This window comes from Pseudoalteromonas sp. P1-13-1a (assembly GCF_001401875.1).
GTDB lineage: Bacteria > Pseudomonadota > Gammaproteobacteria > Enterobacterales > Alteromonadaceae > Pseudoalteromonas.
In genome coordinates, this window is sequence record NZ_LKDV01000035.1 from 1 (window position 1) to 43,487 (window position 43,487).

Here is a 43,487-nt window from a genome sequence, read left to right on the forward strand (position 1 = left end):
AACCACTAATAAATAGTTGAGACGTAGGTTGGGTCGAGCGCAGCGAAACCCAACGAAAAAATATCCTAGCACCAATTACAGATGCTTTGAGTTATCGATTGTTTCAGCTCTGACTCTTTTACTGCTCACTCCCTTCTCTTTGTGCAAATATTTTTTAAGTTAATTATTCACAAAGAGAATAAGAGGCATTGCCCTTTAGATCTCAATACTAATAACTAAAAACTGAAAGCTTCTCTACTTTAAAAACAAAAAAGCCGCTGTATTTTGCAATACAGCGGCTTTTACTATGCTTATTCTAAAGGCAATTAAGCTTTAGCTGCACGACCCGCACGTTTACGCTCACTTTCAGTTAAGTGACGCTTACGAATACGAATGTTCTCAGGTGTTACTTCTACTAACTCGTCATCATCGATAAACTCAAGCGCTTGCTCAAGTGTGTAGTTCAATGGTGGCGTAAGTGTTTGCGCTTCATCTGTACCAGATGCACGAACGTTAGTAAGTTGCTTACCTTTAAGTGCGTTAACTGTTAGGTCGTTATCACGGCTATGAATACCGATAACCATACCTTCGTAAACTTCAACACCGTGACCGATGAATAATTTACCACGCTCTTGTAGGTTGAATAATGCATTAGTAAGTGCTTTACCAGTTGCATTTGCAATCATTACACCGTTCTTACGTGAGCCAATAGTACCACCTTTATGAGGACCGTAGTGATCGAACGTATGGTACATAAGACCTGAACCAGAGGTAAGCGTCATGAAATCAGTTTGGAAACCGATTAAACCACGGCTTGGGATCATAAAGTCCATACGCATACGGCCTTTACCATCAGGAGACATGTCGGTAAGTTCACCTTTACGAAGACCAATTTGCTCCATGATAGAACCTTGGTGTTCTTCTTCACAGTCAATTGTTACTGTTTCGTACGGTTCTTCTAGTACACCGTCTACTTCACGTAGAATAACTTCAGGACGTGATACAGCTAGCTCGTAACCTTCACGACGCATGTTTTCGATTAAGATACCAAGGTGTAATTCACCACGGCCAGATACACGGAAGCTATCTGGGTTATCCGTTTCTTCAACACGAAGTGCAACGTTGTGTACAAGCTCGTTTTGTAAACGCTCAAGAATGTTACGTGAGGTTACAAATTTACCTTCTTTACCAGCAAACGGTGATGTATTTACAGAGAACGTCATTGTTACTGTAGGCTCATCAACACTTAGTGGAGGTAGCGCTTCAACATTGTTAGGTGCACACACTGTGTCTGAAATTTTAAGCTCACCAATACCCGTTACTGTTACGATATTACCTGCGTAACCACGGTCAGTTTCAATACGCTCAAGGCCTAAGTAGCTTTGCACTGAACCAATTTTACCGTTACGAGTTGTACCATCAGCACTGATGATAGTCACTTGTTGGTTTGGCGCAACAGAACCACGCTTAATACGACCAACACCAATTACACCTTTATAAGAGTTGTAATCAAGCTGAGAGATTTGCATTTGGAAATCACCTTCAGGATCAGCTTCTGGTGGTGATACTTCGTCAACAATCATTTGGAACATAGGTTCCATGTTGTCAGACGGCTCGTCTAAATCTAATGTAGCCCAGCCGTTGATTGCTGAAGCGTAGATTACTTTAAAATCTAACTGTTCATCAGTTGCACCTAGGTTATCAAATAAATCAAAGATTTGATCCATAACCCAATCAGGGCGTGCACCTGGCTTGTCAATTTTATTGATAACAACAATTGGCTTTAAGCCTTGCGCAAATGCTTTTTGCGTTACGAAACGCGTTTGCGGCATTGGACCTTCTTGAGCATCAACAAGTAATAATACTGAGTCAGCCATCGAAAGTACGCGTTCAACTTCACCACCAAAATCGGCGTGTCCCGGGGTATCTACGATATTGATATGGTAATCTTTCCATGAAATGGCCGTATTTTTAGCCAAAATGGTAATACCACGTTCTTTCTCAATGTCGTTTGAGTCCATCACACGCTCTTCGTTACCGCCGCGTGTTTCTAATGTACCTGATTGCTCAAGTAGTTTGTCAACCAACGTTGTTTTACCGTGGTCAACGTGCGCGATAATCGCTATATTTCTTAACTGTTCGATGCTCATATTTTTACTCAGAGAAGTTTATTCTCATTGATCCTGCAAGATCTACGCACTCATCTGCGTTTTCACCAGATGTCCCAGCATAGGATTTAAAAGGGCGCATATTATCCCTCATTAATGACATGGATGAAAGTTTATCCAATATAATTTTAAAAACTTTCTCAATACTTTTACTAAGTATCTGTTTTTTATATGACAATTATATGAAATAAATTTCGGAAAATTACATAAATTGTCGTTTTTTAGCTAATTTGTTGTTTGCTTTGGCACTATTTACTATTTAAGTTAAGCTGATTTAGGTGATTAAAATACGTGCAGAATAAAGCGTGAAATTTTTGCACCAATATGGATATTTTACGCACCACAAAAGTGCAAAGTGCATGACCACTTTTGTGCAATAACAATTTTAGCCTTAATAAACAGCAAGTTAAAATAATGGCATAAAATCGGCTTACCTAAATCCAAAGCATTTAATGCAGCAATAATAAAACCCAACAGTTGGAGGACACATGTCACAATCGGTTTTAGATTTTATTAAAGAAAATGACGTTAAGTTCATTGATTTACGCTTTACTGATACTCGAGGTAAAGAACAACATGTTTCTATTCCTCATCACCAAGTAGATGAAGATTTTTTTGAAGACGGCAAAATGTTCGACGGCTCTTCAATTGCAGGTTGGAAAGGCATTAACGAATCAGACATGGTACTTATGCCTGTTGCTGATTCAGTAAAATTAGACCCATTTACAGAAGAAGCAACGCTTATCGTGCGTTGTGATGTTGTAGAACCATCTACATTACAAGGTTACGAGCGTGACCCTCGTTCGGTTGCTAAGCGCGCTGAAGAGTACATGAAATCTACCGGTATCGCAGACACTGTTTTATTTGGCCCTGAGCCAGAATTCTTCCTATTTGATGATGTTAAATACAAGTCAGATATGTCTGGTTCTATGTACAAAATTGATGCTGTTGAAGCAGCATGGAACTCAGACAAAGAGTATGAAGGTGGTAACACTGGCCACCGTCCAGGTGTTAAAGGTGGTTACTTCCCTTGTTCACCTGTTGACTCTTCACAAGATTGGCGTTCAGCTACGTGTTTAGTACTTGAAGAACTAGGCCAAGTAGTAGAAGCGCACCACCACGAAGTTGCTACAGCTGGTCAAAACGAAATCGCGACTCGCTTTAATACAATGGTATTAAAAGCGGATGAAATCCAAGAGATGAAATATGTTATCCATAACATGGCTCACCTTTACGGAAAAACAGCCACATTTATGCCTAAGCCTGTTGTAGGTGATAACGGCTCTGGTATGCACTGTCACCAATCTTTAGCAAAAGACGGTGTTAACCTTTTTGCTGGTGATAAGTACGGCGGTCTTTCTGAAGATGCACTTTACTACATTGGCGGTATTATCAAGCATGCTAAAGCAATTAACGCATTTGCAAACGCTTCTACTAACTCGTACAAACGTTTAGTACCGGGTTTTGAAGCGCCAGTAATGCTTGCATACTCTGCGCGTAACCGCTCTGCATCAATCCGTATCCCAGTAGTACCATCTGAAAAGGGTCGTCGTATAGAAGTACGTTTCCCTGATCCAACAGCTAACCCTTACCTAGCATTTGCTTCAATGCTAATGGCTGGCCTTGACGGTATTAAAAACAAAATCCACCCTGGCGATGCTATGGATAAGGATTTATATGACCTACCTGCAGAAGAAGCAGCAGAAATTCCACAAGTTGCATCTTCTTTAGAAGAAGCGCTAGAAGCACTAAGTGCTGATCGTGAATTCTTAACGCAAGGTGGCGTATTTACCGATGATTTAATCGACGCTTACATTGCTCTTAAATCTCAAGAAGTTGAAAAGCTTAACATGACAACTCACCCAGTTGAGTTTGAAATGTACTACAGCGTTTAATACGCTGTAGAGTAAATTATCGATAAGATAATAAATGTGTGTTCTCAAGCCCGCTTAGCGGGCTTTTTTTTATGGTAAATTAGGGTTATCTCCACTAAAGTTATGTAATTACAAAAGATGCAGGGTAGCAATGTGAATTACAGGATATTATTACTATTTTTTGCTTTAGGATTAAGCATTTATAGTTACGCAGGCAATGATAAGATTTATGCTTGGAAAGATAAAAATGGTGTTTTAGTGTTCTCAGATACACCACGCAGCGGCGCGCATGAAATAAAATTAAATAGCCAAGATCTTACTTTGTCTGATACCGATAAACACACCCCTGATTCACTACAACCAACGCGCCTTAATCGTTTTCAAATTATGATATCGTCACCTACTCATAACCAAACTGTGCGCGAGAACACAGGCTCAGTGTACGTCACAAGCCGAATAACACCGCGTTTTGAGGCAGGCTTTACTGTACAGCTATTTTTAAACGGTAATGCGTATGGGCCTGCAAGCGGTTTATCAACATTTGCTATACGGAACGTTGAAAACGGCACTCATACTTTGTATCTCAAACTTTATAACAAACAAAATCAAGCCATTGCTATCAGTCAGCCTAGCACCTTTGTTATGCAAAGAAAGGCTATAAACTAAGTACAATGACTCAGATAATAAAATTAGCGCAGCAGTATTTACTGATCAAAACTTGCTTGCAAATATTAACGCACTAAAGTGGTGCAAAGATGCCAAACAAACAAAATTTCAGCCCCGAACTTCTTAATGCCATTTGGCAAAACCAAACAACATCGGTCATGTTACTTGATAAAAATTTTATCCTTGTTTATGCCAATACCAGCACTAGCGAGCTACTTGGCCTGGGTAAAAAACGCATTATTGGGCAGACCTTTAACAGCTTATTTAATTACCACTCTGTGGATTTAGAACGCATAGCTCAGTACTCACTTATTGATGGTGTAGATTGCAGCCAGCACAGAGCTGACGTGGTCTTTATAGATTCTCGACATGCGAAAATAGCCATTACATCACGCCAAGTTAAATTTGAAAACGAGCGCTATATTTTGCTCGAGTGTCGTAAAACCGATGAAGAAATAAAACACGACAAAGCCTCTAATCAAATGCATCAATATCAAGCAGCGCGAAATTTGATTAGAGGACTTGCTCACGAAATTAAAAATCCTTTAGGAGGAATACGCGGAGCGGCGCAGTTATTGCAGTACGAGGTGGATCAACAAGAAAGGGACGAATGCGCTGAACTTATAATTGAGCAAGCAGACCGATTACGTGAATTAGTTGATAGGCTACTTGGGCCAAATCAGCTTCCGCAAAAGTCGTATGGCAATATTCACCAAACACTTGAGTCGGTTGTCAAATTAAGCACATTAGATAACTGTAAAAATATTAATCTAGTTAAAGACTACGATCCAAGTATTCCAGATGTGTTTATAGACCAAGGCAAAGTTCAGCAAGTAGTACTTAACATAGTTCGTAATGCTCAACAGGCGTTAGTGGATGGCGGTGAGATAAAAATAAAAACCCGCATTAATCATCAATATCGCCGCCCCGGAAAAGCCCCTAAAAAAGCCTTGTTGATCCAGGTTTCTGATAATGGACCAGGCATAGACCCTAGCGTTCGCGAGACATTGTTTTACCCGATGATCACCAACAAAGAAGGTGGCTCAGGGCTAGGGCTTTCAATCGCACAAACGCTCATCGATCAGCACGATGGTTATATAGACTGCGATAGCTGGCCTGGCCATACTGAATTTAATATCTATCTGCCTTTTGCAGATTAATGTTTTGGAGTTGGCATGAAAACAGTTTGGCTTGTAGATGATGACGCATCAATTCGCTTTGTATTAGAAAAGGCGCTAACACGTGCAGGATTTGAAGCAGAAAGCTTCGCCAATGCGCAAGACGTGTTAAGTGCGCTAAAATTTAGCCAGCCAACCGTGTTGGTATCTGACGTACGGATGCCAGGCATGGATGGCATGGCACTGCTTGAACTGATAGCAGAGCAAAACCCTGGGCTGCCGGTTATTATAATGACCGCGCACTCAGATTTAGACTCTGCAGTTAACGCGTTTCAAAAAGGCGCGTTTGAGTACTTAGCCAAACCCTTTGATTTAAACGAAGCAGTGGCCTTAATCGAAAGTGCCTGCAGAGCAAACTCAACTAAAAAAACCAAACGTAAACAAGCCCCACCTAAAAGTGCCCATATTATTGGCGAAGCCCCTGCGATGCAGGAAGTGTTCAGAGCGATAGGTAAACTCTCGGCTTCAAGTATGAGTGTACTCATTAATGGTGAGTCAGGCACAGGTAAAGAGCTTGTGGCCAGTGCTTTACATAACCACAGCCCGCGTAAAGAAAACCAGTTTATTGCATTAAACATGGCCGCTATTCCAAAAGAGCTTGTGGAGTCTGAGTTATTTGGCCACGAAAAAGGCGCATTTACGGGTGCCGATAGCGTTCGTAAAGGCCGCTTTGAACAAGCCAATGGCGGCACACTGTTTTTAGATGAAATAGGCGATATGCCACTGGATGTGCAAACACGTTTATTACGCGTACTCGCCGATGGTGAGTTTTACCGTGTGGGCGGACACCAAAGTATTAAGGTTGATGTACGCATTATTGCTGCAACGCATCAAAATTTAGAAGATTTGGTAAAACAGGGTAAATTTAGGGACGATTTATTTCATCGTTTAAACGTTGTGCGCCTTCGTTTACCAGCTCTTAGAGAAAGAACCGAAGACATCGAACGCTTAGCGCAACACTTTTTACACAAAAGCGCAAAAGACCTACAAGTAGAAAGTAAAGTTCTCAGCCCAAAAGCCACAGAGCAACTTAGGCTATTTAGCTGGCCTGGTAATGTGCGCCAACTCGAAAATACCTGTCGCTGGTTAACCGTTATGGCCCCTGGTGAATTAGTAAGTGAGCAAGACCTACCACCAGAGATCATTGATGCGGCGCCTGTTCAACAAGAAGGTGATTGGCTTGATGCGTTTCAGCAATGGCTCAACCAAGAGCTTAAGCAAGGTAAAGAAAATATTTGGCCTGATATTCAAGCACAACTTGAAACTCGCCTGATAAAAACAGCATTAGCTAATTGCTCTGGCCATAAACAAGATGCAGCCATAAAAATTGGCTGGGGGCGCAACACGTTGACCCGCAAATTAAAAGAGCGCAATATTAACTAGTTTCTAACTGTTACTCGTTGGCCTTAGGATGAAATTAATAGAACACATTCCATTATTTAAACAAATGGAAATAGTGAATAGATTGCACTTTTTTAAAGAATTCACCCTTGCTGAACGCCAAGTGCTACTAGAGTCGTTTGGGTTATTGTATTTAGTTAACCAGCATCAGCATTTATTTAAACAATACGATAACGACAAACGCTTATACATTGTATTAAGTGGTGCGTTACTTGTTTTTAAACATAACCACTTGCTGGAGCTTGGCACTATAGAGCCCGGTGAGTTTATCGGTGAAGGTGCATTTATTAATAACCGCGAGCGCAGTACGAGCGCTCGCGCTAAAACCGACACCATAGTACTTGCCATTACCCCAGAGGCACTGACTCGCTTACCAAATGTGATACGCGAAAAAATTAAAGACCGAATTATAGAGGGCATGAGCTTACGCATTGCTAAACTTAGTGAGCACATAGAAACCCACGGTTAGATCAATCCATATAAACAATCTGCAATGAGCAATCAAGCCAACCGGGATTATTTACGTGTGCCGTAAATGTGTAAGTATCGGATGGTTTTGCGCCAAAGGGTGTATTTACCAATGGCTGTGAGTGGCTGTATGTTTGCGAATAATTTTTGTAATAAATAACAACGTAACCATATAAATACTCCCACTTCAGTCTCACTACTGCACCACTGGGTAGCGTAAAATCAACATGCTCATTTACAAATTTGACCACTAAATCATTGTATTTATCGTCGCTGCATTGGGTTGTTCTTAGCTGCTTAGGCATAACAAATTGGCTATTGCTATCTGCATTTTTTAAATAAAAGCCTATATTGCCATCGCCATAAAAATGATTTGATCGCGTTGTATAGTTAACTTGTGGCTCGTAACCTAGCCCCTGCATAATAGTAGCTAGCTGCTCTGTCTCTTTTTGGTAAATTTTATCACTTGATAAAAGCAATGTGGCTTCACCAAAATCCGATGGGATATCTAGCTCTACGTATTCAAAAGGGAGGTTTTGTGCATTTAGTGCAGCGTCTAGCTGTTTGCGTTGCTCCTCTTGCAAGTTTTCGCTAAAAACATAAACAGTTGGTTGTTGGCACGCAGTTAATAGAAGTACCCACGCACAAATTAAAATTCCACTTTTCATAGTTACCCCTATTGATTACAAATGTAGTCTAGTAGAAGCAACTATTGATAGCAAAATTAACGTGTTTGGCTATCCAACCATGCATCAACACTTTGTCGAGTGTATAAAACTTCGTTAAATAAGCGATGACGTTCAAATTCTAACTTTGATTTTTTAAGTGGATCACCACTAATTAGCCGACTGTGCGTATCATTGAACTTAGAAATAACCGAAAAACCGCGTTCATCTTTCTCTTTTTCTGTTTTTACCGAGTTAGCCAGGTGAGCTCTTACATCATCTGCTGTCAGCATATCTGAATTATCTAAGCCCATTAGCTCTTTTTTCATTGCTAATCTAATGCCCATTTACTGCTCCAATTATATGCAGACCTAAACAATTAAAACGGTTAAATTCTTACCATTTATGTAGGTACACTTTTTATTTGCCAAAGCAATAGCAAATAGCACACCAAATTTTTGCCAGAGCATACGCATCAAATGCTGCAGTTTTTTTAAAGTTGAAAAAGTTTTATATTTATCACACTTTTTTTATCCCGCTAGGGCGCGCTTGCTAGGTGCAAAAAACAGTGCAAGCCTTTATACTTGCTGCTTATGCGCCACCAACAGAGATAACCATGTCAGAAGAATATATAGAAATTGAACTTGAAGAAGAGCCCATAGAGCTTTGTAAATTACTAAAAGTACTCGATTTAGTAGAAGGTGGCGGTCAAGCTAAAAACCTTATAGCTGAAGGTTATGTTGGGGTTAACCATGAAATATGTACAATAAAACGGAAAAAATTATACAGTGGCGATGTACTTGAATTTGATGGCGAGCTTTTTCAACTCACTTTAAGTGAAGATGCAACCCCTGTAGAGCGCCCAGTGGTAACAACCCAGCCGCAGGTAGAAAAAGCGCCCAATGAAACAGCGCAAAAGCCTGCAAAAAATAAAAGAAAACGCACTAAAAAACCAAAGGTTGATGAAAAAACAGGGCGCCGCCCTATCTCATTTGGCTAGCCATTAGCGCTTTGTGCCATTTTTATTATATGTATAGGCTCGCTTGAACAGTGAGCCTTTTTGCTCTTTAATTACCTCGTAAATTACAATAAAAACAAGGTAATAATATGGCAACCTCCGTCACCCCTAATTGGTTTAAACCCGCCCTATGGGCAGCACTTATTTGGAATTTACTAGGTGTTTTTGCATTTGTAATGCACCTTATGATGACCCCCGAAATGATAAGTAAACTCCCGCTAGATCAACAAGCTGCCTATTCAAACGTGCCTTTGTGGTCGACCATTGCATTTGCTGTAGCGGTATTAGGTGGCACCCTTGGCTGCATACTACTACTGGCCAAAAATGCGCTTGCAACACCTACATTTGCGCTATCGTTGGTAGCGATATTTATTCAGCAGTTTTATAACTTCTTTGTGATAAATAGCATTAAAATGCTGGGGATAAGCGCAGTGTTTATGCCTATTTTAGTGATTGTTATTGCGTTTTTGCTTTTATATTTAAGCATAAAAAGCAAACAACAAGGTTGGTTAAACTAACCTTACCTCCTTTTTTAAACTCATTTTTTGCTACTTGAAAAAACAATTTTAGGTAGCACTTCTATACTAAGACTGTCTAAAAAACATGCATTGCACAACCTGCTTTTTAGCCTGTTTTGTCATATTTATTATCTCTGGTATGCACTTTGCAAACTAATGGCAAATAAACACGTTATTTTATCAAGGACATAATCCTAACTATCAAAGGGGCAAAAAATGAATAGTTTCGACACCCAACAACAATTAACGATTAATGGCGAGCAATACCATATTCACTCACTTAAAGGATTAGGCGACAAAGCAAAGCGATTGCCCTTTTCTCTCAAAGTATTACTAGAAAACCTGCTACGCAATGAAGATGGTGTAAATATAAAAGAACAAGACATTCAGGCCCTCCTTGACTGGGACCCTAAAGCAAAACCCTCAGCTGAGGTGGCTTTTACACCCGCCCGTGTTGTCATGCAAGATTTTACAGGTGTTCCCGCCATTGTTGATTTAGCCGCTATGCGTGATGCAATGGAAAAGCTAGGGGGCGATCCTGCAAAAATAAACCCGCTTTCTCCTGCTGAACTTGTAATAGATCATTCTGTACAAGTAGATGGCTACGGTGACGACGGTGCGTTTGATTTAAATGCCAAGCTAGAGTACGAGCGTAACAAAGAACGCTACGAATTTTTACGCTGGGGGCAAACTGCTTTTGATAATTTAAAGGTAGTCCCACCTGCTACAGGTATTGTTCACCAAGTAAACTTGGAGTTTTTAGCGCGTGTTGTTTTTAACGACAATAAGAACGGAAAATCAATAGCCTACCCAGACACCCTAGTAGGGACTGATTCGCACACCACCATGATTAATGGCTTAGGTGTGCTAGGCTGGGGCGTAGGCGGTATCGAAGCCGAAGCCGCCATGCTTGGACAACCGATTAGCTTACTTATTCCTCAAGTGGTGGGCTTTAAATTAAATGGCCGTTTACCCGAGGGTACCACTGCTACCGATTTAGTACTTACCGTTACCGAAATGCTACGAAACCATGGAGTGGTGGGTAAATTTGTTGAATTTTATGGTGACGGCCTAGCTGATTTACCGCTAGCTGATAGAGCAACTATTGCTAACATGGCGCCAGAGTACGGTGCAACATGTGGTATTTTCCCAATTGATGATGAAACCATTAACTACCTGCGTTTGACAAACCGCGATGAAGATCACCTTAAACTGATTGAAGACTACGCTAAACACCAAGGCTTATGGCGCCATGAAGGCGACGAAGCGCATTACACCGATACCCTAGAGCTTAAATTAGACGATGTAGTGCCAAGCCTTGCAGGTCCTAAGCGCCCACAAGACAGAATTACACTTGATAAAGCTGGTGATGTGATAGGCCAGCACCTTAAAGGTTTCCAAGATGAGCGTATGGCGCGTCGTGATAAAAGCGATATTGAAGAAGCACGCATTGAAAGTGAAGGCCCAACCACTAACCCAGATGAACCAGTAGACGAAGCGCAGTTTATGGGGGCAGCCAAAGTAAAATTTAAAGGCCAAGAATTTGAGCTAAACGACGGTGCCTGTGTTATTGCCGCCATTACAAGCTGTACAAACACTTCTAACCCCAGTGTAATTTTAGCCGCAGGCTTAGTAGCTAAAAAAGCCAAGCAGCTAGGTATTAACGTAAAACCTTGGGTTAAAACATCGCTTGCACCGGGCTCACAAGTGGTCACCGACTACCTTGAAAAAGCCGACCTAATGGATGACCTAGAGGCATTAGGCTTTAATTTGGTCGGTTATGGCTGTACCACGTGTATAGGTAACTCAGGCCCGCTTGCAGATGAAATTAGCGAAGCTATTCAAAAACACAAATTGGTTGTAAGCTCTATTTTATCGGGTAACCGTAACTTTGAAGGGCGTATACACCAAGACGTTAAAATGAACTTTTTAGCCTCGCCTCCACTTGTGGTAGCGTATGCCATTGCTGGGCGTACAGACATAGATGTATACAACGAGCCACTTGCGCAAGATGAAAACGGTAACGATATTTACCTGAAAAATATTTGGCCAAGCGTAAGCGAAGTCAACGAACTAGTACAAAAAACGGTAACCAAAGAAATGTTCGAAAAAAGCTATGCTAACGTATACGAAGGCGACAGCCGTTGGCAAAAAATTCAAATACCTGATGGTAAGCTCTACGATTGGGATGAGGGGTCAACTTACATCAAAAAAGCACCATTCTTTGAGGGCATGAGCGTTGAGCCACCAGGCGTGCCAACAATTGAAGGGGCGCGTTGTTTGGCTAAACTTGGCGATTCAGTAACAACAGACCATATCTCTCCTGCGGGGGCAATTAAAGCTGAAGCGCCAGCCGGTATTTACTTACAGGAAAAAGACGTAGAAAAAGCGCAGTTTAACTCGTATGGTTCTCGCCGTGGTAACCACGAAGTGATGATGCGAGGCACATTTGCAAATGTTAGGCTTAAAAACTTACTCGCCCCAGGTACTGAAGGTGGCGTTACTCGCACCCAACCTGATGACAAACTTGCCAGCATTTACGATGCCGCAATGGAATATGAAAAAAGTAACACACCATTAATTGTGTTAGCGGGTAAAGAGTACGGTACTGGGTCATCACGCGATTGGGCAGCAAAAGGCTCGCTTTTATTAGGTGTAAAAGCGGTGGTTGCACAAAGTTATGAGCGTATTCACCGCTCTAACCTTATTGGTATGGGTGTACTGCCTTTACAGTTTAAAGAGGGTGAAAGCCACGAATCATTAAACCTAACTGGCCAAGAGCAATTTGATATTGAAGGTTTGTACGATAAAACGAATGAAGTGAGCATTATTGCCACTAATGCTGAGGGCAAAAAAGTCAGCTTTAGTGCCGATGTACGTATAGATACCCCTAAAGAGTGGGATTACTACAAACACGGCGGCATTCTACAATACGTTTTACGTAATATGCTTGACTAATCATATACTTAAAACTAAAAAGCCTAGCAATTGCTAGGCTTTTTTATGCGCGAATATTTCATCGCTTTTTACAAGCAAATTATACTTGCCTAGTACCCACCTATACTTTGTATTTCTTTACTGCGTTGCTCTAATTTTTGCTTTGCCTTTTCGGCGTCTTCAAACAGTTTTTGAATAGATTCAGCGTTGTAAACGGTAGGTGTCGGTGGCTGGATACTCTTTTTTGAAGTGTTCGCACTGCTGCTTAGAATTGAAGTATCTTCTGCAGCTACAACCGTTACATCACGGGCATCAAGTGTTACCTCAATGCTTTTACCATCTTCATTAGGCGTATCAGAAAAATGCCATTGGCCGTTTGTATCTTGCCACTTATAAATTTTGCTACCTGGTTTAATTGTTGCGGCATCACTGTTTACACTTTGCGCAATTTTATCGCCCGCTTGCTTTGCACCTTGCACAGCCTGATTAAGCGTATTGGTAGATAACGCGACCATTTTTTCTTTAATTTTGTGAGATTCAGCACTAATTAACGAACCAGAAAGCCACGTTTGGCCATCAGGCTTTTTAAGGTAAAACAAAGAGATAACAGCAATGATCATGACTGATATTGCCAAGTAGGTGAAGTATTTCATAGCGTTCCTGCTTAAAAATGAATCCTTGAAAAACAAGTCTAATAAAAAATTCTTAATCAGGCAATTTTTTTGCAATAAAAAACGCAACCTAAGTTGCGTTTAAATAGTTGTTTAGTATTCGCTTTTTTAAATACCGTCGCCGTCAATATGCAGCCCGCATTCGCGGTTTAAACCAAAAAAGCGCGTTTCTTCTTCGCTCATACCCGGCTCTAGTTTACGCGTAGTGTGCACATCACCCATCGACACATAACCTTGCTCCCATAACGGGTGGTAAGGTAAATCATGCTTAGTAAGGTATTGGTATACATCGCGGTTTGACCATTCAATAATTGGGTATACTTTTACCGTACCTCGGCTTATTTCGACAAATTGTTTGTCTGCTCGGGTCGATGATTGGTCACGGCGCAGGCCACTAAACCAGGTACCTGCACCTATTTCTTTTAATGCACGTGTCATTGGCTCAACTTTATTAAGCTGATTATATTGCTTAATACCGGCTTCGCCTTGTTCCCACAATTTACCGTACTTAGCTTCTTGCCACGCTGGGCTTAGCTCGGCTTTATACACTTTTAAATTAAGTGATAAACGCGTAGTCATTTGTTCAATAAACTGATACGTCTCTGGAAATAAATAACCTGTATCGGTTAATACCACAGGAATATCAGGACGCTGCGATGTTACTAAATGCAGCATTACCGCCGCTTGAATACCAAAACTTGATGATAAAAAAGCGGTATCCGGTAAGTGCTCTAGCGCCCATGCAACACGCTGCTCCACACTCATTGGTGCTAGTATGCCGTTTGCATCTGCAAGCAATGCCGCTTGGCTTTGCTCATCAAGCTGTAATATGTTTTTAAATTCACTCATGGTCAATTTTAAACCTCACCCACGCGCTGCGTGGGTATTTAATTAAGCGTGAAAATCGGTTACTGATACTTTTACTTCAGCAACAATGCCTTTGCGAATTACAAAGTCACCAAAACATTCACCGTCGTTTCGCTCGCTTGCCCACTGGCCAATTAGCTTATCAAACGCCTCTAGGTAAACATCTTCACCTACGTTTTCTAGGTACAGTTTTGGAATGCGTGTACCTTCTAAATTACCGCCTAGGTAAACGTTGTATTTACCAGGGCCTTTACCTACTAAACCGGCTTCTGCAAGCATTGCGCGGCCACAACCGTTAGGGCAACCTACTACACGCATAATAATACTGTCATCAGGTATGCCATGCTTAGCAAGTAGCGCTTCGGTTTTTTCAATTAAGCTGGGTAAGTAACGCTCAGCTTCGGCCATAGCAAGCGGGCACGTAGGTAATGCTACACACGCCATTGAGTTTTTACGTTGCTCAGTGTCTTTGTCATCAATAAGGCCGTGGTTACGGGCTATTTCTTCAATGACTGCTTTTTGATCGGCAGGCACACCGGCAATAATTAAGTTTTGGTTAGCCGTCATGCGCATATCGCCTTGGTGCACTTCTGCAATTTTACGACAACCTGTTTTTAATGGCTTACCTGGGTAATCTAAAATACGGCCGCTTTGAATAAATAGCGTTAAATGGTGTTTACCATCAATGCCTTCTACCCAACCGATACGGTCGCCACGGTGAGTAAACTCATAAGGGCGACTTGGCGCAAAGCTTACACCAGCACGTTTTTCTACTTCCGCTTTAAATACATCTGTGCCAACGCGGTCTAGTGTGTATTTAGTTTTTGCATTTTTACGGTTTGAGCGGTTACCCCAATCGCGCTGCACTGATACAACGTGCTCAGCAATTTTCAGTGTGTGCTCAAGTGGGATAAAACCAAAGTCATCTGCTTTTCGCGGATACGTAGCCGTATCACCGTGAGTCATAGCAAGGCCACCACCTACGAGTACGTTAAAGCCCACAAGCTTGCCATCCTCTGCAATAGCGACAAAGTTTAAGTCGTTCGCATGCACATCAACTTCGTTGTTAGGCGGAATAGTGACCGTGGTTTTAAACTTACGCGGTAAATACGTTGAGCCTAAAATTGGCTCTTCTGTGGTTTCTGCCTTTTCGCCATTTAACCAAATTTCAGCGTATGCTTTTGTTTTTGGTAATAAATGCTCAGAAATTTTTGCAGCCCACTCGTACGCTTCTTGGTGCAGCTCTGACTCAACAGGGTTAGTTGTACATAGTACGTTACGGTTTACGTCACCTGCAGTTGCTATAGAGTCAATGCCAACGCTATTTAGCATTTGGTGCATGCCTTTAATATTTGGCTTTAATACACCATGAAATTGAAACGTTTGACGTGTTGTTAAACGAATACTGCCGTAGCTTGTTTTTTCATCGGCAAATTTATCAATTGCAAGCCATTGCTCTGGCTTGATGATACCGCCTGGCATACGTGCACGTAGCATTACATTGTGCAACGGCTCTAGCTTTTGCTTTGCACGCTCTGGGCGTATATCGCGGTCATCTTGCTGGTACATACCGTGAAAACGTATAAGTTGGAAGTTATCGGCTGTAAAACCACCGGTAATTTCATCTTTTAAATCTTGCTCTATGGTGCCACGTAAAAAGTTACTTTCTCTTTTTAAACGTTCGTTATCAGAAAGTTTTACGTTTTTATCTTGTTCGCTCATTTTAAATCCTAAATTTGTTACAGTGACGGCTGCTAGCTGTTAATAAAATAAGAAACGTGATTAATACACGTCTTTCTGATAGCGGTTAGCGCTACGTAAGTCTTTTAAATATTGCTCGGCGTCTTCGTAGCTTTTACCGGTGTTTTCGCTGATGATATCAACTAAGGCATTGTGTACATCTTTTGCCATGCGGTTTGCATCGCCACACACATAAAAATGCGCACCCGCTTCTAGCCACTCAAAAATTTCTTTTGAGTTTTTGCGTAGTTTGTCTTGAACGTATACTTTTTCGGCTTGGTCACGACTAAATGCAACGTCAACTTTGCTTAATAGGCCTGATTTTAAATAACCCTGAATTTCTACTTGGTACAAGAAGTCTTGTGTAAAGTGTGGGTTACCGAAAAATAGCCAATTTTTGCCTTGTGCTTCTCGCGAGTCACGCTCTTGTAAAAATGCACGGAATGGTGCAATACCGGTACCTGGGCCAACCATAATAATGGGGGTATTATCATCGCTAGGTAAGCGGAAGTTATCGTTATGCTCACTGAATACTTTAACTTTACACCCTTCTTCAGCACGACGCGCTAAATAACCAGAGCATCCGCCTAAATGTTCGCTGCCAAAGGCGTCAAACTCAACTAACCCTACCGTTAAGTGCACTTCTTCTTCAACCTCGCTTTGGCTTGAAGCGATTGAGTACAAGCGCGCTTGTAGTTTACGTAGGCAATCAACTAAGGTTTGTGCATCTATTTTTGCAGGATTTTGTGCCACTACATCAAAGATTTGACGTGGTTCAATGTACTCACGCATCGCAGCTTTATCTTCTACAAGCTTAAGTAGCTCAGGTGTGCCCGTTGCAACTGCGTACTTTTCTACAAAGCCTGGGTATGACTGAGTAAGCTCTAACTTTTCGATTAATGCATCGCGAATAGACAATGACTCTTCGCCCACTTTTACCTGTGCACTTGCATCGATTTGCGTGTGTGTTAGTAGCTCATCTACACGCGCTTCGTCATTTAAAAAGTACACACCTAATGAGTCACCAGGTAAGTAGGTAATGTCTGAGCCTTCAAGCGAAATCTCAACATGGCGAACATCTTTAGTAGAATCACGCCCTGTAATTTTTTGTACGGTAACAAGCTCTGCCGCAAATGGATTTTGCTTAGTGTATTGGCTTGCTGCCGCTGTTGGCGCACCAAATGGCATAGAAACGACTTGCCCGCCTACTGCATCTTGCTGTGCTTTTAAATCAGGTTCGAATGCATCAAGTGCATCAGTGATCCACGTGGCTGCTTCGTCATCATAATCAACATCTAGGTCGGCACGTTGGAAAATAGTTTCTGCGCCAAGTTTGTTTAAACGCGCTTCAAAGTCTTTTGCTGTTTGACAGAAAAACTCATAGCTAGAATCACCTAAACCAAGTACGGCGACTTTAACACCATCAAGCTTAGGTGCTTTTTTGGTGGTTAAAAACTCATACAATGTTTCAGCGTCTTCAGGTGGTTCACCCTCACCGTAGGTAGATACAACAACGGTTAAAAACTTTTCTTTTTTCAGGGCTGTAGGTTTGTAGTCAGACATGCTCACAAGTTTTACAGCTAAACCGCGCGACTCTGCTTGCTCTTTAAGCTTAGTCGCCACACCTTTTGCATTACCCGTTTGCGAGCCATACAAAATAGTTAACGGTGCAGCATCGCCTGCAGCGGCCGTAGGCGTTTGCCCACCAAGAGCTGACGCGTTTGCATTTGCTGCTAAGTAACCACTTACCCACGCCTGCTGAATCGGATTAAGTTCTGCCACTAAGCCTTGCAGCTTTTGTACTTGCTCTTGCGTTAGCGGGCTTGCCGCTGCGTTAAGTTGACCTAACAACATGAATTTGTTCCCCATAACCCTGAAAATTACATACAGCCCACGTTATGCGCTGTTCAAAATGAGTTTTACCCCACCCAGAGTAACTCTGCTGAGGTTTTATTAGTGTGCAGGATAGCGGGCTATGCGGTGAGAAAAAAAGAATAGAATCTGCTTTGTTATTCCATTTAGTTATTAATTTATATTAAGACCTTCAAAAACAGCTTAAAGGCTTATTATTGCTATTTTATTAATTTTTCATTTAACAATTTTGTAACCTAACGCAGATAGTGTATGTTATTTACTCAACTATAAAAATAGGAACAATCATGTCACACGGGACATACAAAAATAAATTACTTAGCACGGCATTACTCATTGCCGCCACCCCAGCAATGGCCAATATCACAAATGGCGGCTTTGAGCAGTGGACAGGGAATACCCCTGACGCATGGACTACCATTGATAGCGGCATTAATGTATCGCGCTCGACCAATATCATAAATAACGCAAACAGCGCAGCAGCTGTTAACGTAACCACCGGCTCGCAAAGCAATACCGACTTATTACAACAAGTCAGTGTGGAAGCTGGCAAAACATATGATTTCTCCGTGGATGTATATCACACTGAAGGAAATATAAGAGCTCGCCTTTATGTAGATGGCTACCAAGGGTACTCTAACCAAGCACAAACTAACCAATGGCAAACTATTAGCCACAGCTATACGCCAAGCAGTAACAAAACCATTAATGTGGGTTTACGTTTTTACGATATGAGCGGCTTTGACGGCAATGAAACCGTTTATGTAGATAACTTTTTGCCTAATACAGACGGTGGCGCTTCAGGCAGCTGTAACGACCATAGCCTTACCTTAACACTTAATACCGATAACTACGGCAGCGAAACCAGCTGGGTGATTAATAACAGCCAAGGTAGCGGTATCGCAAACGGCAGTGGCTACGCCTCAAATACGCAATACAATGAGCAAGTTTGTTTAACTGATGGTACTTACTCTTTAGTTATGAGCGACAGTTATGGCGACGGTATGTGCTGTAATGTTGGTAACGGTAGCTATAGCCTAACTTATGGCTCTACAGAGCTTGCAAGCGGTGCAAGCTTTAGCAGCACTGATAGCACCACGTTTGAGCTAGGCAGTGGCTCTGGCGGTGATACTGGTGGCGGCACTAACCCAACACCCACAGGTTACTACGTAACAACTCAGGGTTTATCGGGCTATGCATTAAAAACTGAGCTTTATAACATTATCAAAAATCACAGCTCGCAAGGTTACTCAGCTATTTGGAATTTTTACGACTCCTCAGCACGCGATAAATACTTTGAAAACGATAACAGTATTTTAGATATGTATAGTGAAAAGCCAAATGGTAGCGACAGCTATACCTATACCGCGGTGAGCGATCAGTGTGGTACGTATAACAGTGAAGCCGATTGCTATAACCGTGAGCATTCATTCCCTAAAAGCTGGTTTGGTGGCACTGTTGAACCAATGAATTCAGACGTGCACCACATCTACGCTACCGATGGGTATGTTAATTCAAAACGCAGTAACTTCCCGTTTGGTGAAGTAGCAAGCGCAACGTTCACATCAACAAATGGCAGTAAATTAGGCAGTGCCACTAGTTCATTAAATTACACAGGAACGGTTTTTGAACCCATTGATGAATTTAAAGGCGACTTTGCACGCGCATACTTTTACATGGCAACTCGCTATGAGAACGTAATTGGCTCGTGGCAAAACAACACAACAGCCAGTAATGCAGTCCTTAACGGTACTAGTAATCAAGTATTCGAGAGTTGGGTGGTAGCTATGCTACTAAACTGGCATAACGCCGACCCTGTTAGCCAAATGGAGCTTGACCGAAACCAAGCAGCTTTTGAGTTTCAGGGGAATCGCAACCCATATATCGATCACCCTGAATTTGTTGAGATGATTTGGTAATAACTTTTAGCCCCAGCATTAACTGGGGCTTTTTAATACCTGAACTTTTTGCTCAGCAATAAGTGACTCCACATACCGCTTTTCTAAATCCCACGGATGACGCTTCCAGCCCTTAAAACCAAAGCCGATAATATACACCTGTGCTTGCTGCTTTAAAAAGTACTCTATGGCTAACATTCCTGAACTGGGTGTTTTAGCTCTAAAAGCAGGTTTACCAAACGTATATAAGTGTTTTAATAATGCTGTTTTATCGTGCTGGGCGATGCGACTCACGTTGGCGTGCGGGCTATATTTACGTATTATTTCATCACCATGGTCAATACAGCCCCTGCGGTTAATTAGCTTATAAAAAGGTTGGATAAATAAGCTAGGTTTTGGGTCGGTGATCATGACATTTTTCAGCTGCGTTATATCTATACCTGGAAACGCTGCGCAAAGCATTGCGCCTTGCTTACCTCTTCCTACTAGCCATAAATCAGTACATTTTTGGCCTAAGTTTGCAGGCATATTTGCACACATATTAAAGCGCACCACTCTATCAAAGCTGCTTAAGGCTTTACTTACATCCTTTTCGACGGGGCCATTACCTATAATCAACACTGTTTGCTTAGTCATTTTACACTCCTTGTACCTTTAATAGCGCATACTAACGTGCCCGCTATTCTTTACCAGCAAACTTATATTAAACTTTTTTTCAGCCACTCGCCTGTGCGGTAAATTAGCAGGCACTACTTTTGATTTAAGGCCTGCTCTGCACGCGCTATTGATTCGTAGCGCTTGCCTGTAATTTTTATCAGCCATACTTTATCTGTAAAGGTGCGGCTTAAATACACTGTTTGCCCATTTGGGATTTGCGGCATAAAAGAAGAAATAGATTCCCACTTGCCACCAACCTGCTCTTTTAACTTCAAGCTGGCGTTAAAGTGCGTTCCCTCTGCGTTTGGCTTTACTTCAAGTGCCGTCATTTGAGTATCATCACCAATTTCTATCATTGCACTTTTATTTAATAGCGTGAGTAGCTGAGGCTGATGCGTGGGGCTTAGGTTTTTTAAAGCCTGTTCTATTTTACTATCTACCGTAATCTCATTCTGTAATTTATAAATACTGGCTTTAATTGCAAAAACAGGCTCTGCGTAACTAGAGTTTGTAAAAAACAGTGAACTGATAAGCACTAAAATAGCACTAGTGAATTTATTAGACATATTATATCTCCTTATTAAAATCGAATTGAGCATACCTTATATTTTGTTAAAGTGAACATAAGCTATTAATATTCATAATATTCTTTATATTAATAAGCATGAATATGCGCTTTTAGGCTATTTATAAATACAAATTTTAGCGATAATAAAACGCTTAACTAATCAAATAAGAGCAAAGGGTATGCAAGCATTAGGAATGGAGTTGAAGCGCCTTAGAGCAAATAAAAAGTGGACGCAAGCTTTTGCAGCGCGTGAAATTGGAATTCAACAGTCGTACCTTTCAAAGCTTGAAAATGGACAGTTTATCCCTTCAGCTGAGGTGATTGAAAAGCTTAAACTTTGCTATGGCCAAACCTGTTTTGACAAATGCCTACCTATAAATTCAACTAAACATACGCCCTCAAACATCACTTTAATTATGAGCCTGACTTTATTTATGTGCGGGCTGATAGCGTGGTTATGTGCAGCATATGAAATTTTTTATCCACAAACCTACTTCACCTATCAAGCAAAGCTAGATGACTTTTTAGCATTTAATATCACTCAGCAATACCAAGGCGAGCGCTTTATAGAGGGAGATGTGACCTATCAAATTGTAGGAGAAAGGCAGGTTAGTCGTATCGAGAACCGCTTCATAGTAGTAGGCTCTGCCGTGGGCATAGTAATATCTTTTGTTATAGCCCTGCTTTCACAAAGACACAGGTTTATTAATTTAAAACCCCGATAGTGCGTTGTAAGCAATTTTAACGTCAGCAGTGACTGTTCCTCCCTCAATTTAGCTTACTATTAATGCAGGTTGGTATTTAGACTATTGCGTATTAATGGCTCTTTTATTCTAGGAAATGCCCTAGGCTCAAGCCAAACTGCGGTGCTCATATTCACTTTGAGCTGCTTACAGCTAAAAACTTACCGCTTATCTCTTCTTTCTTTACACACAAAAAGCCCCGGCTAATGCCAGGGCTTTTTACAAAACTTACTTAATTTAAAAATTAAGCTTGTTTTGGACTAGAAACAACGTCTACTAAAGTCCAAGATTTATTCTTAGAAATTGGCGCGCATTCACGGATAGTAACTACGTCACCCGCTTTTGCTGTGTTGTTTTCGTCATGTACGTGTAGCTTAGTAGTACGTTTGATGAATTTCCCATAGATTGGGTGCTTCACGTAACGTGCGATAGCAACAGTGAAAGATTTTTCCATCTTGTCGCTTACTACACGGCCTTGAAGAGTACGAATTTTATCGCTCATTATTGACCTGCCTTCTGGTTAATAATTGTTTTTACACGCGCGATATCGCGACGTACTGTTCTTAGCGTGTGTGTCTGAGCTAACTGACCAGTGCTTGCTTGCATGCGCAGGTTGAACTGCTCACGAAGAAGTCCTAGAAGTTCAGCATTTAGCTCTTCTACGCTTTTGTCTTTTAGTTCGCTTGCTTTCATCACATTACCGTCCGAGTTACGAAAGTTGTTTTGAATGGCAGTTTACGAGCTGCAAGGTCAAATGCTTCACGAGCAAGCTCTTCAGAAACACCTTCCATTTCGTAAAGTACTTTACCAGGCTGAATTTCAGCAACCCAATATTCAACAGAACCTTTACCTTTACCCATACGAACTTCAAGAGGCTTTTCTGTGATCGGCTTGTCAGGGAAGACACGGATCCAGATTTTACCTTGACGTTTCACGTGACGCGTCATAGCACGACGAGCTGCTTCGATTTGACGAGCAGTCATGCGGCCACGACCAGTAGCTTTCAAACCGAAAGTACCGAAGCTTACTTTGTTACCGTTTTGCGCTAAACCGCGGTTGCGGCCTTTGTGCATTTTACGGAATTTTGTACGTTTTGGCTGTAACATTACTCGCTACCTCTACTTAGCACTTTTTTTGGCTTTCTTTGGTGCGCGTTTAGCTGGCTTCTCTTGCTCTTGTACTAGTGGTAAACCACCAATAACTTCGCCTTTGAAGATCCAAACTTTAACACCAATGATACCATAAGTGGTTAAGGCTTCAGAAGTTGCGTAGTCGATATCAGCACGAAGAGTATGTAGAGGTACACGACCTTCACGATACCATTCTGAACGTGCGATTTCTGCGCCGCCAAGACGACCGCTAACTTCAACTTTGATCCCTTTAGAACCGATGCGCATTGCATTTTGTACCGAACGCTTCATAGCGCGACGGAACATAACACGACGCTCTAGCTGAGAGGCAATGCCGTCTGCAACTAATTGTGCATCTAATTCTGGTTTACGTACTTCAGAAATATTAATCTGAGCAGGTACACCAGCAATCTTAGTTACCGCTTGACGTAATTTTTCTACGTCTTCGCCTTTTTTACCGATAACAACACCCGGACGAGCCGTATGAATTGTTACACGGATAGATTTAGCTGGACGCTCAATAACGATTTTAGACACAGAAGCCGCTTTTAATTCCTTAGTAAGGAAAGTACGTACTTTGTGATCGCCAAAAAGCTGATCAGAGAAATCTTTAGAACTCGCGTACCAGGTAGAAACCCAAGGTTTAGATATACCTAGGCGAATACCAGTAGGATGAACTTTTTGTCCCATTACTTATACTCCTAGCTATCTGAAACCACAACAGTGATGTGGCTTGTACGCTTAAGGATGCGGTCTGCGCGTCCTTTAGCACGTGGCATAATACGTTTCATTGTAGGACCATCGTCCACAAAAATCGTAGCTACACGAAGCTCATCAATGTCAGCACCTTCGTTATGCTCTGCGTTAGCAATAGCAGACTCAAGTACTTTTTTAACTAATACAGCCGCTTTCTTAGGGCTGTACGCCAGGATTTCTAGAGCGCGATCGACAGGTAATCCGCGGATCTGATCTGCAACTAGACGTGCTTTTTGCGCCGAACCAGAGGCGAATTTATGTTTAGCTAATGCTTGCATTTATCATTCCCCTCTTAACGTTTCTTCGCTTTCTTATCCGCAGCATGGCCGCGGTAAGTGCGAGTTGGTGCAAATTCACCCAGTTTGTGACCGATCATTTCGTCTGTGATAAACACAGGAACGTGCTGACGACCATTATGGACAGCGATGGTCAATCCGATCATGTTAGGTATGATCATTGAACGACGGCTCCAAGTTTTAATTGGCTTCTTGTCACCGCTTTCCAACGCTTTCTCTACCTTCTTCAGCAAGTGTAGGTCTATAAATGGACCCTTCTTGAGAGAACGTGGCATGGCTATTCCTCAACTATTATTTAGTACGACGACGTACGATGAATTTATCAGTACGCTTGTTCTTACGTGTCTTAGCACCTTTAGTCGGCTTACCCCATGGAGACACAGGATGACGACCACCAGATGTACGACCTTCACCACCACCGTGTGGGTGATCTACCGGGTTCATGGCAACACCACGAACTGTCGGACGGATACCACGCCAGCGATTTGCACCTGCTTTACCAAGTGAACGAAGCATATGCTCAGCATTGCCTACTTCACCAAGTGTTGCACGACAATCAGATTGTACTTTACGAACTTCGCCAGAACGAAGACGTAATGTTACGTATTGACCATCACGCGCAAGGATTTGAACGTATGCACCAGCAGAACGTGCAATTTGAGCACCTTTACCTGGTTTTAATTCTACGTTGTGAACAGTCGAACCTACAGGCATATTACGCATAGGTAATGCATTACCAGTCTTAATTGGTGCATCAACACCAGACTGGATTACATCGCCAGCTTTTAAGCCTTTTGGTGCGATAATGTAACGACGCTCACCGTCTGCATATAATACAAGAGCGATGTTTGCGCTACGATTTGGATCATATTCTAAACGCTCAACAGTAGCAGGAATGCCATCTTTAGTACGTTTAAAATCGATTACACGGTAATGATGCTTATGACCACCACCAATGTGACGAACCGTAATACGACCGTTGTTATTACGACCACCTGATTTAGAGTTTTTCTCTAAAAGTGGAGCGTAAGGTTTACCCTTATGTAAATCTGGGTTAACCACTTTAACTAGGTGACGACGACCCGCAGAAGTTGGTTTACACTTTTGAAGTGCCATAATTCTAACTCCCCTTATTACTCGGCGCCGCCGACAAAGTCTAGCTCGCTACCTTCTTTAAGAGTAACGTAAGCTTTCTTCCAGTCGCTACGACGACCGAAACGCATGCCAGTACGTTTTGTTTTACCCTTAACGTTAAGTGTGCGAACACCCGTTACTTCTACTTCAAAAAGCTTCTCAACTGCCGCTTTAATTTCAGCTTTAGTTGCATCATTTGTTACTTTGAAAACAATCGTGTTGTTTTCTTCAGCAGCAATTGTGCTTTTTTCAGAGATATGTGGAGCAAGGATCACTTTTAAAAGACGTTCTTCACGGATCATGCTAGCGCCTCCTCAAGTTGCTTAACAGCAGCAGCTGTAATAAGTACCTTGTCGAAAGCAATTAAGCTTACAGGATCGATACCAGCTACATCACGCGTGTCAACCTTGTACAGGTTACGTGCCGATAAGAAAAGATTTTCATCTACTTCTTCAGTCACGATAAGAACATCTTTAAGCTCAAGTTCTTTAAGCTTAGAAACTAGTTCTTTAGTTTTTGGTGCTTCTAAACCAAAGCTTTCAACAACGATTAAACGCTCTTGACGAACTAATTCAGATAAGATGCTTTTGATCGCACCGCGGTACATTTTACGGTTTACTTTTTGGCTGTGGTCTTGTGGTTTAGCTGCGAAGCTAACGCCACCTGAACGCCAAATTGGGCTACGGATTGTACCAGCACGTGCACGGCCAGTACCTTTTTGAGCCCATGGTTTTTTACCACCACCGCTTACTTCAGAACGTGTCTTCTGAGCACGAGTACCTTGACGAGCACCTGCTGCGTATGCAACAACTACTTGGTGTACTAATGCTTCGTTAAACTCACGTCCAAAAGTAGCTTCAGAAACTTCAAGAGCGCCAGAAGCGTCTTTAATTGCTAATTCCATCACTAAATCTCCAGGACTTATGCTTTAACAGCTGGTTTAACGATAACGTCACCGCCGATAGCGCCAGGTACTGCACCTTTAACTAAAAGCAAGTTACGCTCAGCGTCAACGCGAACTAGTTCTAAGTTTTGAGTCGTTACACGCTCAGCACCCATATGACCGGCCATTTTCTTACCTTTAAACACCTTACCAGGTGATTGGTTTTGACCGATTGAACCAGGAGCACGGTGAGATAGAGAGTTACCATGTGTAGCGTCTTGCATGCTGAAATTCCAGCGCTTAACACCACCTTGGAAACCTTTACCTTTAGAAGTACCGGTTACGTCAACTTTGTTGATTTCGTTGAATAATTCAACAGTAAGCTCAGCGCCTACTTCAAAATCGCCTTCACCACCATTTAGGCGGAATTCCCACAGACCGCGACCCGCTTCAACACCAGCTTTAGCGAAATGACCCGCTGCTGCTTTGTTTACACGGCTTGCTTTTTTAGTGCCTGCGGTTACTTGAAGCGCGTTATAACCGTCTGTTGCGTCAGATTTGATCTGAGCAATGCGGTTAGGAGTCGCTTCGATAACTGTCACAGGGATAGATACACCATCTTCAGTGAAGATACGTGTCATACCCACTTTACGACCGACTAGACCTAATGCCATTTTCCTATAACCTCTCTAATCTTTCGATTAACCCAGGCTGATTTGAACATCAACACCAGCAGCAAGATCTAAACGCATTAATGCGTCAACAGTCTTGTCAGTTGGTTCTACGATGTCGATCAGACGTTTATGGGTGCGGATCTCGTACTGATCACGCGCATCTTTGTTTACGTGCGGTGAAGTTAGTACAGTAAAACGTTCAAAGCGTGTAGGTAGTGGGATTGGACCACGTACTTGTGCGCCTGTGCGTTTCGCAGTTTCCACGATTTCCGCCGTTGATTGGTCAATCAAACGGTGGTCAAAAGCTTTTAGGCGAATACGAATGCGTTGATTTGACATTCTTAAACCTCAATATAAAGAGCATTTAAAGAGCATAAAAAAACGACCGAAACAATCTTAATAATTAAGATGCCGGTTGTTAATTTATATCTACGATGAGTTCCAAATCGGAACTCCTGTTTATTAGCTTGAAATCCAAGCTTAATTTATCCCTTCAAGTTCCAGAGGAATCTTGAAAGCCTGCGTATTATAGTGATATTGGTGATAAATGCAACAACTAATTGCAATTTAATTACGGGGGCAAAGCTGTGCAAATAACCGCCGCCAGTTATTTATAGCTATAATTGAACTGCTCAGCACCGAATCAGTCCTAAGCTTATAATTTAACCGATTACGCAAATTACAGGATTTTATAGATATTATGGTATCCTATGCGCTAATTTTGCTTTTAATACTCTCAATATGGTGAGTCGATGCGTTTATTAAATTATTGTTTGAATTTTCTTACTAGCTGCGTAAGCCGTGTTTTGGTAAAAAGTAAGGTCCTTCCCCAAAGCCCAATAGAACAATATGACCTAAATCCGGAGCATCCTACTTTTTATATAGTTCGGTTAAATTCGCGCTTCGATTTAGCTGCCCTTACTAATGTATGTAAAAAGCATGGCTTGCCTAACCCATGCGACTATCAGACTCTAGGAAACCAAGAGCTTGAACGTTTTATAGGTATTAAAAACCCACCACCGTTATTTGGCGATACCGCTAAGCCGACTGCGGCCCTCTCTCAGGGTAAACAAATAATTGAACATTTACTAAATAGCGGTCAAAAGAATGTACAGGTGGTGCCAGTCACTATTTTATGGGGACGCGACCCAGGTAAAGAAAAGCCGGGAATTCGTACCTTAATTACCCACTCGCTTACGCCTAGCTGGTTTAGAAAGTTTTTTGTTGTGTTGTTTTCTGGGCGCGATAATTTTATTCGCTTTAGCCAACCGCTCGATTTATCACTTATTGTGAATGAAAAAGCCGATGTTAACGAGCTACCACAAAAACTATTGCGTGTTGCTCGTGTGCACTTTAAGCGTCAAAAACTGGCCGCTACCGGCCCTAAAATGCCCTCGCGTGAGCAATTATTTAACTCACTTTTAGCTTCACCTACTATAAAAAAAGCGATTCAAGATGAAGCAAAGTCAAAAGGGATAAGTCAAGCAGAAGCACGCCAAAACGCATTAAAGCTACTAGATGAAATAGCGGCTAATTATTCTGAGGCGATGATACGTGTAGGCGACAGAATTTTAACCTGGCTATGGACTAAGCTCTACAACGGTATAGATATAAAGTACACCGAGCAAATCCATGAGCTTACCAATAAAGGTCACGAGATAATCTATATGCCGTGCCATCGTAGCCACATGGATTATTTGTTACTTACCTATGCTATATACCATCAAGGTTTGGTGCCGCCGCATATTGCCGCGGGTATTAATCTTAACTTTTTCCCTGCCGGCGGTATTTTTCGTCGTTCAGGGGCATTTTTTATTCGCCGCTCGTTTGCCGGTAATAAACTTTACTCTGCCGTATTTAAAGAATATTTAAGCCAGCTATTTATTAAAGGCTACTCAGTTAAGTTTTACACTGAGGGTGGGCGCAGCCGCACTGGCCGATTACTACCGCCAAAAACCGGTATGCTTGCGATGACGTTGCAAGCCATGCTACGCGGCATAGATCGCCCTGTATCTATTGTGCCGGTATACATTGGCTACGAACATGTAATGGAAATTAATACTTATTTAAAAGAGCTTGCCGGTAAAGATAAAAAAGGCGAGTCAGTTTTTGGTATTTTTAAAGCCATTAAAAACCTTAAAAACTATGGCCGTGGTTACCTAAACTTTGGCGACCCTATTTCTATCAACCAATACTTAAACGATAACCAACCTGATTGGCGCGATGCTGTACACTCAACTGATGTACAAAAGCCACAATGGCTAGGTCCGCAAGTGGCGGCGCTTGCCGACCAAGTAATGGTAAAAATTAATAATGCTGCAGCCCTTAATGCCGTGAATTTACTGGCTATGATTTTGCTAGTTAATGACAAGCACGCACTAAGTAAACCTAAGCTATTAGCACAGCTTGATTTTTACCTGCGCTTACAACGCGATGCAAGCTATAGTAATAAAGTAACTGCACCCGATGAAACACCAGAGCAGCTATTAACACACGCTATTAAGCTTAATAAGTTTGATGTTATTAGCGATGAATTTGGTGAAATTATTGCAATTAACGATAAAGAAAAAACTTTATTTAACTATTACCGTAATAATATTTTGCACTTATTTGCCGTGCCAAGCCTGATTGCTTTGCACTTATTTAAGCAACACAGTAGTACGGTTGAGCAATGCCAAAAGTTAGTGTCGGCTTTTTACCCTCTGTTTGCCAAAGAGTGGTATTTACAGCCACTAGAGGAAAACTACATAAGCCGTATTTTGGCTAACTTTAGCGATCAAAACTTAATTGAGCTCGATGGCGATAGCATTCATGTTACTAACACGAATGATTCGTTAGCTAAACTTGAAATGCTAGGAAGGTCGCTTAGCTTTACATTGCAACGCTACGCTATTGTTGTGGGCTTTATTCAAACCAGTAACGGTATTGAAAAGGCTGAGCTTGAGCGAGAAAGCCAAGTGCTGGCAAACCGTTTGGGCACCTTGCATGGGATAAAAACACCAGAGTTTTTTGATAAAAAAGTGCTGGTAAGTTTTATAGACAATTTACGCGGTGAGCTGTTAATTACCGATGGTGAGAATGGTATTCACGGCAGCACACAGCTGTGCGAAATATACATGTACTTAAAAACCTTACTACCGGCTCGTATATGGCAGTCGGTTAGCGACATAGTGCAAGATCAATGTAACTAACGCTAAACATATTAACTAAATACCATTAAAAAGCCTCAATATTCATAATATTGAGGCTTTTTTGTAAGTTTCGTTGTTTAACCTAAGCGCTCACAACGCACTATAAATAATAGTAAATAGCGTTATTAACTTAGCGCTGGCGCATCACCCCTTCTTGAATAGTTGATGCGACTAAATTACCTTGGCGGTCAAAAAACTGCCCTCTCACTAAGCCTCGCCCAGAGCTAGCGCTTGGGCTGTCTATGGTGTATAAAATCCAATCGTCCATCCTAAATGGGCGGTGGAACCACATCGCATGGTCAATCGTTGCCACTTGCATATTTGGCTGCATAAACGATACGCCATGCGGCTGTAATGCAGTAGGTAAAAACTCAAAGTCAGAGGCATACGCTAATAAGTAATTATGAATACGTTGGTCATCTGGCATATCGCCATTGGCTTTAATCCAAATATGTTTTACTGGTTCAATAACCTCAGGTTTAAACGGATTATGAAAAGTCACCGGGCGCATTTCAATGGGCATTTCCCGTATAAATTTATTACGAATAGCCTCGGGTATGTGATGGGCGTTTTCTTGGTAAAACTCAAGCGATGAGCGCAGTTCTTCAGGGGGCGGTACATTAGGCATAGTTGCTTGATGCGATAAGCCGTCTTCTTCCCCTTGAAACGATGCGGTCATATAAAAAATCGGTTTACCATATTGAATGGCGCTCACACGTCGAGTACTAAAACTTTTACCATCGCGTATAGTTTCTACATCATAAACAATCGGCTTTGCCGCATCGCCAGGGCGTAAAAAGTAAGAGTGTAATGAATGAACAACGCGTCCTTTTGGTAGTGTTTCTTTTGCTGCAGATAATGCCTGCCCCATAACTTGACCACCAAATACCGCTCTAAACCCTAAATCCTGGCTTTGACCGCGATATAAACCCTGTTCAATTTCTTCAAGTGACAATAACGACAATAAATCATCTAATACTTGGCTCATTTGCTGTTCTCTCAATCCCCAGATAAGTTAATGATACTATACAATACATGTATGTAAATCTAACTAAATGAGTAAGGCTATGAATTATTGGCTATTTAAAACTGAGCCCGACGCTTTTTCGATTGATGATTTAAAAAAAGCGCCACTGCAAACCACCTTGTGGGAAGGTGTGCGTAATTACCAAGCACGTAACTTTATGCGCGATGATATAAAACTAGGAGACTTAGTATTCATTTATCACTCTAGTTGTAAACACGTAGGCGTTGTGGGTATAGCAACCGTTACTAAAGAATCTTATCCTGATCCAACCCAGTTTGATTTAAATAGCGATTATTACGATGCGAAAGCAACGCCCGACAACCCTCGCTGGTTTGTTGTTGAGGTAACCTATAAATGCCATTTAAATAAACGGGTGAGTTTAAAAGACATTAAAACTAACGAGGCAATTAACGAACTAGCCCTTAAAAAGGCAGGCCGACTATCAGTTATGCCAGTCACACAAAACGATTGGGAGCAAATAATAGCTATGAGCAATTAGCCATAATAATATCCGAACGTTTAAGAGGGGAGTTTTGACTATGTTTGACCTCATTTATCCGTGTTTGATACGATCCCCCGCGAGTTATAATTGGGGGATTAATGAAACTACTGTATTGGTTAGATGAATGGTTAACGCTTTGCCGTGATGAACAACAAACTAGGCTGCCCATGTCTGGCAGTGACCTACTCGGCGATGTGTACGTAAAATACGAATTTGTTGATTTAAGTAAGCCCCTGCTTTTTACTTTCTCACCCGCGGGCACCAACCTCCAAGAACACGATCTAACCGATGACTTTGCCCCTTGGGGCTATCACTTAGCGCAAAAACAAAATGTTAATATTATTGCGTTTCAGCATTTAGGCAAAAGTAATTGGTTTAGAAGCCGTAATTTAATTTTCTTTTTAGAGCAGTTATCGACACTACTTAGCCCATTCAAGTGCCGATTAGGCTATGGCCTTAGCCGCGGTGGTTTTGCTGTGGGTGCATTTGCTAAATTATTAAAGCTTGATCAAGTACTATTTTTTCACCCAGTTAGCACCAAAAACACTGAAATAGTGCCGTGGGATAACCGCTCAAGCACTGAGCTTGCGCAGCAGTTTGATTGGCAAAGTGAATATAACGATGTTGATTTAGGCCATGCTAAGGGTTACATAATTTATGACCCCACCAATAAAATAGACCGCTTACATGCAAAACGATACCCTCAACTTACTCATTTACGTGTATTTGGTATGGGGCACGGCACTCATGCCAGCTACCTCACTAAGTTTGGCTTTTACAAACAAGTAGCCGTTGATTTTATTCGCCACCAGCAAATTGATATAGCGCAGTTTCGTTTGCAAACTAAAACCTTGCGACTAAAGGAGGAGTATTACCAAAGCCTAAATAAAGCAAACGCGAGCTCGCCTCACCGCTTGGCGTTATTAAGTACGGCACATCAAATTTTAGCAGATGAAAAAGAAGAGCATGTGCAAGAGCATCAGGCCAAAATAGATATTCAGCCGCTTATTGATGTCGCACTTAAACATCAAGATGAACACCCAAATGATGCTATTCAGTTATTAGAAGTTGCTCAACAAATTGTGCCGGATGACCCGCTGGTTGAGCACAAACTCAAGCAGCTAGAATAGGTCTACGATGGTTTATTCTTCTTTCTTTTTTTATGCCCCTGCTTGGGCACAATAGTAAAATACATAAAAAGCCCCAACCACGAAAAAATAATTACGCCTAATAACCAGCCATTTTTTTCGTGGCCTTGGGTGCGCTTACTATTAACCACAATTACCACGGGTAAAATATAAGCACTTAAAATAATTATTAAAAATACTACTTCATTCATTATTTAATCTAGGCCTTGGTTATTTTGCCAAGCTTTGCCAATCAACTTCATTTGTTAGCACACGCTCAAGAGCAATATAATGAAGTATATCGCCTGCATTTACTTTGTAGTCAAGCGGTGGGTTTAAATCCATATTTTGCGCGCTTAAATTGTGCGCTACCCCTAACAAAATCGCATTATAGTCATGCTTAAAATGGTGAAACAAAGTACCAAACTCCATTTCATCACACCCACTAGGAATAGCTAAACTAAACTGCGTGTCGCCATGTAACGTAGATAATAGCTCTTCTTGTACACGGCTAGAACCAGGGTCTTGCATTGAGCGCACTAAAATCTCAGCCGACTTAGCACTGCTACATTCCACATTTTGGCAGTGCTCTAGTAGCATCTCGACCTTAGTTTCATCTAAGAAATGCGCACTAATGTGACATTCACTTTTGACTAAGCGGCTAATACGCAATGCTGTTGTAAATGTTTGGTTGTCATCTTGCCCATCAATAATAATTTTGTCGGCACGATTTATAGCAACACGTTCAAGTTCTTCTAAATCGGTAAAACTGGTAAGGCGGGCAAAGTCGACATTTTCGTTGGTTAAAAATGGGTGCTCCATTTGCTCAGTTACCGCCAATAAAATACGGCGATCAGTACGTTTAGTATCGGCAAGAATATAATCAATCATTTTTTTTGTTCGGGTATCGTGCCAGCCAAAAATAATAATATGGTTGTTACTGTGAGCAAAGTTTTTATCACCAGTCATAGCGCGCCTAATTAAGTAAGTCACTGTTTGCCCTGTTTTTCCTAACAGAACGCCAAATAAAGCTAATCCAAACGGAATTTGTATTAATGCCACCACCCAACGACCTAGCTCGCTAGTTGGACTAAAATCGCCGTAACCCACAGTTGAAGTAGTGACTGTATAGTAGTAAAAATAGGTGCTAAACGAAGTAAGCGCTTGCTCATTTGCAATAAGCAGTAGCCCCCAAGTCACTAACATATGAGCAAGTATCGCGAGCATCACCGCTTGCCAACTCAGCTGATCGATATGAGCACGAAGAAGTAGCGTTAGCCTCTTAAATATTCCCAGCATAATACAAATTTTTGTTAGTAAATTATCTATAAACAGTACGTTACTGTAAGCCATGCATTTAAGCAACGTTTAAGCTTTTAAGTAAAGATCTGTAAACCGCTGTAGATTACAGCTTTCCCACCCTAGAAAATAAGCAGATCCTACAAATATAAGACTAAATGTGGGTTTGCTAATACCTTTATAGCATGATTAATTATAAGAGGACGAAAAAACACACAGACACATTATGCTTAATAAAATTGCCACACCGTTTACCAAATTAGTAGAGCGCTACTTACCCGACCCTTTTATATTTGTAATATTGCTAAGCATTATTACCTTGCTAGGGGCATGCCTACTTACTCCCGCCACCAGTATTGAAGTTATCAACGCATGGGGTAATGGTTTTTGGAACCTACTAAGCTTTGCCATGCAAATGCTATTAGTGCTAATCACAGGCTATATGCTGGCAAGTACATCGCCTGTAAGTAAACTATTAGAAAAACTAGCTACACTTGCCAATACTCCGCCAAAAGCAATAATTTTAGTCACGCTTATTTCGTTATTAGCAAGTTGGTTAAATTGGGGGTTTGGCTTAGTGATTGGCGCTTTATTTGCTAAAGCCATTGCTAAGCAAACCAAAGTTGATTACAGGCTGTTAGTCGCCAGTGCCTATTCGGGCTTCGTAGTATGGCATGGCGGTTTAGCCGGCTCTATACCGCTCACTATAGCCACGCAAGGCCACTTTTCACAAAGTAGCATTGGTATAATTGGTACTGAACAAACCCTGTTTGCTGGTTTTAACATAGCCATACTCATTGGCTTATTTATCATTATGCCGCTGGTTAACCGCTACATGCTACCCAGTGATAAAAACAGCGTGTATGTAGACCCTGCGCTAATAAAGGAGATCCCCGCTAATAATGAAAATGTAACCCGCCCTGCTCAACATTTAGAACACAGTAAACTGCTAGGCATCGCCATTGGCTTGCTCGGCCTGTGTTATTTGGCGTATTACTTTGTAATTGCAGGCGGTAGCCTAAACCTTAATAGCGTTATTGCGATGTTTTTGTTTTTAGCCATTACATTACACCAAACACCCCATAACTTACTTAATAGCTTACAACAAGCAATTCCTAGCGGCGCAGGTATTGTTATTCAATTTCCGTTTTATGCAGGTATTATGGCCGTTATGGTCGACAGCGGTTTAGCCCAGCAAATATCGCGTGGTTTTATTGCCGTAGCAGATGCCGATAGCTTGCCATTTTTTAGCTTTATAAGTGCAGGCCTGGTAAATATGTTTGTACCTTCTGGCGGCGGCCAATGGGCAGTACAAGCGCCAATTGTTATACCCGCAGCGCAAGAGCTGGGCGCCGATATATCACGCGTTGCTATGGCAGTTGCCTGGGGTGATGCGTGGACTAATCTAATTCAACCCTTTTGGGCGCTACCTGTACTGGCAATAGCAGGCTTAAAAGCAAAAGATATTATGGGGTTTTGTGTAGTGCAGCTATTTGTTACAGGGGTGTTTGTATCACTCGTGTTGAGCTTTTACTAAACCCTCATTACGCGCAGTATTTAGGGATACTGCGCGTATAACTATTAACTCGATAAAATAGTCATCGGCAGGCTAAGTATTGGATTCTCTGAATCGGCAAAGTGCATCATTACTGCCACATGGCCTGCAACTACAATAGCGTACATAGCAGCTGAAAAACCTTGGCCGTATTTATCAAGCGGCAATAAATGCGAGTAATGTCGGCCTCGCCATTCAAATACAATTTCTAGTGCGCCCACAAACAAAAAGAATACCAGTAACATCAAACCAAATGTGTAGCTCAGCCATAAGCCAAATAACACACCGAGTAAGCACACACTCAAACCGACCCAAGAGCGCATTGAAAAGCTGATACTTTTTAGTACATGGCCGCCATCAAGCGGTAAAATGGGTAATAGATTAAATAAGTTAAGTAGTGCGCTTAATACCGCAACACCTGCAAATATCTCCATCTCGGTGGCGTAATAAAGCACTACACCTAGCACTGATGTAAACAAACCAAACGCAGGACCCATTAATGATATAACTACATCTTGCCAGCGTGTTGTTATTTTATCGTCGCTAACAGCCAACCCGCCTACAAAGGGAATAAGGTAAATACCCTTGGTTTTAATGCCAAAATATTTCATGGCCCTAACGTGCCCGTACTCATGTACCACTAAACAGGCAATTAGCATTAATGCAAATTCAATACTGAATAACCAGGCATAGCCGGCAACCGATGCACCGGCCAGTGCCACTTTAATTACTTTTGCACTTTTAAATAATTTAAAGCCCAGTGCCGCGAGCCCTAAAAAGCCTTTTTTGGGCTGGCTATTTACCGGCGCAGGTAAAGCAAGCTGTGTAGCAAACACACCATCTACAAATAACGAAAGTGATTGCTCCTGAATCTGCGAGCTATCTATACCTATTCTTTGGTTAGATAAAGCAAATTCAACATAATTATCCTTAGGGTTTTCAAATGCTATAGCTTGTTGATTATGGAATATTTGTACTATTTTTTGCCCAGATACCATAAGGGTTAATGGTTGCTCTGCAAGCATGAGGTCGATTTTTATCATGACTAAAACCAGTTAAAACAATAGCGCTAGTATACCGATGAATTAAAAAAACACGAATTGCTACAGACTATAAGCACAATAGCACTAGGAAGTTAAAAATTTATATAAAACTAAGCTGACAAAAGGCTGATCAGAAGCTACTTTTACAGTACTAATATATTAAGTCGTTACAAGGATAGAGCATGTCGATTTCGGTACCCAATATTTTAGTTGTGGATGACTCTAAGGCGATTTTAATTGTTATGGAGGCCATTTTAAATGAGCTAGGAGTCTCGAATAAAGTTACAAAATGCCTGAGTGCTCAGCAAGCGCTGACTCATGTAACTGACGATATAAACTTTTACGACATTGTATTTACAGACCTAAACATGCCCGAAATGGATGGTATGGAGTTTATAAGAAAACTAGGCGAGCTTAATTTTACAGGCGCAGTAGTTATAATTTCGGAAATGGATCACAAGGTTATTAATCTAGCTGCTAATTTAGCGCGTCATAGCAATATTCATTTAGTTGCAAATTTAGCTAAACCCGTGCAACTTAATCAAGTAAAAACTGTTTTACAAAAAGCAAAACACTTAGCCGTGCACAACGAACATTCCCATACTTCTATCTCAGAAAAAGCATTGCAAGAGGCAATCAAATCAAACGAAATAACCCCTTATTATCAGCCAAAAATAAATTCACAAACGAGCGAAATAGAAAGCATTGAAGTGTTAGCACGTATAGTTAAGACCCATACAGGCGAGATCATCGCGCCTAGCCGGTTTATTTCATTATCGGAGCAAACAGGGTTAATTAATCAAATTACTTTTAGCTTATTTGAACAAGCCACCAGCGATTTAAAAGCCATACGCACAAGTATTGCCGCGCACCTAAAACTGGCTTTTAACCTATCACCTACGCAATTAGATGATTTAAGCTGCCCTAATAAGTTGATGCTTATTTTGCAACTCAATGAGCTTTCACCTAGTGATATTATTTTAGAGATAACCGAGCAACACGCGCTGTCTAGCCTTTCTCAGCTAGAAACACTAAACAGATTAAGAATGCATGGCTTTGGCATATCATTGGATGACTTTGGTGTGGGTTTTACCAACATGAACCAGCTTAAACGCCTGCCTTTTACTGAAATAAAAATTGACCGTACACTTATTAGTAATATTGAAACAGATCAGTTCTCGCAAGTAGTGGTGAGCTCACTCGTTGATATTGCATGTCAAGAGCAACTAGCCCTGGTGGCTGAGGGGGTTGAGCGCGCAGAGGAGTCACTCTATTTAAAAAATTACCGTACTAATTTAGCCATGCAAGGATTTTTATTTACCTGCCCTAAAGCCAAAGACGAATTTATAGAGTGGGCAATAAATTGGGTAAATAGTACGGGGGGCACAATTAAACGCTAGCCTTCTCCCCGAGGTAACTAGTTTTTATCTCGGGGCGAATTATCATCTTCACTTACTATATGCTTACTGCTTGCTAAACGTTGGCGCCAGCGCTGCTTAGCAACCATACGCATATTGGTTGACTGGTCACGCTCATCAACAATTTCAAGCCCCATAAGCGCTTCTATCATATCCTCTAGGGTTACAATGCCTTGTACATCACCGTATTCATCAACAATTAAACATATGTGAGTGCGCTGCTTAAGCAAGGTTTGTAGTAACGACGACACATTATGCCCTTCGGGCACCATATGGATAGGCTTAACTAATTTACTAATTTTATAGTCGGTGCCTAAGCGATGATAAGCCAGCATAATATCGTTTTTATGCACAAAGCCGATAATGTCATCAGCGTCTTTATCAAACACCAACACCCGCGAAAACGATGACGAGCCGTGCTCGCTCATGTATTGATCGACTGTTAACCCTTTATGTACTTTATAAAGCACAGTACGCGGCGTCATTAAATCGCATAGTTTAGCATGCCTAAAATGCAGTAAATTACGGATAATTTCAGACTCATCTTCATGGATAGCCCCCGACTCAGTGCCTATATCTGCCATAGCTTCTATTTCTTGGCGAATATAAAAAGCCTCATCGTGCTTGGCACCCATTAAATTAGTGAGCTTTTGAGCAAACCATACAAATGGTTTTAGCGATATTACTAAAAAGCGTAAGGAGTAAGTCACGCTAGGGGTTAAGGCACGCCAATAATTGGCTCCTAAGGTTTTTGGAATGATCTCTGAAAGTACCAATACTAAAAGTGTCATTATGGCAGAAGCAATGCCGACCGCCGCATCTGAAAAAACCACAGCAGCTTGTGCGCCCACGCCTGCAGCACCGGCGGTATGAGCCACGGTGTTAAGCGTTAGTATTGCAGCAAGCGGTTGATCTACATTATTTTTTAGCTTTTCGAGTTGCTTAGCAAGTTCTGGTTGGTTTTTACGTAAAAGCGCCACGTAACTTGGCGAAATACTCAACAACACTGCTTCCATTACAGAACATAAAAAAGAAATGACAATGGCAGCAACCATGTACACAATCAGTAAAGTCACTTTTTCTCCGATGAGTTGAACATATGGGCATGGTAACAATACATGCTATATTTGGCCAAATAACTATCAATAATAGGCACAAATATGAGAATTAGCTCACCTTGGACCACAAAAAATAAATTACTAAAACAAGCAGCTACCTTTTTTGCTCTTGGCAGCTTCAGTTTGACAGCAATAGCAGCCCCGCTTGATAAATCAAATATCGAGTTTATTGGCCCTTTAGGCGAAAATATGCAAGTTAAGCCATTTCAAACACCACACGGCCAAGCCATTATTAATAACTTATTAGAGCAGCTGCAGCGTAATACGCAAAGCGTGTCTGTATTTGGTAAAAAGCATAGCTGGCAGCCGTTTAATAAAGTAAACGCACTGACTTTAGGTGGCCTACAAGCGCTTAAGTTCAATATTGAAACAAGGCGCTTTAGCCAAGGCACATTAACTATAAAAGGAGTAGAGAGCGCTCAGTTATTTATCGATGCTAAGCTTCAAAAAGGGGATAACCACACTTACTCTTTATCGTTAACGAATGGCTCTCATAGTGTGATTTTAGTGGCGCAACAAGTGGCTAACTGGAACAACGTTTCCCTCGATTTTGAACCCAACGCCGACACTGACAACATTACAATTAACACCTCTACAACTCAGCGACTTTCTGCCGTTCAGCTTTTTGATGCCCCCACGGTTAGTGGGCTTTCTTTAGCGCCCGATGCTAAACAATATGTTACCAGCACACGCAGCTATTCAAATAAAACAGCTAACCAGGCAAACGTGGTAACCGAGCTTAAAAATAGCCAAAATCAAACCTTGTATCGCTTTGAAGGCCAACAGCCAAGCAATATAGCGTGGAGTCCCGATAACAAATTTTTAGTTTATACGTTAGGGAATGAGCTAAAACAGCTAAACCGTAAAAACCTCAGTATTAAAACCTTAGCCGAAGGGCTAGAAGGCGCGAGTAACTTTAATTTTTATGATAACAGCAGCCTCATTTTCAGTTGGTCTAAATCACCCGAAGACAACAACAGCTTAACTAAGCATTACAAGGGGCTTCAAGATAGGTGGTCATACGCACGTAACGTAAGCCAACTTTATATGCTAGATACACACAGCGGCTTAATTAAAGCGCTTAGCCAAGGGCCAATTTCGCATAGCTTTGAAGATGCGCACACTAATCGTGGCAAGGTACTCATGAGCCGCCAAGTTATGGTTATGCAAGCCAGCACCCATCCAGAAACTGAACTGGTGGAGCTTGACTTACAATCGAACAAAATAACGTCTTTTGGTAAATTTAAAACCTTTAATCATGCAAAGTACGTCAACAAAGATGTTTACGTTGTTGCTGGCCCAGACTTTAAAAATGGCGCGGGCCGCGCCCTTCCAAAAGGGATGTTAGCTAATAATTACGACGGTCAGTTGTACTTACTTAGCGATAACGGTAAAAACGTAAAAGCGCTAAGTAAGCAGTTTGACCCCGCTATAGGTGAATTACATGTACTTGATAACGGCGATGCGCTTATAAAAGTAACCGAGCAAGATACTCAACCTTTGTATTTATTCGACTTAAGCAAACAGCGCTTTAAAAAGCTTAATACAGGTCTAGATATCGTCGAGCAGTTTAGCTATTCGCACGAGAGAAACCCGCAAGTACTACTAAGCGGTACCACAGCATCTACGCCGCAGCAGCTTAAGCGCTTAAATATTAGTAAAAACAAAACAGATCTTATTTGGGATTCTAAGCCGCTTGCTTACGCTAATACACAAATCCCAACCCTAGAAGAGTTTAATTTCACAAATAAAGACGGCGTAGAAATAACAGGGCGTGTATACCTACCTACTAACCTAGATAAAACTAAAAAACACCCTGCACTTGTATATTACTACGGCGGTACTTCACCTGTTACTCGTGGCTTTACAGGTCGATACCCGTTCAACTTATGGGCAGAAAATGGCTATGTTGTTTATGTATTACAGCCCACAGGAGCAACAGGGTTTGGACAAAAGTTCTCTGCACAGCACGTCAATGCCTGGGGCGATTATACCGCTAGCGATATAATACAAGGAACCCAAGCCTTTTTGAAAAAATACGATTTTGTTGATAGCAAAAAAGTGGGTAATTTAGGCGCCTCATACGGGGGGTTCATGACCATGCTACTTGCTACCAAAACAGACATGTTTAGTGCATCTATTGCGCACGCGGGCATATCAAACTTAACCTCATATTGGGGCGAAGGTTGGTGGGGGTATTTATACTCAGGCGAAGCCTCTAAAAATAGCTTTCCATGGAATAACGCTAAACTTTACAGCGAGCACAGCCCTGTATTTCATGCCGATAAAGTAACAACACCTTTGCTGCTTTTACATGGCGATAGCGATACCAATGTACCTATTGGCGAGAGTTTAACCATGTATACTGCCTTAAAGCTCTTAAATAAAGATGTAGATCTAATTGAATACAAAGGCGCCGACCATCAAATTTTTGCTCGTGATAAGCGCTTTGATTGGTGGAACACTATGCTTGCTTATTTTGATAAACATCTAAAAGGCGAACCACAGTGGTGGGATGCTATGTACTCAGGTAAGTAATACAGCGCTCAGCACATTTTACTAGGTGTGCTGAGCTTAACCCCATAAACAGGTGCTTTATGAGGCGCCTTTTATATTTGAAACATAAAGTTACCGAAAAGTTACAGCCCCCTCTTCTCAGCATTAAACGATTGGTGCTACCATACAGAGCTATAAATATACAAAAATAAGTCCTATGGCAATTAACGTTTTATTGGTTGAAGACGACGAGCTACTCGTTAAGCGCATCCAAAATCACTTTACAGACACCGAATTTTCGATAGAAATAGACTCCACAGGTGCTGATGCCCTAAACATAGTTAGGCAACGCGTAAACCTGCGCAGTGCTATTTCTCTTGCCATTATTGATATTGTATTACCCAAGCGTGATGGGTTGCAGCTTGCCAAAGAGCTCAACACTTTGACCGATATCGGCGTCATTGTTTTATCCAGCCGCGACTCACAAGCCGATCGTATTGCAGGGCTTGCCCAAGGCGCTGATGATTATATTTGCAAGCCTGTTGACTTATTAGAGCTTGAACTACGCATGCGTGCGCTTTATAAACGCATTGCAATTAATCAAGACGATGACGAAAGCGAAGAATTTATAGAATACGCCGACTTTAAACTTCACCCCGACAATCGAACATTAATTACCTCATCAGGCACTGAATCGCGCTTAACCGAAGCCGAACACAAAGTGCTAATTTGTTTAATTAGCAACGCAGGCAAAGCCACCTCGCGTGAGAAAATATCAGAAGAAATAGGTCAGCCCGATTGGAGCCCAAATGATCGCACTGTGGATGTTTTAATTGGCCGTTTGCGTAAAAAGCTCTACGATGAAAAAGACCAAAAACGCATTGTAACCGTGCGTGGCAAAGGCTATATGCTGTCAATTTAGCGCATTAAAGTTTTAACATAGTAAAAATACGCCGAGCTTAACACCTTACAATAATTAAGCCTTATTGCGGTTCGGTATTATTTAGTTAACTGCGCTAGCAACCGCTCGAAAGCGCGGTAATTTAGCGCCTCTTTTAGCTCTTCTAAACTAATGTGTTCTGCGCCTTTTAAATCACTAATCGTACGTGCCACTTTAATGACCCTATGATAAGAGCGCGGTGATAACGACAGTTTTTCGCTGGCTCGTGCTAAAAACTGCAACTCAGCAGGCGCAAGCTCACAATGTATATTCATTTCTTTGTTATTTAAACGCGCGTTAACCTTACCTTGGCGCTTTAACTGTATATGGTATGCAGCTTCAACCCTCTGCCTAACTTGAGCACTGCTTTCCTCGGGCTGAGTACTTTGCAGCTCAACACTGGTTAAACGGGGTAGCTCAATTTGCAAATCGATGCGGTCGATAAATGGGCCTGAGACGCGAGATAAATAACGCATAACTTGGTCAGGTGTTGCTCGCTTATCATTATGGCACCCCGTTGGGCTAGGGTTAAGTGCAGCTATTAGCTGAAACTGCGCCGGAAACTCCATTTGCCTTGCAGCACGGGAGATAACCACAGAGCCGGTTTCCATAGGCTCACGCAGAGAATCAAGCACCTTACGTTCAAATTCTGGAAGCTCGTCTAAAAACAACACCCCGTTATGCGCAAGTGAAATTTCACCCGGCTTAGGGTTTGAAGAGCCACCGACTAAAGCAACTGCTGAGCAAGTGTGGTGGGGGTTTCGAAACGGCCGCTGGCGCCAATTATTTAAATCGATAGATTGACCAATAATAGAGTAAAGTGCAGCGGTTGATATCGCCTCATCGTCAGACATAGTTGGCATTATGGTTGCCATTCGCTGAGCAAGCATTGATTTACCCGTTCCAGGTGGCCCTAAAAAAAGTTTATAATACCCTAGTGGACCCCATATATTTTTCACTACATTTATATAGAGTTTTACATAAGAGTTATGAACAAGGCATACAGTTAC

Annotated in this window: 43 protein-coding genes; 17 read left to right on the forward strand and 26 right to left on the reverse strand. The window is 41.6% G+C overall.

Translation table 11 applies throughout. The features are described 5' to 3' along the window. Nucleotides 1-305: 305 nt before the first annotated feature. Nucleotides 306-2,129, reverse strand: coding sequence for a translational GTPase TypA (gene typA / locus AN391_RS16985; RefSeq protein ID WP_055016501.1), 1,824 nt, complete (start codon nt 2,127-2,129; stop codon nt 306-308). 506 nt (nt 2,130-2,635) lie between these two features. On the opposite strand from typA, the gene glnA reads away from it, so the two are divergent. From glnA to AN391_RS17010, 5 genes are all read left to right on the forward strand, one after another. Then, nucleotides 2,636-4,042 (forward strand): glutamate--ammonia ligase, encoded by a 1,407-nt coding sequence (gene glnA / locus AN391_RS16990; RefSeq protein ID WP_055016502.1) that lies wholly within the window; start codon nt 2,636-2,638, stop codon nt 4,040-4,042. A 132-nt stretch (nt 4,043-4,174) separates the two neighbouring features. Next, nucleotides 4,175-4,687 carry a DUF4124 domain-containing protein gene (locus AN391_RS16995; protein ID WP_138541526.1) on the forward strand — a complete coding sequence of 171 codons (513 nt, stop codon included), beginning with the start codon at nt 4,175-4,177 and terminating at the stop codon, nt 4,685-4,687. An 89-nt stretch (nt 4,688-4,776) separates the two neighbouring features. Further along, nucleotides 4,777-5,847, forward strand: a complete 1,071-nt coding sequence (glnL, locus tag AN391_RS17000) for a nitrogen regulation protein NR(II) (RefSeq protein ID WP_055016504.1) — start codon at nt 4,777-4,779, stop codon at nt 5,845-5,847. A gap of 15 nt (nt 5,848-5,862) precedes the next feature. Then, nucleotides 5,863-7,248: a nitrogen regulation protein NR(I) gene (gene ntrC, locus AN391_RS17005; RefSeq protein ID WP_055016505.1), complete on the forward strand. Its 1,386-nt coding sequence runs from the start codon at nt 5,863-5,865 to the stop codon at nt 7,246-7,248. Nucleotides 7,249-7,276: 28 nt separating this feature from the next. After that, entirely contained in the window at nt 7,277-7,735 is a 459-nt protein-coding gene (locus AN391_RS17010) for a cyclic nucleotide-binding domain-containing protein (RefSeq protein WP_055016506.1), read from the forward strand. A 1-nt stretch (nt 7,736) separates the two neighbouring features. Here AN391_RS17010 and AN391_RS17015 read toward each other — a convergent pair whose 3' ends face one another. Then, nucleotides 7,737-8,402, reverse strand: coding sequence for a hypothetical protein (locus AN391_RS17015; RefSeq protein ID WP_055016507.1), 666 nt, complete (start codon nt 8,400-8,402; stop codon nt 7,737-7,739). Nucleotides 8,403-8,458: 56 nt separating this feature from the next. Further along, entirely contained in the window at nt 8,459-8,746 is a 288-nt protein-coding gene (locus AN391_RS17020) for a hypothetical protein (protein ID WP_055016508.1), read from the reverse strand. 269 nt (nt 8,747-9,015) lie between these two features. Between AN391_RS17020 and AN391_RS17025 the strand changes: the two genes are divergently transcribed. The 3 genes from AN391_RS17025 (at nt 9,016) to acnA (ending at nt 12,893) form a co-directional block, all read left to right on the forward strand. Next, a complete protein-coding gene (locus AN391_RS17025; protein WP_055016532.1) occupies nt 9,016-9,399 on the forward strand; it encodes an RNA-binding S4 domain-containing protein in 384 nt (127 codons plus the stop codon). 107 nt (nt 9,400-9,506) lie between these two features. Next, nucleotides 9,507-9,935 carry a hypothetical protein gene (locus AN391_RS17030; RefSeq protein ID WP_055016509.1) on the forward strand — a complete coding sequence of 143 codons (429 nt, stop codon included), beginning with the start codon at nt 9,507-9,509 and terminating at the stop codon, nt 9,933-9,935. A 216-nt stretch (nt 9,936-10,151) separates the two neighbouring features. After that, nucleotides 10,152-12,893 (forward strand): aconitate hydratase AcnA, encoded by a 2,742-nt coding sequence (acnA, locus tag AN391_RS17035; RefSeq protein ID WP_055016510.1) that lies wholly within the window; start codon nt 10,152-10,154, stop codon nt 12,891-12,893. Between the two features lie 89 nt (nt 12,894-12,982). On the opposite strand, the gene AN391_RS17040 is transcribed toward acnA, so the two are convergent. From AN391_RS17040 to AN391_RS17055, 4 genes are all read right to left on the reverse strand, one after another. Then, a complete protein-coding gene (locus AN391_RS17040) occupies nt 12,983-13,525 on the reverse strand; it encodes a DUF4124 domain-containing protein (RefSeq protein WP_055016511.1) in 543 nt (180 codons plus the stop codon). 126 nt (nt 13,526-13,651) lie between these two features. Beyond that, nucleotides 13,652-14,392 carry a phosphoadenylyl-sulfate reductase gene (locus tag AN391_RS17045; RefSeq protein ID WP_055016512.1) on the reverse strand — a complete coding sequence of 247 codons (741 nt, stop codon included), beginning with the start codon at nt 14,390-14,392 and terminating at the stop codon, nt 13,652-13,654. 42 nt (nt 14,393-14,434) lie between these two features. Further along, nucleotides 14,435-16,132: an assimilatory sulfite reductase (NADPH) hemoprotein subunit gene (gene cysI / locus AN391_RS17050; RefSeq protein ID WP_055016513.1), complete on the reverse strand. Its 1,698-nt coding sequence runs from the start codon at nt 16,130-16,132 to the stop codon at nt 14,435-14,437. 60 nt (nt 16,133-16,192) lie between these two features. Beyond that, a complete protein-coding gene (locus tag AN391_RS17055) occupies nt 16,193-18,004 on the reverse strand; it encodes an assimilatory sulfite reductase (NADPH) flavoprotein subunit (RefSeq protein WP_055016514.1) in 1,812 nt (603 codons plus the stop codon). Nucleotides 18,005-18,309: 305 nt separating this feature from the next. Here AN391_RS17055 and AN391_RS17060 point away from each other — a divergent pair, with 305 nt between their 5' ends. Further along, complete coding sequence (locus AN391_RS17060) at nt 18,310-19,941, forward strand: endonuclease (RefSeq protein ID WP_055016515.1); 1,632 nt, start codon at nt 18,310-18,312, stop codon at nt 19,939-19,941. 18 nt (nt 19,942-19,959) lie between these two features. Here the strand turns inward: AN391_RS17060 and AN391_RS17065 are convergent, their stop codons facing one another. Beyond that, a complete protein-coding gene (locus AN391_RS17065; RefSeq protein ID WP_055016516.1) occupies nt 19,960-20,556 on the reverse strand; it encodes a hypothetical protein in 597 nt (198 codons plus the stop codon). Nucleotides 20,557-20,669: 113 nt separating this feature from the next. Then, nucleotides 20,670-21,143, reverse strand: coding sequence for a hypothetical protein (locus tag AN391_RS17070; protein ID WP_055016517.1), 474 nt, complete (start codon nt 21,141-21,143; stop codon nt 20,670-20,672). Nucleotides 21,144-21,324: 181 nt separating this feature from the next. Between AN391_RS17070 and AN391_RS17075 the strand changes: the two genes are divergently transcribed. Continuing rightward, nucleotides 21,325-21,870 carry a helix-turn-helix domain-containing protein gene (locus AN391_RS17075; protein ID WP_055016518.1) on the forward strand — a complete coding sequence of 182 codons (546 nt, stop codon included), beginning with the start codon at nt 21,325-21,327 and terminating at the stop codon, nt 21,868-21,870. A gap of 262 nt (nt 21,871-22,132) precedes the next feature. On the opposite strand, the gene rpsQ is transcribed toward AN391_RS17075, so the two are convergent. The 11 genes from rpsQ to rpsJ are packed head-to-tail and all read right to left on the reverse strand — an operon-like array spanning nt 22,133 to nt 27,100. Beyond that, the gene (rpsQ, locus tag AN391_RS17080; protein ID WP_004588693.1) at nt 22,133-22,390 is read right to left on the reverse strand and encodes a 30S ribosomal protein S17; all 258 of its coding nucleotides are present in this window, start codon (nt 22,388-22,390) and stop codon (nt 22,133-22,135) included. Beyond that, nucleotides 22,390-22,581, reverse strand: coding sequence for a 50S ribosomal protein L29 (rpmC, locus tag AN391_RS17085; RefSeq protein ID WP_004588692.1), 192 nt, complete (start codon nt 22,579-22,581; stop codon nt 22,390-22,392). The genes rpsQ and rpmC overlap by 1 nt, the downstream gene beginning before the upstream one ends. Beyond that, complete coding sequence (gene rplP / locus AN391_RS17090) at nt 22,581-22,994, reverse strand: 50S ribosomal protein L16 (RefSeq protein ID WP_002957890.1); 414 nt, start codon at nt 22,992-22,994, stop codon at nt 22,581-22,583. Before rplP ends, rpmC begins: the two co-directional genes overlap by 1 nt. A gap of 12 nt (nt 22,995-23,006) precedes the next feature. Next, nucleotides 23,007-23,708, reverse strand: coding sequence for a 30S ribosomal protein S3 (gene rpsC, locus AN391_RS17095; protein WP_004588691.1), 702 nt, complete (start codon nt 23,706-23,708; stop codon nt 23,007-23,009). 11 nt (nt 23,709-23,719) lie between these two features. Then, nucleotides 23,720-24,052, reverse strand: a complete 333-nt coding sequence (gene rplV / locus AN391_RS17100; RefSeq protein WP_055016519.1) for a 50S ribosomal protein L22 — start codon at nt 24,050-24,052, stop codon at nt 23,720-23,722. Nucleotides 24,053-24,066: 14 nt separating this feature from the next. Continuing rightward, nucleotides 24,067-24,345 carry a 30S ribosomal protein S19 gene (gene rpsS, locus AN391_RS17105; RefSeq protein WP_010376377.1) on the reverse strand — a complete coding sequence of 93 codons (279 nt, stop codon included), beginning with the start codon at nt 24,343-24,345 and terminating at the stop codon, nt 24,067-24,069. Nucleotides 24,346-24,361: 16 nt separating this feature from the next. After that, nucleotides 24,362-25,186: a 50S ribosomal protein L2 gene (gene rplB, locus AN391_RS17110; protein WP_055016520.1), complete on the reverse strand. Its 825-nt coding sequence runs from the start codon at nt 25,184-25,186 to the stop codon at nt 24,362-24,364. Between the two features lie 17 nt (nt 25,187-25,203). After that, nucleotides 25,204-25,506 (reverse strand): 50S ribosomal protein L23, encoded by a 303-nt coding sequence (gene rplW, locus AN391_RS17115; RefSeq protein WP_004588687.1) that lies wholly within the window; start codon nt 25,504-25,506, stop codon nt 25,204-25,206. Beyond that, nucleotides 25,503-26,108 (reverse strand): 50S ribosomal protein L4, encoded by a 606-nt coding sequence (gene rplD, locus AN391_RS17120; protein ID WP_004588686.1) that lies wholly within the window; start codon nt 26,106-26,108, stop codon nt 25,503-25,505. The genes rplW and rplD overlap by 4 nt, the downstream gene beginning before the upstream one ends. A gap of 17 nt (nt 26,109-26,125) precedes the next feature. Next, the gene (gene rplC / locus AN391_RS17125; protein WP_004588685.1) at nt 26,126-26,761 is read right to left on the reverse strand and encodes a 50S ribosomal protein L3; all 636 of its coding nucleotides are present in this window, start codon (nt 26,759-26,761) and stop codon (nt 26,126-26,128) included. Between the two features lie 27 nt (nt 26,762-26,788). Next, the gene (rpsJ, locus tag AN391_RS17130; RefSeq protein ID WP_002957900.1) at nt 26,789-27,100 is read right to left on the reverse strand and encodes a 30S ribosomal protein S10; all 312 of its coding nucleotides are present in this window, start codon (nt 27,098-27,100) and stop codon (nt 26,789-26,791) included. 413 nt (nt 27,101-27,513) lie between these two features. Between rpsJ and plsB the strand changes: the two genes are divergently transcribed. Continuing rightward, nucleotides 27,514-29,952, forward strand: coding sequence for a glycerol-3-phosphate 1-O-acyltransferase PlsB (gene plsB, locus AN391_RS17135; RefSeq protein ID WP_055016521.1), 2,439 nt, complete (start codon nt 27,514-27,516; stop codon nt 29,950-29,952). Between the two features lie 130 nt (nt 29,953-30,082). Here the strand turns inward: plsB and tesB are convergent, their stop codons facing one another. Continuing rightward, complete coding sequence (gene tesB / locus AN391_RS17140) at nt 30,083-30,940, reverse strand: acyl-CoA thioesterase II (RefSeq protein ID WP_055016522.1); 858 nt, start codon at nt 30,938-30,940, stop codon at nt 30,083-30,085. Nucleotides 30,941-31,019: 79 nt separating this feature from the next. On the opposite strand from tesB, the gene AN391_RS17145 reads away from it, so the two are divergent. After that, entirely contained in the window at nt 31,020-31,478 is a 459-nt protein-coding gene (locus AN391_RS17145; protein ID WP_055016523.1) for an EVE domain-containing protein, read from the forward strand. Between the two features lie 101 nt (nt 31,479-31,579). Further along, nucleotides 31,580-32,611, forward strand: a complete 1,032-nt coding sequence (locus tag AN391_RS17150) for a hypothetical protein (protein WP_055016524.1) — start codon at nt 31,580-31,582, stop codon at nt 32,609-32,611. A gap of 2 nt (nt 32,612-32,613) precedes the next feature. Here AN391_RS17150 and AN391_RS17155 read toward each other — a convergent pair whose 3' ends face one another. Further along, complete coding sequence (locus AN391_RS17155) at nt 32,614-32,820, reverse strand: PLDc N-terminal domain-containing protein (RefSeq protein WP_055016525.1); 207 nt, start codon at nt 32,818-32,820, stop codon at nt 32,614-32,616. Nucleotides 32,821-32,839: 19 nt separating this feature from the next. Beyond that, a complete protein-coding gene (locus tag AN391_RS17160; protein WP_055016533.1) occupies nt 32,840-33,907 on the reverse strand; it encodes a potassium channel family protein in 1,068 nt (355 codons plus the stop codon). Nucleotides 33,908-34,133: 226 nt separating this feature from the next. On the opposite strand from AN391_RS17160, the gene AN391_RS17165 reads away from it, so the two are divergent. Beyond that, nucleotides 34,134-35,444 carry a short-chain fatty acid transporter gene (locus AN391_RS17165; RefSeq protein ID WP_055016526.1) on the forward strand — a complete coding sequence of 437 codons (1,311 nt, stop codon included), beginning with the start codon at nt 34,134-34,136 and terminating at the stop codon, nt 35,442-35,444. Nucleotides 35,445-35,488: 44 nt separating this feature from the next. On the opposite strand, the gene AN391_RS17170 is transcribed toward AN391_RS17165, so the two are convergent. After that, a complete protein-coding gene (locus AN391_RS17170) occupies nt 35,489-36,505 on the reverse strand; it encodes a metalloprotease (RefSeq protein ID WP_055016527.1) in 1,017 nt (338 codons plus the stop codon). A gap of 182 nt (nt 36,506-36,687) precedes the next feature. Here AN391_RS17170 and AN391_RS17175 point away from each other — a divergent pair, with 182 nt between their 5' ends. Beyond that, nucleotides 36,688-37,905, forward strand: coding sequence for an EAL domain-containing protein (locus AN391_RS17175; RefSeq protein WP_055016528.1), 1,218 nt, complete (start codon nt 36,688-36,690; stop codon nt 37,903-37,905). 17 nt (nt 37,906-37,922) lie between these two features. On the opposite strand, the gene AN391_RS17180 is transcribed toward AN391_RS17175, so the two are convergent. Beyond that, nucleotides 37,923-38,999, reverse strand: a complete 1,077-nt coding sequence (locus tag AN391_RS17180) for a CNNM domain-containing protein (RefSeq protein ID WP_055016529.1) — start codon at nt 38,997-38,999, stop codon at nt 37,923-37,925. Between the two features lie 84 nt (nt 39,000-39,083). On the opposite strand from AN391_RS17180, the gene AN391_RS17185 reads away from it, so the two are divergent. Together AN391_RS17185 and AN391_RS17190 are read left to right on the forward strand one after the other, a co-directional pair. Beyond that, nucleotides 39,084-41,579: a S9 family peptidase gene (locus tag AN391_RS17185; RefSeq protein WP_055016530.1), complete on the forward strand. Its 2,496-nt coding sequence runs from the start codon at nt 39,084-39,086 to the stop codon at nt 41,577-41,579. Between the two features lie 175 nt (nt 41,580-41,754). Next, nucleotides 41,755-42,459, forward strand: a complete 705-nt coding sequence (locus AN391_RS17190) for a response regulator transcription factor (RefSeq protein WP_055016531.1) — start codon at nt 41,755-41,757, stop codon at nt 42,457-42,459. A 77-nt stretch (nt 42,460-42,536) separates the two neighbouring features. Here AN391_RS17190 and AN391_RS17195 read toward each other — a convergent pair. Next, a partial coding sequence (locus tag AN391_RS17195) for a YifB family Mg chelatase-like AAA ATPase (RefSeq protein WP_235576498.1) occupies nt 42,537-43,487 on the reverse strand: 951 nt, incomplete at its 5' end.

Excerpts from the sequence above, each read along its gene's own strand:
- AN391_RS17040 (WP_055016511.1), bottom strand. The coding sequence starts at position 13,525 with ATGAAATACTTCACCTACTTGGCAATATCAGTCATGATCATTGCTGTT.
- cysI (WP_055016513.1), bottom strand. The coding sequence starts at position 16,132 with ATGAGCGAACAAGATAAAAACGTAAAACTTTCTGATAACGAACGTTTA.
- AN391_RS17070 (WP_055016517.1), bottom strand. The coding sequence starts at position 21,143 with ATGTCTAATAAATTCACTAGTGCTATTTTAGTGCTTATCAGTTCACTG.
- AN391_RS17025 (WP_055016532.1), top strand. The coding sequence starts at position 9,016 with ATGTCAGAAGAATATATAGAAATTGAACTTGAAGAAGAGCCCATAGAG.
- AN391_RS17150 (WP_055016524.1), top strand. The coding sequence starts at position 31,580 with ATGAAACTACTGTATTGGTTAGATGAATGGTTAACGCTTTGCCGTGAT.
- AN391_RS17020 (WP_055016508.1), bottom strand. The coding sequence starts at position 8,746 with ATGGGCATTAGATTAGCAATGAAAAAAGAGCTAATGGGCTTAGATAAT.
- rpsJ (WP_002957900.1), bottom strand. The coding sequence starts at position 27,100 with ATGTCAAATCAACGCATTCGTATTCGCCTAAAAGCTTTTGACCACCGT.
- rplD (WP_004588686.1), bottom strand. The coding sequence starts at position 26,108 with ATGGAATTAGCAATTAAAGACGCTTCTGGCGCTCTTGAAGTTTCTGAA.
- AN391_RS17160 (WP_055016533.1), bottom strand. The coding sequence starts at position 33,907 with ATGCTGGGAATATTTAAGAGGCTAACGCTACTTCTTCGTGCTCATATC.
- glnA (WP_055016502.1), top strand. The coding sequence starts at position 2,636 with ATGTCACAATCGGTTTTAGATTTTATTAAAGAAAATGACGTTAAGTTC.
- AN391_RS17065 (WP_055016516.1), bottom strand. The coding sequence starts at position 20,556 with ATGACTAAGCAAACAGTGTTGATTATAGGTAATGGCCCCGTCGAAAAG.
- AN391_RS17030 (WP_055016509.1), top strand. The coding sequence starts at position 9,507 with ATGGCAACCTCCGTCACCCCTAATTGGTTTAAACCCGCCCTATGGGCA.
- AN391_RS17190 (WP_055016531.1), top strand. The coding sequence starts at position 41,755 with ATGGCAATTAACGTTTTATTGGTTGAAGACGACGAGCTACTCGTTAAG.
- AN391_RS17060 (WP_055016515.1), top strand. The coding sequence starts at position 18,310 with ATGTCACACGGGACATACAAAAATAAATTACTTAGCACGGCATTACTC.
- rpsC (WP_004588691.1), bottom strand. The coding sequence starts at position 23,708 with ATGGGACAAAAAGTTCATCCTACTGGTATTCGCCTAGGTATATCTAAA.
- ntrC (WP_055016505.1), top strand. The coding sequence starts at position 5,863 with ATGAAAACAGTTTGGCTTGTAGATGATGACGCATCAATTCGCTTTGTA.
- rplV (WP_055016519.1), bottom strand. The coding sequence starts at position 24,052 with ATGCAAGCATTAGCTAAACATAAATTCGCCTCTGGTTCGGCGCAAAAA.
- AN391_RS17015 (WP_055016507.1), bottom strand. The coding sequence starts at position 8,402 with ATGAAAAGTGGAATTTTAATTTGTGCGTGGGTACTTCTATTAACTGCG.
- acnA (WP_055016510.1), top strand. The coding sequence starts at position 10,152 with ATGAATAGTTTCGACACCCAACAACAATTAACGATTAATGGCGAGCAA.
- AN391_RS17045 (WP_055016512.1), bottom strand. The coding sequence starts at position 14,392 with ATGAGTGAATTTAAAAACATATTACAGCTTGATGAGCAAAGCCAAGCG.
- AN391_RS17165 (WP_055016526.1), top strand. The coding sequence starts at position 34,134 with ATGCTTAATAAAATTGCCACACCGTTTACCAAATTAGTAGAGCGCTAC.
- rpmC (WP_004588692.1), bottom strand. The coding sequence starts at position 22,581 with ATGAAAGCAAGCGAACTAAAAGACAAAAGCGTAGAAGAGCTAAATGCT.
- AN391_RS17075 (WP_055016518.1), top strand. The coding sequence starts at position 21,325 with ATGCAAGCATTAGGAATGGAGTTGAAGCGCCTTAGAGCAAATAAAAAG.
- tesB (WP_055016522.1), bottom strand. The coding sequence starts at position 30,940 with ATGAGCCAAGTATTAGATGATTTATTGTCGTTATTGTCACTTGAAGAA.
- rplC (WP_004588685.1), bottom strand. The coding sequence starts at position 26,761 with ATGGCATTAGGTCTAGTCGGTCGTAAAGTGGGTATGACACGTATCTTC.
- AN391_RS17145 (WP_055016523.1), top strand. The coding sequence starts at position 31,020 with ATGAATTATTGGCTATTTAAAACTGAGCCCGACGCTTTTTCGATTGAT.
- rplW (WP_004588687.1), bottom strand. The coding sequence starts at position 25,506 with ATGATCCGTGAAGAACGTCTTTTAAAAGTGATCCTTGCTCCACATATC.
- typA (WP_055016501.1), bottom strand. The coding sequence starts at position 2,129 with ATGAGCATCGAACAGTTAAGAAATATAGCGATTATCGCGCACGTTGAC.
- AN391_RS17170 (WP_055016527.1), bottom strand. The coding sequence starts at position 36,505 with ATGATAAAAATCGACCTCATGCTTGCAGAGCAACCATTAACCCTTATG.
- AN391_RS17010 (WP_055016506.1), top strand. The coding sequence starts at position 7,277 with ATGAAATTAATAGAACACATTCCATTATTTAAACAAATGGAAATAGTG.
- glnL (WP_055016504.1), top strand. The coding sequence starts at position 4,777 with ATGCCAAACAAACAAAATTTCAGCCCCGAACTTCTTAATGCCATTTGG.
- AN391_RS17055 (WP_055016514.1), bottom strand. The coding sequence starts at position 18,004 with ATGTTGTTAGGTCAACTTAACGCAGCGGCAAGCCCGCTAACGCAAGAG.
- plsB (WP_055016521.1), top strand. The coding sequence starts at position 27,514 with ATGCGTTTATTAAATTATTGTTTGAATTTTCTTACTAGCTGCGTAAGC.
- rpsQ (WP_004588693.1), bottom strand. The coding sequence starts at position 22,390 with ATGAGCGATAAAATTCGTACTCTTCAAGGCCGTGTAGTAAGCGACAAG.
- AN391_RS17175 (WP_055016528.1), top strand. The coding sequence starts at position 36,688 with ATGTCGATTTCGGTACCCAATATTTTAGTTGTGGATGACTCTAAGGCG.
- rpsS (WP_010376377.1), bottom strand. The coding sequence starts at position 24,345 with ATGCCACGTTCTCTCAAGAAGGGTCCATTTATAGACCTACACTTGCTG.
- AN391_RS17155 (WP_055016525.1), bottom strand. The coding sequence starts at position 32,820 with ATGAATGAAGTAGTATTTTTAATAATTATTTTAAGTGCTTATATTTTA.
- AN391_RS17185 (WP_055016530.1), top strand. The coding sequence starts at position 39,084 with ATGAGAATTAGCTCACCTTGGACCACAAAAAATAAATTACTAAAACAA.
- rplP (WP_002957890.1), bottom strand. The coding sequence starts at position 22,994 with ATGTTACAGCCAAAACGTACAAAATTCCGTAAAATGCACAAAGGCCGC.
- rplB (WP_055016520.1), bottom strand. The coding sequence starts at position 25,186 with ATGGCACTTCAAAAGTGTAAACCAACTTCTGCGGGTCGTCGTCACCTA.